This window comes from Cryobacterium roopkundense (assembly GCF_014200405.1).
Lineage (GTDB): Bacteria > Actinomycetota > Actinomycetes > Actinomycetales > Microbacteriaceae > Cryobacterium > Cryobacterium roopkundense.
Genome location: NZ_JACHBQ010000001.1, coordinates 2,917,971 through 2,975,641 on the forward strand (window position 1 = coordinate 2,917,971; position 57,671 = coordinate 2,975,641).

50 protein-coding genes and 1 riboswitch (1 of these 51 only partly in view) are annotated in these 57,671 nt (G+C 68.4%); of the genes, 28 read left to right on the forward strand and 22 right to left on the reverse strand.

Features of this window, described 5'->3' with window-relative positions:
* The 6 genes from BJ997_RS13680 to BJ997_RS13705 all read left to right on the forward strand — a co-directional run.
* Positions 1–320, forward strand: the final stretch of a protein-coding gene (locus BJ997_RS13680; RefSeq protein WP_420827184.1) for a sugar-binding transcriptional regulator. The gene continues 670 nt to the left of window position 1, outside the view; only the last 320 of its 990 coding nucleotides appear in the window; the start codon falls outside the window, past its left edge; it ends in the stop codon at positions 318–320.
* 243 nt (positions 321–563) lie between these two features.
* A riboswitch (FMN riboswitch) is annotated at positions 564–694 on the forward strand.
* 87 nt (positions 695–781) lie between these two features.
* Positions 782–1,798, forward strand: coding sequence for a bifunctional diaminohydroxyphosphoribosylaminopyrimidine deaminase/5-amino-6-(5-phosphoribosylamino)uracil reductase RibD (gene ribD / locus BJ997_RS13685; protein WP_035836943.1), 1,017 nt, complete (start codon positions 782–784; stop codon positions 1,796–1,798).
* 8 nt (positions 1,799–1,806) lie between these two features.
* The gene (locus tag BJ997_RS13690; protein WP_035836944.1) at positions 1,807–2,439 is read left to right on the forward strand and encodes a riboflavin synthase; all 633 of its coding nucleotides are present in this window, start codon (positions 1,807–1,809) and stop codon (positions 2,437–2,439) included.
* A complete protein-coding gene (locus tag BJ997_RS13695) occupies positions 2,436–3,698 on the forward strand; it encodes a bifunctional 3,4-dihydroxy-2-butanone-4-phosphate synthase/GTP cyclohydrolase II (RefSeq protein ID WP_035836946.1) in 1,263 nt (420 codons plus the stop codon). The genes BJ997_RS13690 and BJ997_RS13695 overlap by 4 nt, the downstream gene beginning before the upstream one ends.
* Positions 3,695–4,165 carry a 6,7-dimethyl-8-ribityllumazine synthase gene (gene ribH / locus BJ997_RS13700; RefSeq protein WP_035836947.1) on the forward strand — a complete coding sequence of 157 codons (471 nt, stop codon included), beginning with the start codon at positions 3,695–3,697 and terminating at the stop codon, positions 4,163–4,165. The genes BJ997_RS13695 and ribH overlap by 4 nt, the downstream gene beginning before the upstream one ends.
* Positions 4,166–4,350: 185 nt before the next feature.
* Positions 4,351–5,706: an MFS transporter gene (locus BJ997_RS13705; protein ID WP_152602205.1), complete on the forward strand. Its 1,356-nt coding sequence runs from the start codon at positions 4,351–4,353 to the stop codon at positions 5,704–5,706.
* A 214-nt stretch (positions 5,707–5,920) separates the two neighbouring features.
* On the opposite strand, the gene BJ997_RS13710 is transcribed toward BJ997_RS13705, so the two are convergent.
* Positions 5,921–6,343: a response regulator transcription factor gene (locus BJ997_RS13710; RefSeq protein ID WP_183323813.1), complete on the reverse strand. Its 423-nt coding sequence runs from the start codon at positions 6,341–6,343 to the stop codon at positions 5,921–5,923.
* A gap of 5 nt (positions 6,344–6,348) precedes the next feature.
* Positions 6,349–6,717 (reverse strand): response regulator transcription factor, encoded by a 369-nt coding sequence (locus tag BJ997_RS13715; protein WP_035837806.1) that lies wholly within the window; start codon positions 6,715–6,717, stop codon positions 6,349–6,351.
* A 104-nt stretch (positions 6,718–6,821) separates the two neighbouring features.
* On the opposite strand from BJ997_RS13715, the gene BJ997_RS13720 reads away from it, so the two are divergent.
* Positions 6,822–8,894 (forward strand): ATP-binding protein, encoded by a 2,073-nt coding sequence (locus BJ997_RS13720; RefSeq protein WP_052542443.1) that lies wholly within the window; start codon positions 6,822–6,824, stop codon positions 8,892–8,894.
* A gap of 47 nt (positions 8,895–8,941) precedes the next feature.
* Here BJ997_RS13720 and BJ997_RS13725 read toward each other — a convergent pair whose 3' ends face one another.
* From BJ997_RS13725 to BJ997_RS13735, 3 genes are read right to left on the reverse strand one after another with little or no spacing between them, the layout of a single operon-like run.
* Complete coding sequence (locus tag BJ997_RS13725; protein ID WP_035837813.1) at positions 8,942–9,745, reverse strand: ABC transporter permease; 804 nt, start codon at positions 9,743–9,745, stop codon at positions 8,942–8,944.
* Positions 9,746–9,774: 29 nt separating this feature from the next.
* Positions 9,775–10,605 (reverse strand): ABC transporter permease, encoded by an 831-nt coding sequence (locus BJ997_RS13730; RefSeq protein ID WP_035837804.1) that lies wholly within the window; start codon positions 10,603–10,605, stop codon positions 9,775–9,777.
* Entirely contained in the window at positions 10,602–11,528 is a 927-nt protein-coding gene (locus BJ997_RS13735; RefSeq protein WP_035837802.1) for an ABC transporter ATP-binding protein, read from the reverse strand. The genes BJ997_RS13730 and BJ997_RS13735 overlap by 4 nt, the downstream gene beginning before the upstream one ends.
* Positions 11,529–11,788: 260 nt before the next feature.
* Here BJ997_RS13735 and BJ997_RS13740 point away from each other — a divergent pair, with 260 nt between their 5' ends.
* Positions 11,789–13,621, forward strand: a complete 1,833-nt coding sequence (locus BJ997_RS13740; RefSeq protein WP_035837798.1) for an ABC transporter ATP-binding protein — start codon at positions 11,789–11,791, stop codon at positions 13,619–13,621.
* A gap of 33 nt (positions 13,622–13,654) precedes the next feature.
* On the opposite strand, the gene BJ997_RS13745 is transcribed toward BJ997_RS13740, so the two are convergent.
* Complete coding sequence (locus BJ997_RS13745; RefSeq protein WP_035837797.1) at positions 13,655–16,771, reverse strand: alpha-mannosidase; 3,117 nt, start codon at positions 16,769–16,771, stop codon at positions 13,655–13,657.
* A 204-nt stretch (positions 16,772–16,975) separates the two neighbouring features.
* Positions 16,976–18,826 (reverse strand): phosphoenolpyruvate carboxykinase (GTP), encoded by a 1,851-nt coding sequence (locus tag BJ997_RS13750; RefSeq protein ID WP_152602265.1) that lies wholly within the window; start codon positions 18,824–18,826, stop codon positions 16,976–16,978.
* 157 nt (positions 18,827–18,983) lie between these two features.
* On the opposite strand from BJ997_RS13750, the gene BJ997_RS13755 reads away from it, so the two are divergent.
* Complete coding sequence (locus tag BJ997_RS13755; RefSeq protein ID WP_035837795.1) at positions 18,984–20,426, forward strand: helix-turn-helix transcriptional regulator; 1,443 nt, start codon at positions 18,984–18,986, stop codon at positions 20,424–20,426.
* 188 nt (positions 20,427–20,614) lie between these two features.
* Here the strand turns inward: BJ997_RS13755 and BJ997_RS13760 are convergent, their stop codons facing one another.
* Together BJ997_RS13760 and BJ997_RS13765 are read right to left on the reverse strand one after the other, a co-directional pair.
* Positions 20,615–21,598: a type IV toxin-antitoxin system AbiEi family antitoxin domain-containing protein gene (locus BJ997_RS13760; RefSeq protein ID WP_052542441.1), complete on the reverse strand. Its 984-nt coding sequence runs from the start codon at positions 21,596–21,598 to the stop codon at positions 20,615–20,617.
* Between the two features lie 306 nt (positions 21,599–21,904).
* Entirely contained in the window at positions 21,905–22,537 is a 633-nt protein-coding gene (locus BJ997_RS13765; RefSeq protein WP_035837794.1) for a TetR/AcrR family transcriptional regulator, read from the reverse strand.
* A gap of 92 nt (positions 22,538–22,629) precedes the next feature.
* Between BJ997_RS13765 and BJ997_RS13770 the strand changes: the two genes are divergently transcribed.
* From BJ997_RS13770 to BJ997_RS13795, 6 genes are all read left to right on the forward strand, one after another.
* A complete protein-coding gene (locus BJ997_RS13770) occupies positions 22,630–24,375 on the forward strand; it encodes a purine-cytosine permease family protein (protein WP_052542440.1) in 1,746 nt (581 codons plus the stop codon).
* On the forward strand, positions 24,269–25,264 hold the full coding sequence (locus tag BJ997_RS13775; protein ID WP_035837793.1) for a nitrilase-related carbon-nitrogen hydrolase: 996 nt from the start codon (positions 24,269–24,271) through the stop codon (positions 25,262–25,264). The genes BJ997_RS13770 and BJ997_RS13775 overlap by 107 nt, the downstream gene beginning before the upstream one ends.
* A complete protein-coding gene (locus BJ997_RS13780; RefSeq protein WP_035837790.1) occupies positions 25,261–26,298 on the forward strand; it encodes an agmatine deiminase family protein in 1,038 nt (345 codons plus the stop codon). Before BJ997_RS13775 ends, BJ997_RS13780 begins: the two co-directional genes overlap by 4 nt.
* Before the next feature lie 188 nt (positions 26,299–26,486).
* Positions 26,487–27,860 carry a hemolysin family protein gene (locus BJ997_RS13785; protein WP_035837788.1) on the forward strand — a complete coding sequence of 458 codons (1,374 nt, stop codon included), beginning with the start codon at positions 26,487–26,489 and terminating at the stop codon, positions 27,858–27,860.
* Positions 27,857–28,903: a hemolysin family protein gene (locus tag BJ997_RS13790; protein ID WP_035837787.1), complete on the forward strand. Its 1,047-nt coding sequence runs from the start codon at positions 27,857–27,859 to the stop codon at positions 28,901–28,903. Before BJ997_RS13785 ends, BJ997_RS13790 begins: the two co-directional genes overlap by 4 nt.
* Positions 28,904–29,212: 309 nt before the next feature.
* Positions 29,213–29,548: a hypothetical protein gene (locus BJ997_RS13795; RefSeq protein ID WP_035837786.1), complete on the forward strand. Its 336-nt coding sequence runs from the start codon at positions 29,213–29,215 to the stop codon at positions 29,546–29,548.
* Positions 29,549–29,703: 155 nt separating this feature from the next.
* Here BJ997_RS13795 and BJ997_RS13800 read toward each other — a convergent pair whose 3' ends face one another.
* The 8 genes from BJ997_RS13800 to BJ997_RS13835 form a co-directional block, all read right to left on the reverse strand.
* On the reverse strand, positions 29,704–29,865 hold the full coding sequence (locus BJ997_RS13800; RefSeq protein ID WP_183323529.1) for a hypothetical protein: 162 nt from the start codon (positions 29,863–29,865) through the stop codon (positions 29,704–29,706).
* 341 nt (positions 29,866–30,206) lie between these two features.
* On the reverse strand, positions 30,207–30,485 hold the full coding sequence (locus tag BJ997_RS13805) for a hypothetical protein (RefSeq protein ID WP_183323530.1): 279 nt from the start codon (positions 30,483–30,485) through the stop codon (positions 30,207–30,209).
* 238 nt (positions 30,486–30,723) lie between these two features.
* The gene (locus BJ997_RS13810; protein ID WP_420827198.1) at positions 30,724–31,863 is read right to left on the reverse strand and encodes a transposase; all 1,140 of its coding nucleotides are present in this window, start codon (positions 31,861–31,863) and stop codon (positions 30,724–30,726) included.
* 219 nt (positions 31,864–32,082) lie between these two features.
* A complete protein-coding gene (locus BJ997_RS13815; RefSeq protein WP_035838724.1) occupies positions 32,083–32,694 on the reverse strand; it encodes an SRPBCC domain-containing protein in 612 nt (203 codons plus the stop codon).
* Complete coding sequence (locus tag BJ997_RS13820) at positions 32,694–33,485, reverse strand: 3-hydroxyacyl-CoA dehydrogenase (protein WP_035838728.1); 792 nt, start codon at positions 33,483–33,485, stop codon at positions 32,694–32,696. Before BJ997_RS13820 ends, BJ997_RS13815 begins: the two co-directional genes overlap by 1 nt.
* 74 nt (positions 33,486–33,559) lie before the next feature.
* Positions 33,560–34,744: a thiolase family protein gene (locus tag BJ997_RS13825; RefSeq protein WP_035838731.1), complete on the reverse strand. Its 1,185-nt coding sequence runs from the start codon at positions 34,742–34,744 to the stop codon at positions 33,560–33,562.
* Between the two features lie 196 nt (positions 34,745–34,940).
* Positions 34,941–35,747: a TrmH family RNA methyltransferase gene (locus BJ997_RS13830; RefSeq protein WP_035838734.1), complete on the reverse strand. Its 807-nt coding sequence runs from the start codon at positions 35,745–35,747 to the stop codon at positions 34,941–34,943.
* Positions 35,748–36,115: 368 nt separating this feature from the next.
* On the reverse strand, positions 36,116–37,606 hold the full coding sequence (locus BJ997_RS13835; RefSeq protein WP_420827185.1) for an NAD-dependent succinate-semialdehyde dehydrogenase: 1,491 nt from the start codon (positions 37,604–37,606) through the stop codon (positions 36,116–36,118).
* A gap of 223 nt (positions 37,607–37,829) precedes the next feature.
* Here BJ997_RS13835 and BJ997_RS13840 point away from each other — a divergent pair, with 223 nt between their 5' ends.
* The 10 genes from BJ997_RS13840 (at position 37,830) to hpaD (ending at position 48,866) form a co-directional block, all read left to right on the forward strand.
* A complete protein-coding gene (locus BJ997_RS13840) occupies positions 37,830–38,543 on the forward strand; it encodes an IclR family transcriptional regulator (RefSeq protein WP_268871400.1) in 714 nt (237 codons plus the stop codon).
* Between the two features lie 260 nt (positions 38,544–38,803).
* Positions 38,804–40,150: an MFS transporter gene (locus BJ997_RS13845; protein WP_183323531.1), complete on the forward strand. Its 1,347-nt coding sequence runs from the start codon at positions 38,804–38,806 to the stop codon at positions 40,148–40,150.
* Between the two features lie 75 nt (positions 40,151–40,225).
* On the forward strand, positions 40,226–40,939 hold the full coding sequence (locus BJ997_RS13850; RefSeq protein ID WP_084141555.1) for a GntR family transcriptional regulator: 714 nt from the start codon (positions 40,226–40,228) through the stop codon (positions 40,937–40,939).
* Positions 40,940–41,164: 225 nt separating this feature from the next.
* Positions 41,165–42,079 carry a VOC family protein gene (locus BJ997_RS13855; RefSeq protein WP_084141558.1) on the forward strand — a complete coding sequence of 305 codons (915 nt, stop codon included), beginning with the start codon at positions 41,165–41,167 and terminating at the stop codon, positions 42,077–42,079.
* Between the two features lie 184 nt (positions 42,080–42,263).
* On the forward strand, positions 42,264–42,764 hold the full coding sequence (locus tag BJ997_RS13860; RefSeq protein WP_244962818.1) for an alpha/beta hydrolase: 501 nt from the start codon (positions 42,264–42,266) through the stop codon (positions 42,762–42,764).
* A 228-nt stretch (positions 42,765–42,992) separates the two neighbouring features.
* Positions 42,993–44,456 (forward strand): fumarylacetoacetate hydrolase family protein, encoded by a 1,464-nt coding sequence (locus BJ997_RS13865; RefSeq protein ID WP_035838740.1) that lies wholly within the window; start codon positions 42,993–42,995, stop codon positions 44,454–44,456.
* A complete protein-coding gene (locus BJ997_RS13870) occupies positions 44,441–45,127 on the forward strand; it encodes a GntR family transcriptional regulator (RefSeq protein ID WP_035838742.1) in 687 nt (228 codons plus the stop codon). The genes BJ997_RS13865 and BJ997_RS13870 overlap by 16 nt, the downstream gene beginning before the upstream one ends.
* Entirely contained in the window at positions 45,128–46,078 is a 951-nt protein-coding gene (gene dapA / locus BJ997_RS13875; RefSeq protein WP_035838745.1) for a 4-hydroxy-tetrahydrodipicolinate synthase, read from the forward strand.
* Positions 46,075–47,616: a 5-carboxymethyl-2-hydroxymuconate semialdehyde dehydrogenase gene (gene hpaE, locus BJ997_RS13880; RefSeq protein ID WP_052542557.1), complete on the forward strand. Its 1,542-nt coding sequence runs from the start codon at positions 46,075–46,077 to the stop codon at positions 47,614–47,616. The genes dapA and hpaE overlap by 4 nt, the downstream gene beginning before the upstream one ends.
* 179 nt (positions 47,617–47,795) lie before the next feature.
* Positions 47,796–48,866 carry a 3,4-dihydroxyphenylacetate 2,3-dioxygenase gene (gene hpaD / locus BJ997_RS13885; protein WP_035838748.1) on the forward strand — a complete coding sequence of 357 codons (1,071 nt, stop codon included), beginning with the start codon at positions 47,796–47,798 and terminating at the stop codon, positions 48,864–48,866.
* Between the two features lie 154 nt (positions 48,867–49,020).
* On the opposite strand, the gene BJ997_RS13890 is transcribed toward hpaD, so the two are convergent.
* Both BJ997_RS13890 and BJ997_RS13895 read right to left on the reverse strand, forming a co-directional pair.
* Positions 49,021–49,752, reverse strand: coding sequence for a response regulator (locus tag BJ997_RS13890; protein WP_183323532.1), 732 nt, complete (start codon positions 49,750–49,752; stop codon positions 49,021–49,023).
* Positions 49,749–51,017: a sensor histidine kinase gene (locus BJ997_RS13895; protein ID WP_084141855.1), complete on the reverse strand. Its 1,269-nt coding sequence runs from the start codon at positions 51,015–51,017 to the stop codon at positions 49,749–49,751. Before BJ997_RS13895 ends, BJ997_RS13890 begins: the two co-directional genes overlap by 4 nt.
* A 156-nt stretch (positions 51,018–51,173) precedes the next feature.
* On the opposite strand from BJ997_RS13895, the gene BJ997_RS13900 reads away from it, so the two are divergent.
* The 3 genes from BJ997_RS13900 to BJ997_RS13910 are packed head-to-tail and all read left to right on the forward strand — an operon-like array spanning position 51,174 to position 54,366.
* Positions 51,174–52,154, forward strand: a complete 981-nt coding sequence (locus BJ997_RS13900; protein WP_035840090.1) for a Bug family tripartite tricarboxylate transporter substrate binding protein — start codon at positions 51,174–51,176, stop codon at positions 52,152–52,154.
* Entirely contained in the window at positions 52,151–52,843 is a 693-nt protein-coding gene (locus BJ997_RS13905) for a tripartite tricarboxylate transporter TctB family protein (RefSeq protein WP_084141767.1), read from the forward strand. The genes BJ997_RS13900 and BJ997_RS13905 overlap by 4 nt, the downstream gene beginning before the upstream one ends.
* Complete coding sequence (locus BJ997_RS13910; protein ID WP_035840091.1) at positions 52,831–54,366, forward strand: tripartite tricarboxylate transporter permease; 1,536 nt, start codon at positions 52,831–52,833, stop codon at positions 54,364–54,366. The genes BJ997_RS13905 and BJ997_RS13910 overlap by 13 nt, the downstream gene beginning before the upstream one ends.
* Before the next feature lie 175 nt (positions 54,367–54,541).
* Here the strand turns inward: BJ997_RS13910 and BJ997_RS13915 are convergent, their stop codons facing one another.
* From BJ997_RS13915 to BJ997_RS13925, 3 genes are read right to left on the reverse strand one after another with little or no spacing between them, the layout of a single operon-like run.
* Complete coding sequence (locus BJ997_RS13915) at positions 54,542–55,279, reverse strand: alpha/beta fold hydrolase (protein WP_084141770.1); 738 nt, start codon at positions 55,277–55,279, stop codon at positions 54,542–54,544.
* A complete protein-coding gene (locus tag BJ997_RS13920) occupies positions 55,276–55,875 on the reverse strand; it encodes an isochorismatase family protein (RefSeq protein ID WP_035840093.1) in 600 nt (199 codons plus the stop codon). The genes BJ997_RS13915 and BJ997_RS13920 overlap by 4 nt, the downstream gene beginning before the upstream one ends.
* A 20-nt stretch (positions 55,876–55,895) precedes the next feature.
* The gene (locus BJ997_RS13925; protein WP_236629143.1) at positions 55,896–57,626 is read right to left on the reverse strand and encodes a D-alanyl-D-alanine carboxypeptidase/D-alanyl-D-alanine-endopeptidase; all 1,731 of its coding nucleotides are present in this window, start codon (positions 57,624–57,626) and stop codon (positions 55,896–55,898) included.
* Positions 57,627–57,671: the final 45 nt, after the last annotated feature.

Consider the following 57,671-nt stretch of genomic DNA (forward strand, 5'->3'; position numbering starts at 1 on the left):
CGCCCTTCTCCGAGGTGCCGAGCCGGGTCTACGCCGGCGGATACCTCGACGAGGCCGACTACGCCTCGCTCAGCGCCTCCGGCGCGGTGGGCGACGTGGCCACGGTGTTCTTCCGCGCCGACGGCTCGACCAACGGGATCCCACTCAACGAACGCGGCACCGGTCCCGACTTCACGGTGCTGCGCCGCACGCCGCGCCGCATCTGCGTGGTCGCCGGCAGCTCCAAGCTCGCGAGCCTGCACGGGGCGCTGCGCGCCGAGCTCATCACCGACCTGTTCGTCGACGAGGGCACAGCCCGCGCGCTCGTGTCCGAGGCCTGACCCGGCCCCGGGCATCCGCTCGCCCAGTGGCCCCCTCTCGGCGATTCTGGGCGCATAACTCCTGCAGATCGGCCCGGCTTGGCCGAGCGGCCGCGTGATTCCGGGGCCGAACTGTGGCGCGCCCAGAATCTGCAGGACTTATGTTCACAGAGTCGGGAAGAACGGCGGCTTCCGGCCCGCGAGACCGGATGTGACAAGGGAATACGTGCACTTGCAGGGTGTTGCAGCATACTAAGAGTAAGAAACGTGCTCCGGGGTCGGTGTAAGTCCGAACCGGCGGTGAAAGTCCGCGACCCGTTGGTTCTTCGGAAACGACGGTTGAGCTGGTGAAATTCCAGCACCGACGGTTAAAGTCCGGATGAGAGGCGCACGAATCGAGGGACCGTTTGCGGCCCCTCGATGGGTTTCGCAACGCGCGCAACCCACATCCCGGAGTTCGTCCAGAGACGAATGAGGGATTGATGAGCGAAGCGCACGCACTCGACGCCGCCATGCTCCGTGCCCTCCAACTGGCGGCCCACGGCCCGTCCACCGGCATCAATCCCCGCGTCGGCTGTGTCATCCTCTCCGCGGACGACACCGTGATCGCCGAGGGCTGGCACCGCGGCGCCGGTACCGCGCACGCCGAAGTCGACGCCCTCTCGCACCTCGCCCCTGGCGCTGCGCGCGGCGCGACAGCCGTCGTCACGCTCGAGCCCTGCAACCACATGGGCCGCACCGGCCCCTGCGCAATCGCCCTGATCGAGGCAGGCATCGCCCGGGTCGTCTACTCCGTGAGCGACCCCGGCGCCTACTCGGCCGGTGGTGCCACCCGGCTTCGGGCCGCGGGCATCCGAGTCGACGGCGGCCTGCGCGAGAGCGAGGGCGAGGCCTTTCTCGGCGACTGGCTCGTGGCCGCGCGCCTCGGCCGCCCCTTCGTGACGCTGAAGTGGGCCTCCAGCCTCGACGGTCGCGCCGCCGCGGCCGACGGCAGCAGCCGGTGGATCACCGGCCCGACCGCGCGCACGGACGTGCACCGCCGCCGCAGCGCCGCGGGCGCCATCGTGGTGGGCACCGGAACCGTGCTCGCCGACGATCCCTCTCTCACGGCCCGCGACGCGAGCGGCGACCTGCTGCCGGGCCAGCCCGTGCCCGTGGTGATGGGCCGGCGCGCCATCCCATCGACGTCCGCCATACACACCCACCCGCACGCTCCCGTCTTCTTCGCCACCGAAAGCCTCGCCGAGGTGCTCGCCGACCTGCACGCCCGCGGCATCCGCAGCGTCTTCGTCGAGGGCGGCCCCACGCTCGCGGGCGCTTTCGTGGCGGCCGGCCTCGTTGACGAGTACCTCGTGTACCTCGCTCCTACCCTGCTCGGCGGCCCCCGCCTCGCCATCGGCGACATCGGCGTGGCCGGTATCGACGACCAACGACTTCTCTCCCTGCACTCGCTCGACCGACTGGGCGACGACATCCTCGTCGTCGCCCGCCCCAGGTAAGGACCCGAATGTTCACCGGAATCATTGAGGAGCTCGGCCGCATCGAGCGAATCGACCACACAGCGGATGCCGCCAGGCTCACCATCCACGCGCCCCTCTCGATAGCGGATGCCCGCCACGGCGACTCGATCTCGGTCAACGGCGTCTGCCTCACCGTGGTCGACCGCACACCCGACTCGTTCACGGCCGACGTGATGGCCGAGACGCTGCGCATGTCGACCCTGTCAGACGCGGTAGTGGGCACCCCGGTAAACCTCGAACGCGCCGCGCTCGTGGGCGGCCGGCTCGGCGGGCACATCGTGCAGGGGCACATCGACGGCACAAGCACCGTACTCGGTGTCGTTCCCGGCGACGCCTGGCGCGTGCTGCGGTTCAGCCTCTCCCGTGAACTCGCCCCGCTCGTGGTGGGCAAGGGATCGATCGCCATTGACGGCGTGTCCCTCACCGTGAGCGCCATCAGCCCGGCCGAGGCTGTCGACCAGTGGTTCGAGGTCTCCCTCATCCCCGAAACCCTCGCCGCCACGACGCTCGGCGCCCGCACCGTGGGCGACCAGGTCAACATAGAAACAGATATTCTCGCCCGCCATGTGGAGCGCATGCTCGCCCTGGCCGACGCGGAATCGAAAAGGAGTGCAGCATGAGCCTCGCAGACATCCCCACCGCGCTCGCGGAACTCAGGCTCGGAAAGCCGATCATCGTGGCCGATGACGAGGGCCGCGAAAACGAGGGCGACGTGATCATCTCCGCCCAACTGGCCACCCAGGAGTGGCTCGCCTGGACCGTGCGCTGGTCGTCGGGTTTCATCTGCGCACCGATGACCAACGACCTCGCCGACACCCTCGACCTGCCCGTGATGGTGCTCAACAACGAAGACGCCCGCGGCACGAACTACACCGTGAGCGTCGATTCCGCGACCGGCGTGACCACGGGCATCAGCGCCGCCGACCGCGCCCACACCCTGCGCGTGCTCGCCGACCCAACCTCGACGCCCACGACCCTGCACCGCCCCGGCCACATCCTGCCGCTGCGGGCCGTGGATGGCGGGGTGCGCGAACGCGCCGGCCACACCGAAGCGGCCGTCGATCTGATGAAGCTCGCTGGCCTCGCCCCCGTCGGCGCGATCTGCGAGATCGTCGCCGAAGACGGCGATATGATGCGCCTGCCCGGCCTGCTCGAACTCGGCGACCGCGAGGGTGTCGTGGTGATCACGATCAAGGACCTGATCGAGTACCTCAACACCCTGCACGGCAGCACGCCGTTGCCTGCGATCCTGCCGCTCGCCGAGGCGCCACGGGTGGACTTCGAGGTGGAGACCACGGTTCCCACCAAGCACGGCTCCTTCAGGGTGCGCGCGTACCGCGACCGGATGACCGGAGCAGACCACGTGGCCATCATCTCCGGCCGGCCCGTCGACGGCGCCCTGGTGCGGGTGCATTCGGAGTGCCTCACCGGGGAGGTTTTCGGTTCACTCAAGTGCGAATGCGGCCCTCAGCTCGACGCTGCGCTCGAAACCATCAACCTTGAGGGCGGCGTGGTCGTGTACCTGCGCGGCCAGGAGGGGCGCGGCATCGGCCTCATCAACAAGCTGCGCGCGTACCACCTGCAGGAAGACGGCCTCGACACCCTCGACGCGAACCTCGCGCTCGGCCTGCCCGGAGACTCCCGCGACTACGGAGCGGCCACCGGCATTCTGCACGACCTGGGACTGGCATCCGTTCGCCTCCTCACCAACAACCCCGACAAGGTGAGCCAGCTGGAAGAGCACGGCGTGACCGTGACAGAGCGCATGCCCCTCGTCGTGGGCATCGGGGCGCACAACGTGGGCTACCTCCTCGCCAAGCGCGACCGCATGGGCCACCACATCAACGAGCAGGACCTCCTGAAAGGCACCACAGTATGAGCGTCGAAGGCTCCCCCACCATCACCGTTGACGGAACCGGCCTGCGCGTGGTCGTGGTCGCCGGCCGCTGGCACGACGAGATCACGAACGGCCTGATCGCCGGGGCCGTGCGCGTGCTCGAAGCCTCCGGCGCCGAGTTTTCGATCGTGCGCGTGCCCGGCAGCTTCGAGCTGCCCGTGGCCTGCAAGGTAGCGCTCGAGAACGGCGCCGACGCTGTCGTCGCCCTCGGTGTGATTATTCGCGGCGGCACCCCGCACTTCGAGTATGTGTCGAGCGCGGCAACGGATGGCCTCACTCGCGTCGCCCTCGATGCCGGCAAGCCCGTGGGGTTCGGTGTCCTCACCCTCGACGACGAACAGCAGGGCCTCGACAGGGCCGGGCTCCCTGGGTCGAAGGAAGACAAGGGCGAGGAGGCGGCCACCGCCGCTCTCGAAACCGCGCGAGTGCTCGCCGACCTCGCCCGATAGCGCGCCGGGCGGGTGCCTTCGGGCGCCCGCCCGGGGCATCAAGCCCCCCGCGGGCGTAAGGTTGCTTGTGGCCTTTACCCAAGGCCGCACCCTTTCGTGTGTTCCACGCCGTAGCATCCAACGCCAGATCGACGTTCTGCACTTCGTGACCGGCCCAGTTGTTTCTTGAAAGCGTTCGTACTTTTATGTCTATATCCACCACGCCCGCAACGCTGCCGGCCTCCGCCCCTGTCAATCCGAAGAGCCGCGTCATTCTCGCGAGTCTCATCGGAACCACCATCGAGTTCTACGACTTCTATGTGTACGCCACCGCCGCCGTACTCGTGTTTCCGTACCTGTTCTTCCCCACCGGCGACCCCACGACGGCGTTGCTCGCGTCGTTCGCCGTCTTCGGCGCAGCCATGGTGGCCCGCCCGATCGGCGCCCTGTTCTTCGGTCACTTCGGCGACCGAAACGGACGCAAGGCCACCCTCGTGGGCGCGCTGCTCACCATGGGTATCGCCACGTTCCTGATCGGCCTGCTGCCGACCTACGCCATGATCGGCTGGTTCGCCCCGCTCATGCTGGTCATCCTGCGTCTCGCCCAGGGCTTCGCGCTCGGCGGCGAGTGGAGCGGCGCGGCACTCGTGGCCACCGAGAACGCCCCGGTGGGCAAGCGCGCCTGGTACGGCACGTTTCCGCAGGTCGGTGCCCCGCTCGGCTTCATCATCGCGAACGGCCTGTTCCTGATCATCGCGTTCGCCCTGCCGTCCGACGACCCCACGCGCCCCTCCGACGCCTTCCTCGAGTGGGCCTGGCGCATCCCGTTCCTGTTCTCTGCCGTGATGGTGATCGTGGGCCTCTGGGTTCGCCTCCGTCTCGTGGAGAGCGAGGCCTTCACGAAGGCCGTCAAGGCCAAGAAGGTGGAGAAGCTGCCCCTCGCCGCCGTGTTCAAGAGCAACTGGCGCGAGCTCATCCTCGGCACGTTCATCATGCTCGCGACGTACGTGCTGTTCTACCTGATGACCACGTTCACGCTCGGCTACGGCCGCGCTGCAACGGATGCCGCGCTGCCGGGCCTCGGATTCAGCTACAACACGTTCATCCTCATGATGATCGGCGGCGTGGTGTTCTTCGGAATCTTCACCCTCGCGTCCGGCCCCTGGGCCGATCGCCACGGCCGTCGCAAGACGCTCATCATCGTGACACTCGCGATTGTGATCTTCGGCTTCCTGTTCGTGCCCCTGCTCGGTGCGGGCACGGCCGGCGTGATGATCTTCCTGATCGTGGGTTTCTCGCTCATGGGCATGACATTCGGGCCGATGGGTGCGCTGCTCCCCGAGCTGTTCCCCACCGCTGTTCGGTACACGGGCTCGGCGTTCGCGTACAACATGAGCTCGATCCTCGGCGCGGCAGTGGCCCCGTTCATCGCCATCTGGCTGTGGACCGTCGGCGGTGGCAGCCCGTTCTGGGTGGGAATCTACCTCTCCAGCATGGCCTTGATCACGCTCGTGGCGCTGATCCTCAGCCGCGAGACCCGCGACCTCGACCTCGAGCGCTAGCCGCACGCGCCGCTGCGGCCGCGCGCGCCCGCCCCTGCGGTAGCGCCCGGCCATAGCGGCGCGGTAGTCTCCGGATCGCGCCCGCATCGCGGTGCGCGGCCGCTGCGGCGGTAGCGCGCGGCCACAGTGGCGCGGCGCTGCGGCCGGCCCGCGCGGCGCATCCGCTCGGAGGCGGTGCTGCGCCAAGCACGGGGGGGGGGGGGGGGGGCGGGGGTCAGGTTTTGGCGAGCAGGGAGTCGATGCCGAGGATGAGCTCGCGCAGGCTGAATGGCTTGCGCAGAAACTCGTCGATGCCACACGCGAAGGCCTTGGCAATGTCGGACTGTTGAGACTTGGCGCTGAGCATCAGGATGCGCGTGGTGGCGATGGCCTCGTCGGCGCGGATCTGCGTGCAAACCTCGACGCCGGTAAGCCCGGGCATCATCCAATCAAGCACGATCAGATCGGGGCGCGTCTTCTGGGCGGCGGCGAGTGCGGAGCGGCCGTCTGCCGCCGAAGTCACCCGGTAACCAGCCTGTTCGAGCCTGTGCACGATCAGACGCCCCATGTCGGGGTCGTCTTCGACGACCAGCACGTGCGCGCGTTCGGCGGCCGCGAGAGCGGAGTCCTGGCCGCCCTCGGTGCCGGCGACGGCCATCCGTTTCACGCCCGGGCGAGAACGGAATCGACGCCGAGCACCAGCTCACGCAGGCTGAACGGCTTGCGCAGAAATTGGGTGACCCCGGCGGCATAAGCTCTGTCGATGTCCGCCTTCTGCGATTTCGCGGTCACCATGAGAATGCGCGTGCCTTCCAGGGTCGCGTCCTGGCGGATCTGTTCGCAGACCTCGATTCCGGTGAGCCGCGGCATCATCCAGTCGAGCACGACGAGATCGGGGTGGCTTTCGCGCACGGCAGCGAGCCCGGCCTGGCCGTCGCTTTCGCTCGTCACCTGGTAGCCGGCATCGGAGAGGCGGTGCACGATGAGACGTTCCATGTCGGGGTCGTCTTCGACAACGAGTACGTGCGCCATGGTGTTCCTTTTTTCTGTCACCCAAACGGGGGGCATTTTGGTGCCGGTGGAGTTAGCATAGCCCTATGCGACAGGGATTCCTACCTGCACAGCGAGGGGGGGCCGTGTCCACACTCAGCCTGGTCACCTTGGCGCAGACGGCGTCGCCGAGGCGTGTCAGACTGACGCTCGTCGCCGTGGTCGTGGTCGTCTTCGCGATGAGCGTCGCCACGCTGCTCGTCTCGCGCAACGCGGAGTTCATCTCCGCCTGGTGGCCGGCCGCGGGCGTGAGCGTTATCGCCGTGCTGCTGGCGCGCAGAAACCGCGTGGGCATGGCCCTCGCGATCTGGGCGGCCGCCAGCGGTGCCCGCCTGGCCGTGGGACAGCCCCTCGCCCCGGCTCTCGCATACGGTTTCGCGAACGCTTTAGAAGCCTGGCTGATCGCGAGGATACTCGAGGGAAGCGACGCGCCGCACTCCCTCGACGATGTCCGCAGCGTGGGCCGTTTCGTGATCGCCGTCGCCATCGGCGCGCTCACGATGGCCGGTCTCGCTGCCCTCATCATCGGAGTGCAGGGCGGCGACGCGCCCGGGACCTTTGCCCTGGTCGCCCCGTCCCACGCGTCGGCGATCCTCGTGATCGCCCCCTTCCTCATGGTGGCACGAGTGCGTGTGCCCGCCCGGCTGCGCACCGAACTCATCGTGCAGTCCGGCCTGCTCGCCATTGTGCTGGCACTTGTATTCCTGCCCGGCCAGTCTTCCCAGTGGAAGTTCCTCACCCTGCCCGTGCTCATCTGGGCCGCCCTGCGCTTCGGCAGCTGGCCGGCCACCGGACAGATGCTGGCGCTGGCGCTCACGGCGACCGCGATCGTGGACCTGCGGCAGGCTGGAGCCGTGGGCGAGCCGGGCCCGGGATCGATTGCGCAGGAATACGCCGTCTTGCAGTCCTACTTCGTGGTCTACGCGGCGTCCCTGCTCGTGATCGCGGCTGGGCGCACGGAGCGACTCCGCCTCGCGGACGAGATGTTGATGCGCGACCGCCTGCTGCGCGGCGGGATCGTGGGCTCCCAGATTGGCCTGCTTCTGCTGCGTGAGAACGCGCTCGGCGCGGTCACGATCGTGGATGGCAACGCTGTCGCGGCCGGGTTGCTGGGCGTGACCGTCGAGGCGCGCGGCGAGTCGGCGGGGGCGGTGCCCACCGACGGCCCCCTCGCCTCTGCGATCGCCACGGTGCGCGGCGACACTGTGGCGTTCCGGGACTGGTCGGGCGAGGTGGAGATCGACCACGCCGAGAGGCGGCTGCAGGTGTTCATCGCCCGGGTGCATTCCACGGGAGCCGACGCCCTGATCACCGTGCAGGTGATCGATACCACCGCCCGGTACGTGGCCGAGCAGGCAGTCACGGCCGCGCTCGGGAACGAACAGGCGACCACGTCGGCCCTGCGGGAGCTCAACCGGCAGAAGGAAGACTTCGTATCGTCGGTGAGCCACGAGCTGCGCACGCCGATTATGAGCATCCTCGGATTCTCAGAGGAACTCGCCGACACCAAACTCTCGCCGCTCGCGGCGGACTACCTGAGCGTGATCACGCGCAACGCGCATCGCCTCGCCGACCTCGTGGAAGACCTGCTCGAGCTGTCCCGCATGTCCGACCAGAACGACCGCACGGTGCGTCCGCTCGAGGTGACGGCCCTGAACGAGGTGATCCGCAATTGTGTCGAGGAGCTGGGAGCGGCCGCCCGGTCCGGGGGCGTGACCCTCGTGTTCATCCCGGTCGACGACCTGGACGTCGCCGGAAACTCTCGCGACGTGACCCGGGTGCTCATCAACCTCGTGGCGAACGCGGTGAAGTTCACGCCTCGCGGCGGCCGCGTGGCGGTCACCTGCAGCCGGGCTGGGGATGTGGTTCTGGTGGAGGTGGTCGACAATGGTGTCGGCATTCCACCCGACGAGATCGACCGGGTGCTCGAAAGATTCTACCGTTCGAGCACCTCGGTCTCGTTGCCCGGAACCGGCCTCGGCCTCTCCATCGTCACTGGGCTGCTCAAGCAGCTCGGCGGAACCCTGCAGATCACCTCCGACGGCCTGACCGGAACCCAGGTTCGCGTGAGGCTGCCGGCCGCACCAGCCCCGGTGCCGGTGGCTGACACAGGAGAACGGCCCGCGGCATCCGTCACCACCGCAGTAGACCGGACCTGAACCCGATCGCCGGCCCGGATCTCCTGAATTGGCCACCCAGTGCGGGCCTAATCGAGGAAGAGGGCGCGCAGGCGGCGGGTGGTGAAGACGAGGCCGCCCACGATCATCACCAGGTAGTAGAGCACATGCCAGAGCAGGCCCGGGTCGACCAGGCCCGTGGTGAGCGAGCGCACAAGTTCGACGCCGTGCCAGAGCGGCAGCGCCATGATCACGTACTGCAGCCCCTGCGGATACACGCTCAGGGGGTAGAACGTGGCCGAGAACAGGAACATCGGCAGCAGCACGAAGTTGATCCAGTCCATCTGCTGGAAGGTTTTCATGTAACTCGTGATCGCCATGCCGACGGATGCGAATCCGAACGCGATCAGCAGCACCGCCGGAAGCGCGAGCAGCGCCCACCAGGACAGGTTGAGGCCGAGCAGCTGCATCACGAGCAGGAATCCGGTGCCGTAGAGGGCGCCGCGCAACAGCGCGAGCGAGATCTCGCCGAGCGCCACGTCGAGTGGGCCGAGGCTCGTGGCGAGCATCCCCTCGTAGAGCTTCGCGAACTGCATCTTGAAGAACACGTTCCAGGTGGAATCGTAGATGGCCCCGTTCATCGCCGCGACGGCGAGCAGGGCCGGGGCGATGAACGCCGCATACTGCACGCTCTCGCCCGACGCCGTCGTGACCGTGCCGATGAGGGCGCCGAGGCCGAGGCCCATCGACAGCAGATAGAAGATCGGCTCGAAGAAGCCGCTCACCACCACGAGCCAGTTGGTGCTGCGCGTGGCCCGCCAGCCGCGCTGCATCACGCTGCGCGCGTTGCCGGCATACAGCCCGCCGCCGCGGGGCGGTCGTCCGGGGCCCACGGATGCCGCGAGCTCGGTGGTGGCGCGGGTCACGTGTTGAGCCTTCCCACGGTGATGCGGCGAGCGAGGATCCAGCCGAGCGCGAGCAGGCCGGTGAGGTAGACGACGTGCACGACGCTGAGCCAGAGCGGTTCCGGCATCCCGTAGGCGAACACCCTGGAGAGCTCCGTGCCATGCCAGAGCGGCGAAATCCACCCGATCCACTGCAGGTACGGCGGCAGCACGTCGAGGGGAAAGAACGTGCCGGAGAACAGCGTCATCGGCAGGATGATGAAGCGCATCACCATGGCGAGCTGCCCGGTGTCGTCTTTCAGCGTGGCGGTGTACGCCATGAATAGGGCACCGAACGCGAGGCCGGTGAGCAGGGCCACGGGAACGGTGAGAAAGCCCAGCGGCCCGGGGACCGCGCCGAACAGCAGCATGAACACGTAGTAGATCACGCAGGTGACGAGCATGCGCACCGCCACCGAGATGACGATCCCGTTGATGATCTGCCCCGGCTGGATGCTCGAGGCATTCATGCCGAAGAACACCGGATTCCACTTGAAGCCGAGCATGATCGGGTAGCTGAACTCCTCGGACGCGACCGCGATAGCCGCGCTCGCGAGCAGCGCCGGCGCCACAAAAACCAGGTAGCTCACGCCGTTCACGCCGGCCCCGCCGAGGTTGCCGTCCACGAGGGTGGCGAGGCCCACGCCCATGGCGTAGAGGTAGATGAGCGGGTTGCCGATCGCCGTCACGACCACGGTCTGCGCGTAGGAGCGCATCACCCGAAACCGGTGCTCGGCCACGTACCACGAACCCCAGCGACGGCTGCGGGTCGCCACGGTCGTCGTGGATTCGGTCACGGGATCTATCATTCGATCAGGGCCCGTCCGGTGAGGCGCAGGAACACGTCTTCCAGGCTCGAGCGGCGCACGAGGCTTGTGATCGGGTGCAGGCCGGCCACGGTCATCCGCTCGAGTTCGGCTTCGCCGTTGTCGCTGTAAACCAGGATTCGGTCCGGCAGCACCTCGACCCGTTCGCCGAAACCCGCGATCTGCTCGGCGACGCCGGCGTTGTGGGTGGAGCCGAACCGCACCTCGAGCACCTCGCGAGAGGAGTAGCGGCGAATCAGCTCGGCGGGCGATCCCTCGGCCATGATGGCGCCGTGGTCGACCACCACGAGGCGGTCGCAGAGCTGCTCGGCCTCGTCCATGTAGTGCGTGGTGAGCAGCAGCGTGGTGCCCTGCTCCTTCAGGCGGAACAGCCGGTCCCAGAGAATGTGGCGGGCCTGCGGGTCGAGGCCCGTGGTGGGTTCGTCGAGCAGCAGGATGCGCGGGTCGTTGATGAGGGCCCGCGCGATGGTGAGGCGGCGTTTCATGCCGCCGGACAGGGCATCCACCTTGGCCGTTGCTTTGTCCTCGAGCTGGGCGAAAGCGAGAAGTTCGTCGGCTCGGCGGGCGACCTGGGCGCGCGGGAGCCCGAAGTAGCGCCCGTACACGAGCAGGTTCTCGCGCACCCGCAGCTCCATGTCGAGGTTGTTCTCCTGCGGAACGACGCCGAGCTGCGAGCGGATCTCGGGGCCGTACCGGTTGGGGTCGAGGCCGAGCACGCTCAGCTCGCCGCTCGTGCGGGTGGAGACCGCGCCGACCATGCGCATGGTGGTGGATTTGCCGGCACCGTTCGGGCCGAGCAGCCCGAACGACTCCCCGGGCGCCACCTCGAAGGACACGCCGTCGACCGCGACGAAATCCTTATACTGCTTCTTGAGTTGGCTGGCGACGATGACAGGTTGGGGCACAGTTGCTAGCGTAGACCGAGGGCACGACAAGCGGATGCCTGCGGGCGGTCGCGGGGTCGGCATCCACTGTCAGCGGGAGCGGTTAAACTCTTCTGGTGAGCATTCCGATCAACACGACCAGCAGCCCTTCGCCCGCCGACGACGCGTCGCCCGGCGAGCGCTCTCCGGGGTCGGCGAAGAGCGGCCGCGCACCGCGGGCGCCACGCACGCCCCGCACGCCGCGTCCGGGCCGCCGCGGGCCTGGCGGGTCGCTCACCGACGTGGGGCCGCGCGCCACCTTCAGCCAGCTGCTGCCGTACCTGCTCGAGCACAAGAAGGTGCTCGGCTTCGTGATCGTGCTGAGCGTGCTCGGCGCCGCCGCTAGCCTCGCGCAGCCGCTGCTGGTGAGCCAAGTGATCACCCGCGTGCAGAACAACACGCCGCTCGATTCCCTCGTGATCGCGCTCATTGGTCTCGTGGTGATTTCGGGCCTGATCAGCGGTTACCAGCACTACCTCCTGCAACGCACGGGCGAGGGCGTGGTGCTCTCCAGCCGCCGCAAGCTCGTGAACCGACTGTTGCGCCTCCCGATCCGCGAATTCGACGCGCGTCGCACCGGCGACCTCGTCTCGCGCGTCGGAAGTGACACCACACTGCTGCGCGCCGTGCTTACCCAGGGCCTCGTGGAAGCCATCGGCGGCTCGCTCACGTTCGTGGGCGCGCTCATCGCCATGCTCGTGATCGACCCCGTGCTGCTCGGGCTGACCGTGCTCGTGATCACGGTCTCGGTCGTGACCGTCGTGCTGCTGTCGCGGCGCATCCGCACGGCCAGCCAGGCCGCGCAGGCCAAGGTGGGCGACCTCGCGGCGAGCGTGGAGCGCGCGATCAGCGCCATCCGCACCGTGCGGGCCTCAAACGCCACCGAACGCGAAGTCGCCGTGATCGAGGAAGACGCCCGCGGCGCCTGGCGGATGGGCATCAAGGTCGCCAAGATCTCCGCACTCGTGGTGCCGATCGCCGGAATCGCGATGCAGGTGTCGTTCCTCGTGGTGCTCGGCGTGGGCGGTTTCCGGGTGGCGAGCGGGGCCATCTCCATCGCCGACCTGGTGGCGTTCATCCTCTTCCTGTTCATGATGATCATGCCGCTCGGCCAGTTCTTCGGCGCGATTACCTCGGTCAACTCCGCGCTCGGCGCGCTCGGCCGCATCCAGGAGATCATCGACCTGCCTTCTGAAGACCAGTTCGACCGCGACCTCGCGCCGTTGGCCATGACAGTGGGCGCCGCGAACGCGAGCGTGCGGCCCGATGCCGACGCCATTTCGTTCGAGAACGTGCAATTCGGGTACACGGCAGTTGCCGTGGCCGTCGACCCGCTGGCCGAGGCAGACGCCGAGGCGGTCGACGCAGTCGTGGCGCCGGCGCCGGCGGAACCGCGCCCCGTGTTGCACGGGGTGTCATTCAGCGCCCCCCGCGGCCTGCGCACCGCTCTCGTGGGCCCCTCCGGCGCGGGGAAGAGCACGATTCTCGCGTTGATCGAGCGCTTCTACGACGCCGACTCGGGCGTCGTGCGCCTCGGCGGGCTCGACATCCGCACCCTCGACCGCACCGCCCTGCGCGCCCAGATCGGCTACGTGGAACAGGACGCCCCGGTGCTCGCCGGTACGCTGCGCGACAACCTCACGCTCGCGAGCCCCGAGTCCACAGACGCGGACTGCATCAAGGTTTTGCACGCCGTGAATCTCGGCGAGGTGCTCGACCGCGACCCCGCCGGGCTCGGCGCGACCGTCGGCGAATCCGGCGTGAAGCTCTCCGGCGGGGAGCGCCAGCGGCTCGCCATCGCGCGGGCACTCCTCTCCGCGCCGCCTATCCTGCTTCTCGACGAGAGCACCTCGAGCCTCGACGGCGCGAACGAGCAGATGATGCGCGCCGCGATCGACGCCGTGGCGCAGGACCGCACCCTCATCGTGATCGCTCACCGACTGTCGACGGTCGTCGACTCCGACCAGATTGTGGTGCTCGACCACGGTCAGGTGATTGGAACCGGCACGCACTCCGAGCTTGTGGTCTCCACCCCGCTCTACCGCGAGCTCGCGAAACACCAGCTGCTCGTCTAGCGGATGCCGCCGCGCAACGGCGCGCGGCGCCGATCAGGGGCGCGGGAACCTCAGCGTGACCAGCTGGAACGGGCGCAGCTCGAGGGAGACAGCGGACCCGTCGGCGGAGACCACGGCGGCCGAGTCGATCGAGCGCTCGAGCAGGTCGGTTTCGTAGGCATCCGCTGCCTCAAACCAGCGGATGACCGTGGCCCGCGCCCGCGACCCGTGCGCCTCGTAGAGCCTCACGATCACATCTCCGCTGCGGTCTTCAGCCAACTTCACGGCCTCCACCACCACGGCCGGGTTGTCAACGCTCAGCAGCGGCGCCACCGCCGCGGACTCGACGCCCGCCACGCGGCGCAGCGGCAGGTTGAGGCGGTACCCCTCGGCGACGGCCTCCGGGATGCCGGCGCCGACCCGCAGCGACACACGCATCGAGTGGGCGCCCTGGTCTGCCGTCGGGTCGGGGTAGAGCGGAGCGCGCAACAGCGAGAGCCGTACCGTGGTGCTCGTGCGGCCGGCGGCATCCGTTACCCGGGCGATGGAATGACCGTAGGTGGAATCGTTGGCCACCGCCACGCCGTAGCCGGGCTCGCCCACGTGCACCCAGCGGTGCGCGCAGGTTTCGAACCGAGCCCAATCCCAGGAGGTGTTCGCATGCGTGGGGCGGAATACATGCCCGAACTGGATCTCCGAAGCCGCCCGGTCGGCGTGCACGTCGAGCGGGAACGCCAGCTTGAGCAGCTTCTGCCGCTCCTGCCAATCGATGGCAAGGTGCACGTCGATGGCGGCCGACCCGGCGTCGAGCGTGACCTCCTGCACGACGCGGGAGGCGCCGAATGTGCGGGTGATGCGCACCCCCACCCGTGCCGGCGCCTCAAGGAAAACCTCCACCGACTCGGCGGCGGTCAGCTCCAGCGCAGTGCGGCGGTGGTGCTCGTCGATGTCCCACGCGTCCCACTGGGTGGGGGTGTCCCGGAACTGCTGCAGCAGGTTGCCTCGCGTGCCCGCCGGGATCACCTCGCGGTCGGCCACGAGATCGCGCACCGAGGAGAACAGCCCGTCTGCGTCGACGGTCACGGCCACGAGCCCGTTCGCGAGCACGATCCCCGCGTCGGTGCGGGTAACGGATGCGCCGGGCTGGGCCGTGCACGCGGGCGTCGTGCACGGCGGAGTGGCGCCCGGCTGCGACCAGGAGCGGCCCGCCGAGTCTGCCCGTGCTGCGCCGGCTGCGGCGCCACCACCTTCGACTCCACCGCCAAGGGCGGCGACCCCCTCGACGGCGTAGGGGCCCGCGTTCAGCGCGACGCTTCCGCATCCGCTTCCGCAGAGCGCCCGGGCGGATGCCTCGATCAGCGTGCCGAGCGCCGTCGCCACCTCGGCATAGTTGCGTTCCGCCTCGGCGTGCACCCAGGCGATGGACGACCCGGGCAGGATGTCGTGGAACTGCTGAAGCAGCACCGTGTGCCACAACGTCTCGAACGCCGCGTACGGGTACTCGGCGCCGGTGCGCACCGCTGCTGTCGTGGCCCACAGCTCCGCTTCGCGCAGCAGGTGTTCGCTGCGCCGGTTGCCCTGTTTGGTGCGGGCCTGCGAGGTGAAGGTTCCGCGGTGGAATTCGAGGTAGAGCTCCCCCGACCACACCGGCGGGTCGGCGTACTCCGCCTCAGCCGCCTCGAAGAACCGGCGCGGCGTGGACAGCTCCACAGTGGGCGAGCCTTCGAGACTTGCGGTGCGTCGGGCGGCCGCGATCATGTCAATGGTGGGGCCTCCGCCGCCGTCGCCCCAGCCGAAGGGAACGAGCGAGCTGTTCGCGCGGCCCTTCTCGGCGAAGTTGCGTTCAGCCCGGGCGAGCTCGGCGCCGGAGAGCTCGGCGTTGTAGTCGGCGACGGGCGGGAAGTGCGTGAAAATTCGCGTGCCGTCGATTCCCTCCCAGAGGAACGTGTGATGCGGAAACACGTTCGTCTCGTTCCAGGAGATCTTCTGGGTGAGGAACCAGCGAGACCCGGCCGCCGCCACGATTTGCGGCAGCGCCGCCGAGTAGCCGAACGAGTCCGGCAGCCACACCTCGAGCGGTTCCACGCCGAACTCGCGCATGAAGAACGTCTTGCCAGCCACGAACTGCCGCGCGAGCGCCTCACCGCCGGGCATGTTCGTGTCGGATTCCACCCACATGCCTCCGGTCGGCACGAAGGCGCCGCGCGCGACGGCCGCGCGCACCCGATCGAACAGCTCCGGGTACGCCTCCTTCAGCCAGGCGTATTGCTGAGCGGATGACGCGGCGAACGCAAAATCCGCGTTCTCACCCATCAGGCTCAGCACGTTCGAAAAGGTGCGCGCCACCTTCCGCACGGTCTCGCGCACGGGCCACAGCCAGGCGCTGTCGATGTGCGCGTGGCCGACCGCGTGCACGTTGTGTGCGCTCGCGTTGGCCGGGCGCGAGAGCACGTTCGCGAGAACGTCGCGGCCGGCCGCTGCGGTTCCCGCCACGTCGTGCGGGTCGACCGTGTCGACGCAGCGTTCCAGAGCACGCAGAATCTCGGCGCGTCTCGCCGTTGCCGGGGGTAGTTCGGCGAGCAGGCCGCGCAGGGCGGTGACATCCTGCACGAGCTCCCAGACGGTCTGGTCTTTGAGCGCCACATCTACCTGCCGCAGCGTGTAGAGCGGTTCAGCGCCCGCCGTGGCGAGGTCGCCGAGCGGCGTAGGCTGAAAAGTGAAGTCCCCCGCGATGTTCGGGTTCGAGGCCGCCTCCACGAAGAAGTCCACCGAGCTTCCGCGGAGCGAGACCGCCTGGTTGCGGGCCTCGACGGCTTTCACGATCATGCCGTTTGAGGAATAGACAAGTCCCTCGGCTTGAAACCCGGGCACCGAGGCGCTGAAGCCGAGATCCACCACGAGTTCCGGGCGCAGGCTTTCGTTCGACAACCAGCCTTCGGGAACCGCCCCAGTGACGTGGAACCAGGTCGTGCCCCACGGCCTCCCCCACGGGTCGCCGACCGCGAAGGGCCCAAATTCATGCTCAACCGCCGTCGCAAAAGCCACCGGCTCACCGGGCGCATCCCAGCTCTCCACCCTGAGCGGCTGGCTGGCCCTGTAGACGGCGGGCTGCAGCCGTTCCGTGACGAAACGGGTGATGCGAAGCAGAACGAGCGCGCTATTGTCGTGCATGCCAGCATCCTAGGCCCCGGTGTCGTCCGCCATCGGGTTCGGGCATAACTCCTGCAAATCGTGACGGCCGAGCGGGGCGCCCGCGTGATTCCGGGACGGAATCGTGGGCGGTCCGGAATCTGCAGGAGTTATGCGCACGGGGAGCCACCCACACACAAAACGGCCCCGCCACGGGAGGTGGCGGGGCCGTTCAGCACGCGGCGACTAGGCCTTGAGGTGGTAGCGCACGCTCGCGAGCTCGGCGAGCAGGGCCGGCGGCATGCGGTCACCGAACTTGGTGAAGTACTCCTCGGTGAGGTCGCACTCCGCCAACCAGCTGTTGGTGTCGATGTCGAAGAGCTGGTCGAGGGCTTCCTTCGACAGGTCGAGGCCGTCGAGGTTGAGCCCGTCCTCAGCGGGGAGCAGGCCGATCGGGGTGTCGATGGCGTCCGCGCTGCCTTCGATGCGGCGAACCATCCACTCGAGAACGCGGGAGTTCTCGCCGAATCCGGGCCAGATGAAGCTACCGTCGGGGCCCTTGCGGAACCAGTTCACCTGGAAGATCGCGGGAGCCTTGGTGCCGAGCGACTTGCCCACCTTGAGCCAGTGACTCCAGTAATCGGCCATGTTGTAGCCACAGAACGGGAGCATCGCAAACGGGTCGCGGCGCAGTTCGCCCACGATGCCATCGGCGGCGGCGGTCTTCTCTGAGGAGATGGTGGCGCCCATGAACACGCCGTGCTTCCAGCTGCGGGCCTGGGCGACGAGCGGCACGTTGGTGGCGCGGCGTCCGCCGAAGACAATCGCATCGATCGGCACTCCGCCGGCCGCTTCCCAGTCGTCCGCGATCGACGGGCACTGGGCTGCAGCGACGGTGAAGCGGGAGTTCGGGTGTGCTGCGGGGCGACCGGAGGCGGGCGTCCAGTCCTTGCCTTCCCAGTCGATCAGGTGGTCGGGCGCCTTCTCGGTGAGGCCTTCCCACCAGACGTCTCCGTCATCGCGAAGGGCCACGTTTGTGAAGATCGTGTTGCCCCACATAGTGCTGACGGCGGTCGGGTTGGTGAGCTCGCCGGTTCCGGGGGCGACCCCGAAGAAGCCGGCCTCGGGGTTGATCGCCCAGAGGCGACCGTCTTCACCCTGACGCAACCAGGCGATGTCGTCGCCGATCGTCTCGACCTTCCAGCCCGGGATGGTCGGCTGCAGCATAGACAGGTTTGTCTTGCCACAGGCGGACGGGAACGCGGCGGCCACGTGGAACGTGCCGCCTTCCGGGGAGATCAGCTTGATGAGCAGCATGTGCTCGGCGAGCCATCCCTCATCGCGGCCCATGACGGATGCGATTCGCAGCGCAAACGACTTCTTGGAAAGCAGCGCGTTTCCGCCATACCCGGAACCGAACGACCACACCTCGCGGGTTTCGGGGAACTGCACGATGTACTTGGTGTCGTTGCAGGGCCATTCCACATCGGGGCGGCTGCGTCCGTCGGCACCGACGAGCGGGTAGCCGACGCTGTGCACGGTGTGCACCCAGGGGTCACCGGCCTCGATCATCTCGATGATCTTCTCGCCCATGCGCGTCATGATGCCCATGTTGAGCACGACGTAGGCGGAGTCGGTGATCTCGACGCCCAGCTGGGAGATGGAGCCGCCGAGCGGGCCCATCGAGAACGGAACAATGTACATGGTGCGGCCGCGCATGCTGCCGGCGAAAACACCCTTGAGTTCGCTGCGCATCGCCGCGGGCTCGGCCCAGTTGTTCGTGGGGCCGGCGTCGGCCTCATCTTCGGAGCAGATGAACGTGCGGCCCTCAACACGGGCGACGTCCTTCGGGTTGGTGCGGGCGAGAAAGCTGTTCGGGCGCCATTCCGGGTTCAAGCGGATGAGCTGGCCCGAGTTCACGAGCTCCTTGGACAGCTCGTTGGCCTCGCGTGACGATCCGTCACACCAGACGATCTGGTCGGGCTGGGTAAGCTCGGCGATTTCGTCGACCCAGGCCTGCAGCACGGGATCGGTGGTTCCGGTGCGCTCGGGAAGAGCGATGCTGCCGGTCTGGACGGATGAGCTTGTCAGGGTCATAGTGTGGCCTTTCCAATGTCGCCTGCGAGCGAGATTGATCGGGTGGAAATCTTTCGGGAGCGTAATTTTCTCTCGTGTAATCAGAATGCTCCTCTTTCCGGCTTCATACCGAGTAATACCGGGTTAATAATTGCTGTTCTTTAGCTATCGTTAAGGAATGTCGCCTCAAGCCTCCGATCTCATCACCCTGGGCCACCGCATCCGTCATTTTCGAGCCGAACGCGGACTCACCCTCGACCAGCTCGGCGAGCGCGTGAACCTCGCCGGCAGCCAGCTTTCCCTGATCGAAAACGGGCGCAGGGAACCCAAACTCTCTGCCCTGCAGGATCTGGCCGGGGCCCTCGGGGTGGAGCTGGCCGAACTCCTCAGCCGCGAGGCGCCCAACAACCGGGCCGCGCTCGAGATCGAACTCGATCGGGCGCAGAAGAATCCCCTCTACGGAGCGCTCGGCTTGCCGCAGGTCAAGGTCACCAAGGGCACGCCGATGGCCGCGATCGAATCACTCCTCGGACTTCACCGCGAGCTTGCCCGCCGGGCGAATGAGGCCATCGCCACTCCTGAGGAGGCTCGCCGAGCCAACACCGAACTGCGCGAGCGGATGCGAGAAGAGGGCAACTACCTGCCCGACATCGAGGAACTCGTGGAGGAACGGGTGAGGGCCTCCGGGCACGTGTCGGGAGCGCTCACCCACCGCGAGGTGAGCGTGATGGCCGAGCAGCTCGGCTTCAGCCTCGTGTATGTGAACGACCTGCCCAACTCCACCCGCTCGGTGACCGATCTCGTGAACGGCCGCATCTACCTGCCGCCGGCCTCGATTCCGGGCGGCCACGGACTTCGCTCGATGGCCCTGCAGGCGATGGGGCACCGGCTCCTCGGCCACGAGCGGCCCGGCAGCTACGCCGAGTTCCTCTGGCAGCGTCTCGAGATCAACTATTTCGCAGCGGCGTGCCTGATGCCGCGCGATGCATCCGTTGCCTTCCTTTCGCACGCCAAGGCGGAGCGCGAGCTGTCGGTGGAGGACTTTCGCGACGCCTTCGGAGTGACGCACGAGGCTGCGGCGCTGCGGCTGACCAACCTCGCCACCTCGCACCTCGAGATGCCGGTGCATTTTCTGCGCGTGAACGGCGACGGGGCGCTGCAGAAGGGCTACGAGAACGACGGACTTCCCTTTCCAAGTGACGTGACGGGCTCGATCGAGGGCCAGTTCGTGTGCAAGCAGTGGTCGTCGCGCAGCGCCTTCACCCACACCAACCGCACGACGGAGTATTACCAGTACACGGACACCCCGGCCGGAACGTTCTGGTCAGCGACGCAAACGGGTGTGACGGATGCCGGCGAGTACTCGATCAGCGTCGGCGTACCGTTCGCGCACGCCAAGTGGTTTCGGGGGCGAGAGACGGTCCAGCGCGCGGTGTCACGCTGCCCCGACGAGTCGTGCTGCCGCCGCCCCAACTCGGAGGCGGCCTCGCGCTGGGCAGGACGTGCCTGGCCGAGCGCGCGCCTGCACGCAAACGTGCTCTCGCCGCTGCCGTCTGGGACGTTCCCGGGAGTCGACGACATGGAGGTCTACGAGTTTCTGGAGCGCCACGCCGCCGAGTAGTGCAGCCGCGCCCCTGCGCCCTGCGCCCTGCGCCCTGCGCCCTGCGCCGCAAACCTGCACGTGCGCGGGGTCCTGCGCCGCAAACCTGCACGTGCGCCCGCGAAACCGCCCGCAGGAGCCACTTTTGGACGCGCCAGCCCCCGCACGAGCCGCTTTCGGGCGCAGCGGATCCAGGCGGCAGTCCGCGCTCACAGCCCGGGACGACGGATGACGCGGGTCGCGCGCACGGGGACCAGCCCTGCCTTCGTGAGCATCTGAAACAGGCGAGCCGGATCCCTTAAGTGCTCCCAGAGCACGCGCACCACTCCATAGCCCAGCGCTCGCAGTCGGTCTTCCCGAAGCTTCTCTCTGACCACAATCTCAGACTCGCTCAGGCCGTGCCGGAACCGCTCCTCACTGTATTTGACCAGGCCGTCGAACTCCGCGATGAGCCGGAAACCGACCCAGGTGAAATCTGCGAATCCGATCAGGCCGTCCGCGTCCCGAAATTCCATCTGCAGCTCCGGAAGATCGAAGCCGAGTTCGGCGATGATCAGACGGCAGAGCGACTCGCCGACGGACTCCGACAGAGTTGTCGCCGCATCCAGCACGGCCGACACGCGCCGAAGGCCACGCAGCGGGGAGAGTTGATCAAGCAGGTCCCGCACGTCGTCGAGCGTGGTGAGGAATTGGTGCGTGCGTCGGTCGACGAGCACCGCGGCATCCGTTGCCACGACGGCCGACAGGAAGGGAAGGGTCAGGGCGAGATCGATCACCGTGCGGGGTGTTGTCGTCGCAGTGAGGCCGTCGGCCGTACCCACTGACACCCCCTGGAGACCGACGGTGTGCACCGCGAGAATGGTCGTCGACCGTCCGCCGGACGCGCAATCGCTCAGCACGTGTGCCCGGTCTGGCCAGCGACCGAGCACCGGCAGCCCGAGCAGCGCGGCGGCGGTCTGGTGGGAGAACACCAGACCGGGGCCTGCCACGCGCTCGGCAATGGTCGCGAGTAGCCGATGGCGGTCGGGCGGGCGAAGAGTGGCCCAGAGGGCGCAATCGAGGTAGACGCCCTGTTTCAGGCGAACGAGGGTACCCCGTCGTACGGCGCGGCCCAGGCGGGTGTCGTCGAGCCCGAGCGCACCCATGTCACACGTGAAGATGAGGGATTCGCGGGCCAGCTGAATTTCGTCCATGGCGCGACGATGGCACGGTGCCGGGGCCTCGAGCCGGCCGGGGCAACATCTGTACAGAACTCCAGCGCCGGGGTGCCTGTGGAGAACAGGCGCGGCCCGATGGCGGGGCCTCGACGCCCGGGCTGGTGCGCCCAGAAACTGCACCTGCGCCCGCGATACTGCCCGCACGAGCCGCTTTCGACCGCACGAGCCTGCGCACGAGCCGCTTTCGACCGCACGAGCCTGCGCACGAGCCGCTTTCGACCGCACGAGGCAGGCCGCAGAGCGGGGCCGCGCAAGGCAGGGCGGCGGGCAGGGCGGAGCGGGTCAGAGCGGATCGAGGGCGCCGGGCACGAGGCCGAGTTCGTGCTCCGTGACAGTGCGCACGAGGCCGCGCAGGGTGCGCGCGTCGCCGTAGCGAACGGTGGCGTGGGCATTCAGGCCATCGATGATGCCGAGCAACTGCCACGCCACAGTGTCAGGGTCGCTCGCCGTGAACTCTCCGCGGGCACAGCCCTCATTCAGCAGTCCGGCCACAAAGGCCTGCCAGGCGTCCATCTGGCGCCCCACCTCCGCGGCGAGCGCGGGGTTGCGCCGCCCGAGGCTCCAGGCGTCGAGCCAGACCACGGTGACGCCGGTGCGCTCCGGGCCGAGCAGCGTGTTCACGAGGCCGCGGATCGCGTCGACGGACGTCACCGAGGGCGCGAGCTCCGCCGCCACGTCGCCGATCTCGGCGGCCACGATTTCGCCGAAGGTGTCGGCCACGAGCACGTCCATGTTGGGTTGGTAGTGACTCACCAGGCCGCTCGTCACGCCGACGCGCGCCGCCACAGCGCGCAGCGTGATTCCGTAGAGCCCGTCGTCGAGCGCGATCTCGCGGGCCGCGGCGGCGATCTCGATTGCGCGCTCACCGGGGTCTTTGCGCCGGCTTCGACCGGGAATTCCGGCATCACTTGACATGGCTCCCCAGTGTATATAGCTTTGCTCCTAACCTATTGATCATTTGATCAATAAGCCCGCCCGAAGGAGCACTCAATGACGAGCAGCGCTGCATGACCCGCACCGACAGCCGCGAGGACGCACGAGCCGAGATCCACCCACAGACCCGGCCCCCGACATCCACTGCCGAGCGCCCCGAACCGACAGCCGCCCACCCGGGCCGCACGGCCTCCGGCCACCTCGAACCTCACCCGGCCCACCCCGGCCGCACCGCCACCATCCACGCAGAGACGCACGCGGCCCACCCCGGTCACGCCGCTGCCCAGCGTCCCGAACCGCGCGGCACCGCCCACCCCGACCGCGACGCCGCCGGCCGCATCGAGACCCACGGCGTTGACTTCGTGCCCACGGACCAGCGCCACGGCCGACCCCGCGAACTCACCTGGATCTGGATGTCGACCAACGTGGTCTACCTGAACTTCGTGCTCGGCGGCACGATGACGCTGCTCGGCCTCTCCCTCGTGAACTGCCTGCTCGTGGTGCTCCTCGGCAACCTGTGGTGGCTACTTGTGGGTTACCTCGCCATCAGCGGTCCGGCAGCCGGCAGCCCGAGCGTCGTCATCATGCGCGCCATCTTCGGCGTGCGCGGCAACCGGATGTTCGGCGCCGGCCTTGGCGTGCTCATCGGGCTGCTGTACGTGATCATCAACTTGGCCTTCGCCTTCCTCGCCGGCATGGCCCTGCTCGAGTTTCTCGGCGTGGCACCCAGCTCCCCGCTGCGCTGGCTCGTACTCCTGGTCGTGGCGGCCGCAACGTTCACCGTCAGCGTGTACGGTCACGCCACCATCACGAAACTCAGCCCTTGGCTCACCCTCGCTCTCGCCGCGTGCTTCGGTGTGCTCGGCTTTTTCATCCTCGGCGCCGCCGACTTCGGCTACACGGTTGCCGCCCAGACAACGGATGCCCGTTGGGCCGCCTTCCTGCTCGGGTTCACCATCATTTCCTCCGGACCACTGTCGTGGGGTACCGGCGCCGACTACTCCCGCTACCTCCCCGAGCGCTCGAAGCCCAGCCGTGTGCTGATCTGGACCGCGATCGGCGGCTTCATCCCGGCGGTGCTCATCGCCTGGCTTGGCGTACTTGCCGGCACCCGCATGGACATGACAGATCCGCAGACGGCGCTGCTGCAGATTCTTCCCGGCTGGTTCTACCCGGTGTTCCTGTTTGCTATTCTGCTCGGGAGCACCGCCAACAACGTGCTCTGCTCGTATTCCACCAGCCTGTACATTCAGGCCCTTGGCGTGCGACTTCCCCGCGCCGCGACAGTGCTGCTCACCGCCGCGATCACCATCGCCGCCTCCGCCTGGCTGCTCTTCGTAGCCGAGAGCTTTCTCGACACCCTGAACAGCGCGCTCGAGATCAGTGTCGCCGTGCTCGGGCCGTCTGTCGCCGTGTACGCCGCCGACCTGGCCCTTCGCCGCAACCGCTACAGCGGCCCCGACCTCGCCCTCGAGACCCCGGACAGCCCGTTCTGGTTTAGCGGCGGCTACTGCTGGCCCGGCATCATCGCCATCAGCGCGGCCACTCTCGCCGCCGTCGCGACCTCCAACACCACCCTCTACCAGGGCCCGATCTCGGTGCTCCTCGACGGCGCCGACCTGTCCGCCCTCGTGGGGCCCCCGTCCTCGGCGCCGGAATCTACGCCATCCTCTGGCGCCGCCCTTCCCCTTCCAGAACTCATCAGGAGCTCCCATGCGCACGATAGTCGCCCCCGCCATTCCCCCCGCGTTCACCCGAACGGATGCCCCAAGCCGGCTCCCCCTGCGGGTCGCGCTCGTGCAGCATCGCTGGCACCCTGACAGTGCGGCCCTGCGCGCGGAGCTGGCCGACGGCATCCGCGTGGCCGCCGCCGAAGGCGCCCGGGTAGTGTTCCTGGCCGAGCTCACCCTGAGCAAATATCCCGGCAACGTGCGGGCGAAGGGCGTGCCGAAGAGCGACGCCGAAGATCTGCTCGAAGGACCGACCTTCGCGTTCGCCGCCGAGCAAGCTCGGCTGCACGGCGTGTTCGTACACGCCTCCCTGTTCGAGCGGCCCGCCGATCGCGACGAACCCGACGACCCCCGCGGCTACAACACAGCGATCCTGGTGTCGCCGGCCGGCGCGCTTGCGGGCCGCACCCGCAAGACGCACATTCCCATCAGCGCCGGCTACTACGAAGACACCTATTTTCGACCCGGCCCCGCCGAAGACGCGTACCCCGTGCACGAACCTGAGGGGCTCGGCGGGGCACGCCTTGGCCTGCCCACTTGCTGGGACGAGTGGTTCCCCGAGGTGTCGCGGCTGTACGGCCTCGGCGGCGCCGACATTCTCGCCTACCCCACGGCGATAGGGTCCGAGCCGTCATTCCCGGCGTTCGACACGCAACCCATTTGGCAGCAGGTCGTGGTGGCCAACGGAATCACCAGCGGCCTGTTCATGGTCGTGCCAAATCGCCACGGAGACGAGGGTGACCTCACGTTCTACGGTTCGTCCTTCATCTCCGACCCCTACGGTCGGGTGCTCGTGCAAGCGCCGCGGGACGAATCCGCTGTGCTCGTGGCCGACCTCGACCTGGCCCAGCGCGCCGAGTGGCTCGCCCTGTTCCCGTTCCTGCTCACCCGCCGGCCCGACACCTACGCGGGGTTGGTGCGGCCGGTCGACCCGGCGCGCCCGTTCGGCGCGGTCGCACTCGCCGAGGTGACGGCATGAGCTGGCGGATGCCGGCCGAGACCGCGCCGCAGGACAGGGTGTGGATGGCGTTCCCGGTGGGCGGTTACACGCTCGGCGACGACGCAGCGTCGGCCCACGAGGCGCGGTCCACCTGGGCTGCCGTGGCCCACGCCGTGGCCGAGTTCGAGCCGGTACGCATGGTTGTCGACCCGCGCGAGCGCGCCGCCGCCACCCGGTACCTCTCCGTCGACATCGAGGTGCTCGAGGCCCCGCTCGACGACTCGTGGATGCGCGACATCGGCCCCACCTTCGTGCACGGGCCGGGCGGGGAGCTCGGCGCGGTCGACTGGACCTTCAACGGCTGGGGCGCGCAGGATTGGGCGTCGTGGAAAGAGGATGCCGAGATCGGCCGGTTCGTGACCGGCGCGTCGGGCGCCACCGCGGTGTCGTCTCTTCTCGTGAACGAGGGCGGCGGATTCCACGTGGACGGCGAGGGCACCGTTCTGCTCACCGAGACCGTGCAACTCGACCCGGGCCGCAATCCGTACGCCGACCGGGCCAGGGTGGAAGCCGACCTCGCGCGCACGATCGGCACGGAGCACGCCGTGTGGCTGCCGCGCGGACTCACCCGCGACCAGGAACGCTACGGCACCCGCGGCCACGTTGACATGGTCGCCGCGATCCCCTCCCCCGGTACCGTGCTGCTGCACGCGCAGAACGACCCCGCTCACCCTGACTTCGCGGTGTCCCGCGAGGTGCGCCGCGTGCTTCAGGACGCGCACGACGCCGCGGGGCGGTCGTTCACGGTCATCGATCTGCCCGCGCCGACCCGACTGCGCGACTCTGAGGGCGTTGTGGACTACAACTACGTGAACCATCTCGTGGTGAACGGCGGCGTTGTGGCGTGCAGTTTCGGTGAGGAGAAAGCCGATGCGGTGGCCCGGGACATCCTCGCGGAGGCGTACCCGGGGCGGCGGGTCGTGTCGGTCGACGCGCGGCCGCTTTTCGCCCGCGGCGGCGGCATCCATTGCATCACCCAGCAGCAACCGAGCCGACCGGCGTCTGGAAGCTGAAGCCACAGGCAGATGTTCAGGGAGGGCCGCCCTAGAATAAGGAAGTCGGCGCCCCCAGTGCTTGCCCCTCGGGCGAGCGGTGCCGACCACGCGATACACCTTGAACGGAAGTACATGAGCGCCCCCGGCGACGCCCTTGTCCACCTCTGGCTGCCCTCGGGCGCCCCGACGACAGGGTGGGTGCGCTGATGGAAATCGTTGCCCTGATCGTTGGAATAGTCCTGATCGCGGCCTGCGGAGGCTTTGTCGCCGCCGAGTTCGCCCTCATCACGGTGAACCGCAACGACGTGGAAGCCGCCGCCGAAGCCGGCGATAAGCGCTCGATGGGCGCGCTTCGCGCCATGAAGACCATGTCCACGCAGCTCTCCGGTGCCCAGCTCGGCATCACCGTGACCAACCTCGGCATCGGTTTCGTCGCCGAGCCGGCCATTGCTAGTCTCGTCGACGGCCCGCTCGGCGCGGCCGGACTCTCGGATGCCGCAGCTACGACGGTGTCGGTCACGCTCGCCCTCGTACTCGCGATGATCCTCACGATGATCTTCGGTGAGCTGATCCCGAAAAACCTCGCGATCGCGCGTCCGCTGCAGACCGTTCGCGCGGTGCAGGGCTTCCAGCGCGGGTTCACCAAGATCATGGCCTACCCCATTCGCCTGTTCAACGGCACCGCCAACAAGGTCGTGCGCCTGATGGGCTTCGAACCGCAGGAGGAGCTCGCTTCCGCCCGCTCCCCCGAAGAGTTGCTCGGCCTCGTGCGCCACTCGGCGAATAAGGGAGCCCTCGCTGTCGACACCGCCGAGCTCGTGGAACGCTCCTTCGCGTTCGGCGACCGGCGCGCCAACGACGTGATGACCCCGCGCGGCCAGATACTGAGCCTCGACCCCGATGACACCGTGCACACCCTGCTGATCACGGCCAAGGCCACCGGGCACTCGCGCTTTCCCATCATCAGCGGCGACGGAGAAGGAACGGTTCACGGCCTCGTGCATGTGCGCCACGCCCTCGCCGTTCCCTACCTCGAGCGCGACACCGTCACCGTGGGCCAGGTGATGGGCCCGGCCACGATCGTGCCCGACACCGTTGAGCTCGACAACCTGATGGACACACTCCGGAAGGGCGGCCTGCAGATGGCCGTGTTGATCGACGAGTTCGGCGACACCGCCGGGCTCGTCACCCTCGAAGACCTGGTTGAAGAGCTCGTCGGAGAGGTTCGTGACGAGCACGACCCCGAGGAAGAGATTCACGAGATCGACCCCGACGGCACCTGGGACCTCGACGCCTCCCTGCGGCCCGACGAAGCCAGCGAACACCTCGGCGTGACGGTGCCCGAACACGAAGAGTACGACACCCTCGCCGGGCTCGTCACCCTCGAACTCGGCCGGCTCGCCCGGGTCGGCGACGCCGTGGAGATCGACGGCGAGGATGTGCCCGGAGAGCCGGATTCTCGCATCCGCTTCGAAGTCACCGCTATGGACGACCACCGCATCGATCGGGTGCGGGTGCTCGTCACCCCCCTCGACCACGACCACGAATCTGAACCCGAGCGAACGGAGAGCCACTCATGAGCGTCACCGCTGGACTACTCCTCACCGTCGGGCTGCTGCTCGTGAACGCCTTCTTCGTGGGAGCCGAGTTCGCACTCATCTCCGCGCGTCGCACCATCGTGGAGCCCAAGGCCCTGGCCGGGTCTCGGGTGGCCAAGATCACGCTCGGCGCCATGGAGAACGTGTCGCTCATGATGGCGGGCGCCCAGCTCGGTATCACGGTCGCGTCGCTGGCCCTCGGCGCGCTCAGCGAACCGGCGATTGCCGCACTGCTCGAGCTCCCCTTCGCTGCCATGGGCGTGCCGGCAGCCTTGCTGCACCCGATCTCTTTCGCGATCGCCCTCTCGATCATCACCTACCTGCACGTGGTGTTCGGTGAGATGGTGCCGAAGAACATCGCCCTTGCCGGGCCGGAGCGCATGGCCCTGCTGCTCGCGCCGCCGCTCGTGCTCATCGTGAAGATCCTGTTCCCGCTGCTCTGGGTGATGAACGCCATCGCCAATGGCTTCCTGCGGCTCATGAAGGTGGAGCCGAAGAACGAGGTCGCAAGCGTTTTCACGCGCGATGAGGTGGCTGCCCTCGTGGAGGAATCCCGTCACGGCGGCATGCTCGACATCAGCGACTCCAAGCTGCTGCTCGGCGCGCTCACGTTCGAGGAGCGCGACGTGTCGAGCGTCGTCATCCCGCTGGCCAACCTCACGACCCTCGCAGCGGATGTCACGCCCGCCCAGGCGGAACACGTTGCCATCGGCGGCTTCTCGCGCTTCCCGGTGCAGGCCGCAGACGGGTCGCTCAGCGGCTACGTGCACATTAAGGACCTGCTCGAAATCGCGGCCGAACGTCGTGATCTGCCCATCGACCCGGCGTTGGTGCGCGCGCTTCCGGAGGTGCGCACGAATCTGCCGCTGCGCCAGGCGCTCTCGATCATGCAGCGCTCGGGCGCGCACCTCGCCCGAGCGACCGACGAGAACGGCCTGGTCACCGGCATCGTGACGCTTGAGGACGTGCTCGAGGAGCTCGTGGGCCAGATTCGCGACGACAGCCGCAGCCTGAAGCTCGCGTAACCCCCGGCCCGGCGCTGGTGCGACCGAAACCTGCACGTGCGGCTGCGATACCGCCCGCCCGTGCAGGTTTCGGGCGCACGGCCCCGCGCACGAGCCGCTTTCGGGCGCACGACCCCGCGCACCAGCCGCTTTTGGGCGCACGACGCGGCCGGCCCCCGCGCGCGAGATGCTGTCCCCGGAGGTGACGGCGTGACTGGCGCTGAGCCGGACTGCTACTCTGAGGCGCGCCCGAACGCAGCTCCCAGCGCGGTCACAGGTAAGGGGAACCCATGACATTCACGCGGCACACCGCCACGCGCCAGGCGCACGATGACTGAGGTCATCGCTGCCTTAGCCGGCGTGATCATCGGCGCATGCCTGGCCCTCGGCGGTCGAGTGCGTGGCGCCATTGCCTCCGTGGTCGCCTACGCCTTTCTCGTCTCGTCGATGATCTGGCTGTCCAGCGTCGTCGCCCCAGCGGCCGGTATCGCTTTGGCGGTCATGCTCTTCGTGGCATTCGCGTCAACCAAAGCCGTCCTGTGGAACAACCTGCCGTCGTTGCAGGGAATGTCGTTTGGGCACCGGGCGCTGATGGCGATCACCCACGCTCGGCGCCTGAGCCGGGAAGACACCGCGATTCGACGGGCCAGTGCCGAAGCACCGTAGGCCGAGCCCAACGGAGCTCGGGGACCAGGTTCGCGATTACAGCCGCAGCCTGGCACTCGCCTAGCGCCCTCGTCGCGGCGCTCGCGCGCCCACGGCCTGCACGTGCTGCCGCGACACCGACCGCCCCCGCAGGTTTCGGGCGCACGGGCGGGTAGTCACCCGCCAGCTGACCCGGTGACCTTGCGGTTGTGCCGTCCCGCGACGACGAACGGGCACGCCAGCGCGGGCAGGGACAGCAGCAAGCCCGCGGGGAAGCCGAGACTCGTCACGCCGAACTGCACTCCGAACGTCAGGGTCACAATCGCCAACGCAAGCATCAGAACACGCCTGCCCGGGTCGTACGGAGGCCTGCCCCAGTAAGGAATACGTGCGGTGGGGTTGGCCCGGGCGAGCCTCACCATGGACAGTGTCCAAAACACGCACGAGAGCGAGCTCAGAAGCATGGCGGCCAGCAGCATGAGTTCCCCCAGGATTCGCGTCGATTCCTCCGACCGTATCGCGCCGGGACGGCGCGGGCGAACTCGGGTTCGACGCGGAGCGACCCCGCTCCCGCGTCCGAAACCTGCCCGTGCGGCCGCGATACCGCTAGCCCGCGCAGGTTCTGGGCGCGCGGGCGACCGTGGCCGCTGCCGGGCCGGCGTGGCGCGGGAACCGCTGGTTAGGCCTGGGCGGCGGTCACGCGGCGATTGTGCAGGGCACGCATCACAAAATGCGGCACGACCAAAATCACAATCAGGATCGCGAAAACCCAGGGGCCGAGCGCATCGTCCGCGAGGTTGCCGCCCCAGATCACCAGCAGGGCCGTGGCGACCAGCAACACCGTGCCGCGTGCCGACCGGCTGGGCGGGTTCTTCATCAGGGGAATGAGCACCCCACGGTTCGCCCGCGAGGTCTGCCGTACGGCGGCGACAGAGCACACGGCACTCGCCACGATCATGATGAGGCCAACGACAAACTTAGTGCTCCCTAGGAGCGTGAGTCAGTAACGCCTATTTACGGTTGGTGCCGCGAAATACGGGTCCAAGCCTCGGGATGGGTTGGGCGGTGCTGGCCTGGCAATCAAGGCCTGTGGCGCAGGGATTGTGGTTGTGCCGATTGAAAAGAGGGCCACGGTCGCGTTGGTGGTTCAGGCGAGGTTGTTGCCGCGGCCCGTCAGGGCGGTTCCGCCCTGCTCTTTAGGTTGCCGGGCTAGCTATCAGCGCGGCCGGCGTGGCCAGAAGCGCCTTGGTTTGCATGGTGTGCAGCTTCATCAGGTTGTGGCAGGCCGCGATCAGATACCACTCGTGCGCTGCTTGCTCCAACCCGCGCAGCAACACAAACTTGCCCTGCCGAGTGTGGATCTGACCGAACACGGGCTCCACGATCGCTTTGCGCCGCGCATAAACCGCGCGGCCCTTCTTCGTCTTGAGCTTCCGCGCCATGCGTTCCCGCAGCGTCGCATTGGCCGGGATCCGGCCCCGGGGAACCTCGGGAACTCGTTCGCCGTGCTTCATTCGGCCGGTCGCGATGAAAAACTCGGTCCGGCCGTCACTGCCCGCTTCAACAGTCTTCGCGTAGTCCAGATTCGATGCTGAACAATACCCGGCATCCGCCAGGACCTGCCCGGGCAAGACGCCGGTCGTGGCGTGGAGTTTCTCGACCAGCGGCACGACCTGTTCAACATCCACGCCAATATTCGTCAGCGTCGTCGCCACGATGATCTGATGGTCGGCATCAACGATGGCCTGCGCGTTGTAGGCGTAGTGGAACGACCCGTCGGCGGTCTTCATGATCCGTGAATCCGGGTCGGTGAAGTTGCGTTGAGCCTTCGGCCTCACGACCGCGTTCTTCGCCGCATCATCACCCTTCTGCGCAGCAATGTCGTCATCGTCGCCCTTGTCCCGGGCCTTCTTCTCGGCCTCTTTCCGCGCCCGGACGGCCGCGTCGGCCTCCAAGGCCGCGCGCGCTTCGGCCAGTTTCACCAGGCGTGACTCCCGCCGCGCGAGCTCCGGCGGCAACTCATCACCGCGTTTGTCCTTTCCGAAACGAGCATCCTCCGCGTCATCGATCGCGTCCACGCACACCCGCTCCAACTCGCGTGACGAACGAACCCCGACGCAATACCCGTAAAGGAGCACCCGGACCATCAACCGAGGGTCATACGGCGGCTGCCCCTTCGACTTCGCGTAAGAGGCATAGAACTTCTTCAGATCCAGCTGAGTTTCGACGATGTCCGCGATGAAACGGGAAAGGTGATTCTGCGGCAACCACTCACCCAAATCCGGCGGCACCAACATCACAGCATTCGGCTCGAAAGCCCGAAACCGCTTGTTCACGCCACCGCCAGCCTCAACGCCGTCATCCACGACCACGTCAACGTGCTCAAGTTCCGTCGCGGGGAACAGGCCATCAGAATCGCTCATAAGCAATTTTCCCAGACCACCACCCCAAGCCCGGGAAATCGACCGGCGTTTTAAAGTTTGGTACTACTGACCCACGCTCCTAGAAAACGGATGCTTCGAGCCTAGCCGGGCAACCGGCATCCGCTGTCGGGGTCAGGGGGCGTCGGGGGCGAACTGCGCGATTGACGCAGCCACGCCCTCGGCAAGTTCGGTGGCCGACGCCAACTCAGAGAGTTCGATCGCGGCCGCCCACGCGTCGATGGCTTGGCGGGCATAGCGCTGAACGGCTGGGGAATTCTCCCAGGTCGAGGGGTCGTTGACGAATTCGCCGCGCAGGAACAGGCCGAGCCCGACCACGCTCATGTCCCAGGCCGGTGCCACGTAGAGCGCGCCCGCGCCGCTGCCCGCCATCGACAACGGAACCGTGTGCTCGAAGGTGAACTCCGTCGAGTCTGGTGCCACGGCCCTCAGCCGCACCTCGACAACACTCGTGTCCATGCCGAAGGTCACGCGCAGCAGGGCTTCCGGCTCGCAGGCGAGAATCGTGCCGCCGGCATTGCCCTCGAACTGGAAGGCGCCGCCCACGTGCAAGTCGCCGCTGAGAGGGAGAAACCAGCGCTCGAGGCTCTCGGGCTCGGTGACGGCCCGCCACACGTCGGCAACAGAGGCTTGATAAACGTGTCCGAGACGCACCTGAATGCCCGTTTCGCCGCCCGCCGGCGCTTCGATGACCTCGCGCGTCGTTGAGATCTTCTGAATGTCCATCACTTGGCCTGCATTCTGATTGCTCCGTCTAGACGGATGGTTTCACCGTTCAGCATGGGGTTTTCCACGATGTGGCGCACGAGAGCGGCGTACTCGGAGGGGTCGCCGAGCCTGGAGGGATGCGGAACCTGGGCGCCGAGAGAATCCCGCACCGGCTGCGGGAGCCCTTTCAGCATTGGGGTGTCGAAGATACCGGGCGCCACAGTCATCACGCGAATGAGGGTTTGCGCGAACTCACGGGCGAGCGGCAGCGCAAGGGCTGCCACACCGCCCTTCGACGCGGCGTAGGCGGCCTGGCCGATCTGGCCGTCGAAGGCAGCAACTGATGCCGTGTTCACGATCACGCCGCGCTCCGCCGTTCCCTGCCCTCCCGTTCCGCCGATCGGCTCGGTGCGCTGCATCATGGCGGCGGCGAGCCTGATCACGTTGAAGGTGCCCACGAGGTTGATGCGGATGGCGCGTTCAAAGTCTTCGAGCGGCATCGGCCCGTCCCTGCCCACGGTGCGGGCGCCGGGCGCGATGCCGGCGCAGTTCACCACGATGCGCAGTGGGCCGAGTTCGCCTGCCGCGTCCACGGCGCTCTGCACGTCACCGGCGCTCGTCACATCACCCGCGACAAAGCGCACGGCCGCGCCCTCGGCGCTGAGCCGAGCGGCGATCTCCGCACCGGGCGCACCCGGCAGGTCAAGCAGCACCACTGCCGCGCCGGCCGCATGCAGGGAGGTGGCGGTGGCCAGGCCGAGGCCCGAGGCGCCGCCGGTGACGAGGGCTGAACATCCGTCGATCTGCATTTACTGCCTTTCAGTCGGTGTGGCGGCGGCGAGACCGCGGGGGAAAGCGGCCCGTGCGCATCCGTTGTCAGGCATCAGAGTCGCTCGATCACGGTGGCGTTGGCCATGCCGCCGCCCTCGCACATGGTCTGCAGGCCCCAGCGTCCGCCGGAGGATTCGAGTTCGCCCAGGAGAGTGCCGAGCAGCCGGGTGCCCGAGGAGCCGAGCGCGTGGCCGAGGGCGATGGCGCCGCCGCGGGGGTTGAGCTTGTCCGGATTCGCGTGCAGTTCCTGCTGCCAGACCAGAGGCACGGTGGCGAAGGCCTCATTCACCTCGTAGGCGGCGAAGTCGTCGATGCCGAGGCCGGTGCGCTCGAGAATGCGACGCGTGGCCGGGATCACGCCGGTGAGCATGAGCAGCGGGTCGCTTCCGGTGACCGCGAAGGAGTGGAACCGGGCCCGCGGCGTGAGGCCGAGCTGCTCGGCCCGCTCGGCACTCATGATGAGGGCAGCGGATGCCCCGTCCGTCAGCGGCGAGGAGTTGCCGGCGGTGACGTGCCAGCGCAGCTCCGGGAACCGGGCCGCGAGCTCTTCGGTGTGGAACGCGGGCTTCAGACCTGCAAGCGATTGCATTGTCGTGGCGGCGCGGATGGTCTCGTCGACGGTGAGAAACCGACCGTCGGCCGTGGTGACCCCCACGAGCTCGCCCGTGAAGTCACCGCGCTGCGTGGCCGCGTTGGCGAGCCGGTGGGAACGCTCGGCGAAGGCGTCGAGCTGCTCGCGTTCGAGGCCCCACTTGGCGTTCATCAGCTCGGCGGAGACACCCTGGTTCACGAGCCCGTCGGGGTAGCGCTCGTGCATGAGGGTGCCGTAGGGGTCCTGACTCGCGACGGACGATCCGAGCGGAACCCGGCTCATCGACTCGACACCGCAGGCGATGACCACGTCGTAGCTGCCCGCCTTGATGCCCTGCGCCGCGAACGTGGCCGCCTGTTGACTGGAGCCGCACTGCCGGTCGAGTGTGGTGCCCGGTACCGAATCCGGAAAGCTCGCGCTCAAAAGCGCGGTGCGGGTCACGTTGTAGCTTTGCTCGCCGACCTGGCTGACGCATCCGCCGATCACGTCGTCGACGAGGGCAGGGTCGAGGTCGTTTCGGCTCAGCAGCTCGGTCAGCACTCCCGCGAGGAGGTCGGCCGGGTGCACGCCGCTGAGGGCGCCGCCGAGCTTGCCTCGGCCCGACGGGGTGCGCACGACATCGACGATGACAGCATCATTGCTCATGCTCCCAGCCTATGCCGGTCGTGGCGCTACGTGAACTCCTTGCCGTTTCGCCGATCGGGGACGGCCCCGCGCCTAACTCCTGCAGATTCTCTGCCGGCCACAATTCGGTCCCGGAATTACGCGACCGCCCAACCAGGCCTCTCCCGATTTGCAGGAGTTATGCGCGGATCGGCGGGGGCGACGAGAGCGGATGCGGCTAGGCCGAGAGCGCCCACATGGCGACGGCGCTGGCCGCGGCCACGTTGAGCGAGTCAATGCCGTGCTTCATCGGGATCTGCACCACGCTGTCTGAGGCGGCGAGAGCCTCGTCGGTGAGCCCGTCTCCCTCGGCGCCGAGGAGCAGCGCGAGGCGCTCGTGACGCTGGCCGTTGAAGTCGCGCAGGCTCACGGCATCCGCTGTGAGAGCGAGCGCCGCCACGTGGAAACCGTGCCGAGTGAGCAGCGCGCGGGTCTCGGCCCAGTCGCCGACGCGGGTCCACGGCACCTGCAGCACGGTGCCCATCGACACCCGGATCGACCGGCGGTAGAACGGGTCGGAGCAGCGCGGCGTGACAAGCACGGCGTCGGCGCCGATCGCGCCGGCCGAGCGGAAGATCGCGCCGACATTGGTGGGATCCGACACGTTCTCGAGAATCACGATGCGCCGGGCGGAGGCGAGCAGGTCGTCGGGGTCGGGCAGCGCCGGGCGGTGCATCGCCGCGATGAGGCCGCGGTGCAAGATATAGCCGGTCAGCTCGGCCAGCAGCTCCCCCGGGCCGACGAACACCGGGATGCGGTCGGCCCAGTCGCCGAGAACGGCCACGGCCTCCTCGGCGGTGTTGCCGAGCGCGAGCACGGACCGCGGCGCGTGCCCGGACCGCAGCGCGCGCTCGAGAACCAGTGCCGATTCGGCGATATACAGGCCGTGTTCCGTGCCGCGGGCCTTCTTCAGGGCCACATCGGTGAGGTGCGCATAGTCAACGAGCCGGGGATCGCTCAGGTCGGCAATCTCGATGACAGGCATCCGCCAAGTCTATCGAGCGGGTTCGCCGGCCCCCGGTGTCGTGGCCAACTCAGGAAAACCTTCGGGGAGCGGATGCCGGCCCCCGGAAACACGCGGCGGCTGCAGCCTCCGCTCCCGGATTACCTGACCTTGCCACCCGCGCCGACGCATAACTCCTGCAGATTCTGGGCCGGTCACAATTCCGCACCGGAAACACGCGGTAGTCCCGCCGGGCCGCTTCGAATTGCAGGAGTTATGCGCCAGGACCGCGGGCCCTCGTGGCCAACTCAGGAAATCCACGCGGGAAGCGGATGCCGACCCCGCGAAACCGCGGGGGCCGCGGCATCCGCTGCCCAATTACCTGAATTAGCCACGCAGACCCGGGGCGGTCAGGCCAGGAACGGGTCGGGCGTGAGCGTGTACTTGGTCGACAGGTACTCGCGGATGCCTTCCAGGCCTCCCTCCCGGCCGAGCCCGGACTGCTTGACGCCGCCGAACGGCGCCGCGGCGTTGGAGACTACGCCGGTGTTGAGCCCGAGCATGCCCGACTCGAGGCGGTCGATCATGCGCTGGCCGCGGGCGAAATCGGAGGTGAACACGTAGCTGATGAGGCCGAAGTCGCTGTCGTTGGCCATACGCACGGCCTCGTCTTCGGTACTGAACGGCGTGATCGCCAGCACCGGGCCGAAGATCTCCTCGGCGAGGATGTCGCTGCCGGGCGTGACCCCGCTGATCACGGTGGGGGCGTAGAACGTGCCGGGCCCCTCGACAGCGGCGCCTCCGGTGTGCAGCGTCGCGCCGCGGGTGATTGCGTCCTGCACGAGCGCGTCGGACTTGCTGACAGCGGCGGCGTTGATCAGCGGGCCGATCGTCACGCCGTCCTCGGTGCCCCGCCCCACGGTGAACCCGTTCACGCGTTCGGTCACCCGGCGGGCGAACTCGGCGGCAACCGACTCGTGCACGATGAACCGGTTCGCGGCTGTGCACGCCTGGCCGATATTGCGGAATTTGGCGATCATCGCACCGTCAACGGCCTTGTCGAGGTCGGCGTCCTCGAACACCAGGAACGGAGCGTTGCCGCCCAGCTCCATCGAGGTGCGCAGCACGTTGTCGGCAGACTTCCGGATCAGGGCCTTGCCCACGCCCGTGGAGCCGGTGAAGCTGAGCTTGCGCAGGCGCGGGTCGGCGATGATCGGGTCGGAGACCGCGCCCGACTCGGAGGTGGTGATCACGTTCACGACCCCGGCGGGCAGCCCGGCCTCCTCGAGCAGCGCGACGAAGTGCAGGGTGGTGAGCGGGGTCAGCGCAGCGGGCTTGACGACCACTGTGCAGCCCGCGGCGAGCGCCGGCGCGATCTTGCGCGTAGCCATGGCGAGCGGAAAGTTCCACGGGGTGATCAGGAAGCACGGTCCCACCGGGTGCTCCGACACGATCATGCGACCGGTGCCCTCGGGGTTGGCGCCATAGCGTCCGCTGATGCGCACGGCCTCCTCGCTGAACCAGCGCAGGAATTCGCCGCCATACGCGACCTCGCCGCGCGCCTCAGCGAGGGGCTTACCCATCTCGAGCGTCATCAGCAGGGCGAACTCCTCCTTACGCTCTTGCAGCAGGTCGAAGGCCCGGCGCAAAATCTCGCCGCGAGCGCGGGCGGGGGTTGCGGCCCAGCCCGCCTGGGCGGCGACGGCAGCGTCGAGGGCGGCCGCGCCATCCGCTACCGACGCGTCAGCGATGGTCTTGATGACCTCGCCGGTGGCCGGGTCGACAACGGGGAGGGTCCGGCCGGCGGATGCCTCCACCCACTCCCCGTTGATGAACAAGCGGCTGGGAACGCGGCCCAGCAGCTCTGCTTCGGCGGCGTTCAATTCTGTGACCTGAGACACGGTTCCTCCTCGAAAGTGTGGTTCGTCAAATCTACCCGCCCGTCACCGCCGCGAAGTCGACTGAGATTTCACGCCACTGGTACCGCTGAACCGTTTCACCGGCCCGAATCTGGCAAAATCACCGTCGAATTCGCAGGGCGCAGCGGGAGTGACGTCGAGCCGTTCTATAATCGAACGCGGCGTTCGGCGAACGAACGCGGCAAACGGATGCGAGGATCTCACGGTGTCACTCAGCTCGGGCAGCCCGGCGCCGCATTCCCAGACGCTGTCTCGCGGCATCCGCATGCTGGAGATTCTCGCGGACAGCGAGGAACCCCTGACGATCGCCGCGCTCTCGGGCCACCTCGGCGTGCATCGCTCCATCGCCTACAGAATTTTGCGCACCCTCGAAGACCACGGTCTGGTGACTCGGGACGCCGCCGGAGCCGTGCAACTCGGCCCGCGGATGGCAGCCCTCGCGCGGGGCGTCTCCCGGGATCTGCAGACCGCGGCGCTGCCCGAACTGACCCTCGCAGCGAACGAGCTCGGCATGACGGCGTTCGTGACGGTGCTGGACGGCAACGAGGTTGTCACGCTCGTGAGCGTGGAGCCTCGTCACGCTCACGCGACGGTTGCGCAGCGGCCGGGAACGCGGCATCCGCTTGCCGTGGGAGCGCCAGGGATCGCGATCCAGTCCGGCCTCGGCGCGGCGCAATGGGCAGAACTCGGGCACGACGAGGCCCGCCGCAGCGAGGCCGGCGGGGTTCGTAACGTGGGTTTCGCCCGCAGCCACAACGAGGTCATCTCGGGACTGTCGTCGATCGCGGTGCCGCTGATGATTTCAGGGCGCGCGCCCGCCGCCCTCGCCGTGGTCTACATCTCGAGCGCGCACGCCCCGGCTTTCATCGGCGCCAGACTCGCCGCTGCGGCAGAAGTCATCGCGGCAGAGCTGCGCTGAGGCTCCGGCGGCGGCCCGGGCCCCGCACGGCCGGCACAAACCTTGACCCGGGCCGGGCACCCCAAACGGGCCTCCATATCAGCTGCAGAATTCGCGAAACCGCAGGTCACGATGTGATCGCTGGCGACCCGCATCGCACGGGCCTTTTCGTGGCCGCAGGAACATATGCGCAAAAGTGGCGCTGGAGGCCCTGCAGATGATATATCTTCTGTGATACGAAAGCTTTTTTCAGTCCAGAGTGAGATACAAGGGAGTATTCCATGGCTTTGACGACCGAGCTCGCGCGCAGCGCCAGCGCCAAACGCAGCGAAGAACGTCGCGTTCTCGCCGGCACGATGGTGGGCACCACCATCGAATGGTACGACTTCTTCATTTACGCGCAGGCCGCCGGCCTCGTGCTTGCCGGGCTGTTCTTCGCGCCGCTCGCCGGCGAGAACGCGGGCCTGGCCCAGCTGATCGCCTGGGCCTCGCTCGGCATCAGCTTCCTGTTCCGTCCGCTCGGCGCCATCGTGGCCGGCCACCTCGGTGACCGCCTCGGCCGCAAGGCGATGCTGGTCTTCACTCTCATCATGATGGGCGCGGCCACCGCCCTCATCGGGCTACTCCCCACCTACGACCAGATTGGCGTCTGGGCGCCGGTGCTGCTCATCCTGCTGCGCATCCTGCAGGGCTTCTCGGCCGGCGGCGAGTGGGGCGGGGCAGCGCTCATGAGCGTCGAGCACGCCCCCGTCACCAAGCGCGGCTTCTTCGGCGCTTACCCGCAGATCGGCGTTCCGGTCGGCCTCATCCTCGCCACCGGCGTGATGATCCTCGTCACCACGTCGATGAGCGAGGAAGCCTTCCTCAGCTGGGGCTGGCGCATCCCATTCCTGGTCTCCGTGCTGCTCATCGTGGTCGGCTGGGTCATCCGCCGCGCTGTCGCCGAGAGCCCCGTCTTCAAGGAGATGCAGACCCGCAAGAAGGAGTCCGCCGCCCCGCTCAAGCAGCTGTTCAAGAACCACAGCCGCCAGGTCGTGCTCACCGCGCTCATCTTCATCGCCAACAACGCGGCCGGCTACATGCTCATCGCCTTCTTCAACTCCTATGCCACCAAGCCTATCGACGCCGGCGGACTCGGCATGGAGCGCACCCCCGTGCTCATCGCCAGCACCGTCGCGGCGTTCTTCTGGCTCGCGTCGACCATGCTCGGCGGCATCCTCTCCGACAAGATCGGCCGCGTGCGCACGTTCCAGCTCGGCTACGCCTTCCTGTTCCTCTGGGCGATCCCCATGTTCCTGCTCATCGACACCGGCGACATCGTCTGGTACAGCGCCGCGCTCATCATCCTGGCGGCCGGCCTCGGCTTCTCCTACGGCCCGCAGGCGGCCCTCTACGCCGAGATGTTCCCGGCCCAGGTGCGCTACTCGGGCGTCTCCATCGGCTACGCCCTCGGTGCCATCCTCGGCGGCGCCTTCGCCCCGCTCATCGCCCAGCTGCTGCTCGACAAGACCGGGCAGTCAGTCTCCATCGGTGTCTACCTCATGGTGCTCGCCGCGATCTCCTTCGTGGCCGTTAGCCTCGTGAAGGAGACCCGCGGCGCACCGTTGGGTGTCTCCGCGCACGACTAGCCCCCTGGGTCGCCCGGGCTCCGGCCCGGGCGACCGCTCGAATATCATGTGAGCTACCGAAAGCGCAGGATTCGAATGCTCGACCAGACTGAATTTCACACGGATGCCGCGACGCCGGCCAACACCGCAGCATCCGCCCCCGAGCCCCTCAGCAAGGCCATCCTCGCGTACCAGTGGATCAAGGAACGCATCACGGACGGCAGCTTCAGCCCCGGTTATCGGTTGGTGCTGGGTCAGATCGCCGCGGCGGTCGGTGTGAGCCAGGTGCCCGTGCGCGAGGCCATCCGACTGCTCGAATCCGAGGGGCTGGTGACCTTCGAACGCAATGTGGGCGCCCAGGTCGCTGTGATCGACGCCGATGAGTACGTGCACACCATGCAGACCCTCAGCCTCGTGGAGGGACTCGCGACGGCCCTCGCCGCGCCGGCCCTCGCCCCGCACACCCTGCAGCAGGCCCGCGCCATCAACCAGGCGATGGCAGAATGCCTGCTGGATTTCGACCCGGTGGCATTCACCCGGCTCAATCGGGAGTTTCACACGCTGCTGTTTGAGGCGTGCTCCAACCCGCATCTGCTCGATCTCGTTGACCGGTACTGGGTGCGGCTCGGCACCATCCGCGAGTCCACGTTCAGCTTCGTGCCCGGGCGCGCGACCGAGTCCGTGGCCGAGCACACGGCCCTGCTCGACCTGATCGCCTCGGGCGCCGACCCGCTCACCATCGAGATGGCGGCCCGCAATCACCGCCTCGCCACCGTGAACGCGTTCCTGCGCCAGCAGCACAGGGCCTGACCCGCTCCCTGGCGCACCTCTCGGCCCCCGCCGTGCATAACTCCTGCAGATTGTGAGACGGCCACAAATCAGCCTCGGAATCACGCGGAAGGTCGGCCGCTCCGTGACGGTGTGCAGGAGTTGTGCACGCGGTCGGCCGGGGACGTCGATAATTACTTGAAGCTACAAGCAATTGCCTGTATGGTTGAAGCTACAAGCAATGCCGACCTCCGACAGGGAGCACCCATGACCAACGCGACCGACGAGCGCATCCTCAACGCCAGCACTTCGATGGGGGCGGTCACCCTGCGGGTCGGCGACCTGAGCGGCATGTCGGACTACTACTCGCGTGCGTTCGCCCTGGAGCCACTCGAGGAGCGCAGCCGCGGCCGCGAGGTGCACCGCGTGCTCGGCCGCGGGCTGACCCCTCTCGTGCGGCTCGTACACACCCCGAACCTTCCCGGCGTCGACCCGCGCCAGGCGGGCCTGTTCCACACTGCTTTCCTGTTCGAGACCCCCGCCAGCCTCGCCACGACCGTTTACCGTGCGGCACAAGACCCGCGCAGTGTGTTCATCGGCTCCAGCGACCACCTCGTGAGCGAGGCCTTCTACTTCACCGATCCCGAGGGCAACGGCGTCGAGCTGTACACCGACCGGGACCGCTCGGAGTGGGTGCGCCAGGGCAACGAGATCCAGATGGCCACGAACTACCTCGACCCGCAGGCGTACCTCCAGCGCCACCTCAACCCAGACACAGCGGATGCCGCACCGTCGATGGCAGGAACCGTGGGGCACGTACACCTCCAGGTAGGCGACATCGAGACGGCGCGCGCGTTCTACGTCGAGGCGCTGGGGTTCGAAGCCACCCAGACCCGCTATACCGGCGGACTCTTCGCCTCGGCCGGCGGCTACCACCACCACGTGGCGATGAACGTCTGGAACAGCCGCGGTGCGGGGCCGCGTGCCGCCAGCCTCGGCCTCGCCGATGTGGCGGTCACCGTGCCCGACGTCGCGGACCTCGAGTCCCTGAAGACGCGACTGCAGGCGCGTTCGATCCAGTTCGGCAGCGACGGCCATTCCGTCACGGTCGCTGACCCGTGGGGCACTCAGGTCACCGTCGCGCTCCCCGACCTCTCGACCGAGGAGTTGATCGCCCGATGACCGTCCCGCTGCGAGACGTGCGCTCTGGTGGGTGGCCCGAGAACAACGCGGTCCCCGCTGTCGCGCTGCTGCTGCACGGTTTCGGTTCCACCGAGCATGACCTGACTGGACTCGCGCCGGCACTTGGACTCGCGCCGGCACTTGGCCTCGCCCGGCACCCGGGCTCGCCCTGCCCTGGGCCTCCCTGCGCGCGCCGGTCGACGTCGGCAACGGCGGCGCAGCATGGTTCTCGATCACGACTCCCGGAAACCCCGACGCTCAACCGGTCGTCGAGGCGACAGCCGCAATCTGGGCTTGGGTCGACGCGCACGTCCACGCCGGCACCCGAGTGATTCCGATCGGTTTCTCGCAGGGCGGCCTGATGGCAAGCCAGCTGCTGCGAACCCGGCCCGAGCGAGTGCTCGCCACTGTCGTACTCGGCGGATTCGTGCTGGGCGCGCCGCAGCCGGGCGACCCGGCACTCGCCGTGAGCCGTCCGCCCGTTTTCTGGGGACGCGGCGCGGAGGATCACGTGATCGCGGAGGCGGCGATCGACCGCACCGGCGCCTACCTGCCAGAGCACTCCACACTCGCCGAGCGGGTGTATCCCGGCCTGGCGCACGGAATAAGCGAGGCGGAGATTGGGGACGTACGAGCCTTTCTGGCGACCCACGCCGCCCACGCCGAACGGCAACTCGCCACCTGACCCCCGCTGATGCCGGCGCAGTCACGCCCCAAACCGGCCAGCGCTGCGCTCCCGCGCGCTCCACACCTGCTCGGGCGGCTGGTATTACAGCGGCCCGCGCCGGTTTGGGGTGCGCCGACGTGTCCGCACCCTCCCACCGGCGGCGCAGCCGAGGAAACCGGGCATCGACAGCAGCCCGCAGATCGTATATGGTTTCCTATATAACCCGCAGTGCTGCGAGAGGACGCCATGACAGACGAACCGTATCCGTTCATCGGACGGCCCGGCAAAGTGATTGCCGTGCACATCAACTACCCGTCCCGGGCGGCCCAGCGCGGACGCACTCCCGAGCAGCCGTCCTACTTTCTGAAGCCAGGCTCGAGCGTCTCCTCCACCGGCACCGCCATCGTGCGTCCAAAGGGCAGCGAACTCCTCGCTTTCGAGGGTGAGATCGCGCTGATCATCGGGCGTCGCGTGCGCGGTATCCGTCCCGAAGACGGCTGGGCAGCTGTCTCCGGCGTCACCGCCGCGAACGACTTCGGCGTCTACGACTTGCGCTACGCCGATAAGGGCTCTAACCTCCGGTCCAAGGGCGGCGACGGCTTCACCCCGCTCGGCCCGAACGTGCTCCCGGCCGAGTCCGTCGACCCGGCCGCCCTGCGCGTGCGCACCTGGGTGAATGGCGAACTCGTGCAGAACGACACGACCGCCGACCTGCTCTTCCCGTTCGGTCGTCTGGTGGCCGATCTCGCCCAGCTCATCACACTCGAACGCGGCGACGTGATCCTCACGGGAACGCCCGCCGGGGCATCCGTTGTCTCGCCCGGCGACACCGTGGAGGTTGAGGTGGACGCACCCACTGCGCCCGGCGCGCCCACCAGCGGCCGGCTGGTCACCCCGGTCATCGAGGGCCGCTTCGAGCTCGGCGACTTCGGCGCCCGCCCGCAGGTCGACGACCACCAGCGCGCAGAGGCGTGGGGCTCCGCGGAGGCCGCCGGACTGGCAACTCCCCCAGCCTTCGAACTCACGGAGGAGCTGACCGGGCGCATCAACAGCGTGGGAACGGCGACCCTGAGCGCCCAGCTGCGCAAGCGCGGCTTCAACGCGATGAGCATCGACGGGCTGCGGCCGATGCATGCCGACAAGCGCATGGTGGGCCGGGCCCGCACGCTGCGCTTCATCCCGGCCCGAGAAGACCTCTTCACGAGCCACGGCGGCGGCTACAACGCGCAGAAACGCGCGTTCGACGGCCTCAACCCCGGCGATGTGCTCGTGATCGAGGCCCGCGGCGAGACCGGCACCGGCACTGTCGGTGACATCCTCGCCCTGCGCGCCCAGGTGCGCGGCGCGGCCGGAATCGTGACCGATGGCGGGGTGCGCGACAGCGCCGCCGTCGCCGCGCTCGGCCTCCCCACCTACCACGCCGGCGCCCACCCGGCGGTGCTCGGCCGCTGCCACGTGCCGTGGGACGTGGACCTCACCATCACCTGCGGCGGCGCGGCCGTGCAACCCGGCGACGTGGTGATCGGCGACGCCGACGGCGTGCTGGTCATTCCCCCGCACCTGGTCGAATCCGTGGTCACCGACGCGATCGAGCAGGAGCGTGAGGAGACGTTCATCGCCGAGCGCGTCGCCGCCGGCGACGGCGTCGACGGTCTCTACCCGATGAACGCCGAGTGGAAGGCGCGGTACAGCGTGTGGCTGCTCCGCTGACATCGCCCGCGCCCACTGTCGGCAAGGCGCAGCTCGCCTACGACTGGCTCAAGACCCGCATCAACGACGGCACGTTCGGGCCCGGCTACCGCCTCGTACTCGACCAGATCGCCCGCGACATCTCCATGAGCCCCGTGCCGGTGCGTGAGGCCATCCGCCGCCTTGAGGCTGAGGGCCTCGTGACGTTCGCCCGCAACGTGGGCGCCCAGGTCGCCATGCTCGACCCCACCGAGTACGAATACACCATGCAGACCCTGGGCCTCGTGGAGGGCGCCGCCACCGCGCTCTCGGCTCCGACACTCCCAGCGGATGCCCTCGACCGGGCCCGCCAGATCAACGCCGACATGGCCGAGACTCTCACGCACTTCGACCCGGCGCGGTTCACCGCCCTCAACCGCGACTTCCACTCCGTGCTCTACAGCACATGCCCCAACCCGCATATTCTCGACCTCGTTCACCGGGGCTGGAACCGGCTCTCCGTTCTGCGCGAGTCGACGTTCGGCTTCGTGCCCGGCCGCGCCGCCGAATCTGTGGCCGAACACACTCACCTGCTCGACCTGATCGAGGGCAAGGCCGCCTCGATCGAGATCGAGCTCGCCGCCCGCAACCACCGACTCGCTACCCTCGAGGCATTCCTTGCCTCCCGCACCACTCGTCCGGAAGGAAAATAAATGAAGTTCCGCAGCAACCCGAGCCAGATCCGCGGCTCCATCGCCGCCCTCATGACGCCGTTCACCGCCGGTGGTGCAGTCGACCACGCCGGCCTGACCAACCTCGTGAACTGGCAGATCGCATCCGGTTCACACGGCATCTCGATCGGCGGGTCGACGGGGGAACCGAGCTCGCAGACCATCGCGGAGCGCGCCGAGGCGATCCGCACTGTGTCCGCCGCCATCAACGAACGGGTGCACTTCATGGCCGGCACCGGATCCGCCAAGCTCGACGAGACCCTCGAGCTCACCGCCGCCGGCCGCGACGCCGGCATCGACGCGGCGCTGATCATCACGCCGTACTACGCCCGCCCCACCCAAGAGGCGCTCTACGTGTGGTACAAAACGGTGTGCGAGGAGTTTCCCGACCTGCCGATCGTGGCGTATAACGTGCCGAGCCGCACCGCCGTGGACATCGCTCCGGAGACCGTGTACCGCCTCTTCCGCGACTTCGACAACTTCGTGGGCGTTAAGGAAACCACGAAGGACTTCGAGCACTTCTCCCGCGTGCTTCACCTCTGCGGGCCCGAGCTGCTGGTGTGGAGCGGCCTCGAGCTGCTCTGCCTGCCGCTGATGGCCCTCGGCGGCGCCGGCTTCGTGAGTGCCACGAGCAACATCGCCCCTGCCGCCTCAGCCCAGATGTTCGAGGCCTGGGAGTCGGGCGACTTCGCCACCGCGCGCCGGATCCACTACGGCCTGCACCCTCTCGTCGACCTGTTGTTCGTGGAGACCAACCCCGCTCCCGGAAAGTGGGTGATGCAGCAGCGCGGCCTCATCGAGTCCGCGTTCGTGCGCCCGCCGCTCATCGAGCCGACCCCCGGCGGCATCGCGAAGATGCGCATCCTGATGGACGCCGGCTCCGAGTTCCTCACGTCCACCGCCGGCTTCACCCTCGCCGGAGCGGCCAAGTGAGCGCGGAAGCCACCACCGCGGCATCCGCTCACCCGGCGCCCGCGGCGGCGCACTACGTGCCGGAGAACCTTCCCACGCACCTCCAGCACTTCATTGGCGGGCGCTTCGTCGACAGCGTCGGCGGCGAAACCTTCGACGTGCTCGATCCCGTGTCGAATCAGACCTACGCCACGGCGGCCGCCGGCCAGCAGGCCGACATCGACCTCGCCGTGGCCGCGGCAACGGATGCCTTCCTCACCGGTCCGTGGCCTCGGCTCAAGCCCCGCGAGCGCTCGCGTATTCTCAACCGCATCGCCGACGCCGTCGAGGCGCAGGACGCCAGGCTCGCCGAACTGGAGACATTCGACACCGGCCTGCCGATCACCCAGGCGCTCGGCCAGGCGCAGCGCGCGGCCGAGAACTTCAGGTTCTTCGCGGACCTGATCGTGGCGCAGGCCGACGACACCTACAAGGTTCCCGGCAGCCAGATCAACTACGTGAACCGCAAGCCCGTAGGCGTCGCCGGCCTGATCACGCCGTGGAACACCCCCTTCATGCTCGAGAGCTGGAAGCTCGCCCCGGCGCTCGCCTCCGGTTGCACCGTCGTGCTGAAGCCGGCCGAATTCACGCCGCTGTCGGCGAGCCTCTGGGCGGAGATCTTTCGCACTGCCGGCGTGCCGGATGGGGTTTTCAACCTGGTCAACGGCATCGGCGAGGAGGCCGGCGACGCGCTGGTGAAGCATCCGGAAGTACCGCTCATCTCGTTTACGGGCGAGACGACCACAGGGCAGACCATTTATCGCAACTGCGCGGCGAACCTCAAGGGCATGTCGATGGAGCTCGGCGGCAAGTCCCCCGCCGTCGTGTTCGCCGACGCCGACCTCGAGGGAGCCATCGACTCGACACTGTTCGGTGTGTTCTCGCTCAACGGCGAGCGCTGCACGGCCGGCAGCCGCATCCTCGTGGAACGCTCGGTCTACGACGTATTCTGCGAACGGTATGCGGCGAGGGCTGCGAGCATCGTGGTGGGCGACCCGCACGATCCGGCCACAGAGGTGGGCGCTCTCGTGCACCCCGAGCACTACGCCAAGGTGATGAGTTACGTGGAGATCGGCAAGTCCGAAGGCCGCCTGCTCGCCGGCGGCGGCCGCCCCGCGGGCCTGCCGGAGGGCAACTACGTGTCGCCGACTGTGTTCGCCGACGTGCCTCCCACGGCGCGCGTGTTCCAGGAGGAGATCTTCGGCCCCGTGGTCACGATCACCCCCTTTGATACGGATGCCGAGGCGCTCGAGCTCGCGAACGGGGTAAAGTACGGCCTCGCGGCCTACATCTGGACCACGAACCTGGTTCGCGCACACACGTTCGCGCAGTCCATCGAGGCCGGAATGGTGTGGCTCAACTCCCACAACGTGCGTGACCTGCGCACCCCGTTCGGCGGAGTGAAAGCCTCCGGGCTCGGCCATGAGGGCGGGTACCGTTCGATCGACTTCTACACCGACCAGCAGGCCGTGCACATCACCCTCGGTCCCGTGCACACCCCCCGCTTCGGCGCCCCCTAACCCCCACCTGTGCTGCACGGGGCCCGGGCCCGGAACGCGGGCCCAGTCTAGATACTGGGCCTACGTTCACACGGTGGGCCCAGGCCACCCGTGCACCGGGCCCGGGCCCCGAACAACGCCGGTTCGCCGCGGCCGGCGCCACGCATCCGCTTCAGACACTCTCAACGAGGAGACCCCCCATGACCTTCATCCCCACCCCCACAGTTCCCGCGCCGGACATTCTGCGCTGCGCCTATATGGACATCGTCGTGAACGACCTCGCGAAGTCGCGCGAGTTCTACGTCGACATCCTCGGCCTCGTCGTGACCGAGGAGAGCGACACCGAGATCTACCTGCGCGGCTTCGAGGAGTTCATCCACCACAACCTCGTGCTGCGGGTCGGCCCGGTTGCGGCCGTCGCCGCCATGGCGTTCCGGGTGCGCACCCCCGAAGACGTCGACCTCGCGGAGGCTTACTACCAGCAACTCGGCTGCCGTACCGAGCGCCGGCGCGAGGGCTTCGTCAAGGGGGTGGGCGACAGCGTCCGGGTGGAGGATCCGCTCGGCTTCCCTTACGAATTCTTCTTCACGGTTGACCACGTGGAGCGCCTGTCCTGGCGGTTCGACCTGCACGGGCCTGGCGCGCTCGTGCGCCTCGACCACTTCAACCAGGTGACGCCCGACGTGGGCCTCGGCCGCAAGTACCTCGAAGACCTGGGTTTTCGCGTCACCGAAGACATCCAGGACTCCGACGGCGTCACCTATGCGGCGTGGCTGCGCCGCAAAGACACCGTGCACGACACCGCGCTCACCGGCGGCGCCGGGCCGCGCATGCACCACATCGCCTTCGCGACGCACGAGAAGCACAACATCATCTACATCTGCGACAAGCTCGGCGCGCTGCGCAAGAGCGACCTGATCGAGCGCGGGCCGGGCCGCCACGGCGTCTCGAACGCGTTCTACCTCTACCTGCGCGACCCCGACGGCCACCGCGTGGAAATCTACACACAGGATTACTACACCGGCGACCCTGACAACCCCGTGGTGACCTGGGACGTGCACGACAACCAGCGCCGCGACTGGTGGGGCAACCCCGTGGTGCCCAGCTGGTACACGGATGCCTCGCTCGTGCTCGACCTCAACGGCAACCCCCAGCCGGTTCTCGAGCGTGACGAGCCCACCGAGATGGCCGTCACCGTGGGCGCCGACGGCTTCTCATACACCCGCCAGGACGACACCGTGGCCGGCTTCAAGCTCGGCAACACCCTGTAGGGGCGGCCGCGGCATCCGCTCCGGGTCGGCCACCCGCCCATAACTCCTGCACATCGGAACGACCGTGCCGGACGACCGCGTGATTCCGGGGTCGGATGGCGGCCCGCTCCGGATTTGCAGGAGTTATGTACAGAAGCGGCGGGGAAACCGCCGGTTACCCGGGGGCGAGGCTGAAGAGCAGTTCCGGGCGACCGCGCACGCCGTAGCGGTGCGTGACGAGCGCCTGGCCGGAGAGACGCAAGAAGTCGAGGTAGCGCCGGGCGGTGCCGCGGGCGAGGCCGCACGCATCGGCCACATCGGCCACGCTGCTCACCTCGCGGGCGCGCAGCACGCCGAGCACAAGCGCCACGGTCGGCGCCGAGAGCCCCTTGGGCAGGCGCGCCTCCGGCACGATGGCGAGCGCTGCGGTGTCTGGGCGGGGCGCCGGCCGTGCGGGCAGAAACATGCCGTCTATGTCGGCCTGGCGCAGTGCGCCACGGAAGTCGTCTGACGACCCGACACCGAAACCGGCCCGGTAGGCGGCGAGCCGCAGCTCGAACACCGAGCGGGAGAACGGCTTCATGAGGTAATCCGCCACGCGCGCCGCGGCCGCCTGCCGCACGGTAACCGGCTCGTTCGCCGACGTCACCACGATCACGTCGATCGCGTCGCGCGTGAGACCGCGCAGCCGGTGAAGCACCTCGATGCCGCTGAAGTCGGGCAGGTGCATGTCGAGCAGAATCAGGTCGACCTCGTTCGCCGCGGCGAAATCCACCGCCTCCTGCCCCGTGGCGGCCGTGCCCACCACGGTGAAACCGGCGAGCCCTTCCACATACCGCACGTGCAAGCGGCACACGGATGCGTCGTCGTCGACGATGAGAGTGCGGATCGTTCCCGGAACGCTCACGATTCCGCCCCTCTGCCCGCCGCGGGCAGCACGGCCGGCAGGGTCGCCGTGAAGCGCGCGCCACCGGTGGGCGACTCGCCCACATCGAGGGTGCCACCGCCGCGGCGCACCAGATCGCGAACGAGAGCGAGCCCGACGCCGCGGGGAATCTCGACCCCCGCACGGCGCTCGCGCCGCTTCGTGCTGAACCCGCGTTCGAACAGTCGGCCGCGCGCGGCGAGGTCCAGCCCCGGCCCGTCGTCGCAGACGGTGACGGAGAATGCGTCATCGTCGGCCGTGACGAGCACGTGCACGCGGCCCGCGGCATCCGTGGCCTCGACCGCGTTGCTGAGCAGGTTCGCGACCACGGTGACGGCGGCCTCCGATACGCGGCCGGGCAGCACCCGCGAACCGGCACCCACCTGCAGCGACCCGCCCCCGCGCTCGAGTTCAGCCGACCGCGCCGCGAGCAGGGCCGCGAGCCCCGGGTCGTCGACAAGCGCCGGCGCTGACCCGGCCGAAACGGGCACGATGGAGCCGATGAAGTCGAGCGCGTCTGCCCGGGCGTCTGCCTCCACGAGTCCGTAAAGAACGTGCAGTCGGTTGGCGAATTCGTGGGTCTGCTCCCGAAGCACGGCGGCCAGTCGGCGTTGCACGTCGAGTTCGCGCAGCTCGAACTCGAGCCTCGCGACCCGGCGGCGCACAGCCCTGTCCACGGCGGTGGCGCCGAGAAAGCCCAGTACGAGGGAGCCAAGCACCCAGGGCACGAGCCGCAGCAGGCTCTCGTCGAGGTCGGCCACAATATGACTTTCGAGCAGGCCCACCGAGGCCGTGCCGATGACGAGGCCGTCGGCGGTGATCGGCACCTTCGCGCGCAGGGTGCGGCCCAGCGTGCCGTCTTCGACCCCCACGAACGTCTCCCCGCGCAGCACGGCGCTCGCGTCCGTGGAGACCTGCTCGCCCACCAGGGACGCGGTGGGGTGGGTGAGCCGCATGCCTGTCCCGTCGGTGATCACCACGTAGTCCACCCCGGATGCCTCGCGCACCAGTTCGGCGAGGGGCTGCAGCACCTCGGCCGCGTCGGGGGCGCCGATGGCGGCGATCACGGCTGGCAGGTCGGCGAGGCTCTCGGCCACGTCGGAGACGCGCTCCACCGTGGCGGAGCGAATCTGGGTCTCCTGCACCCGCAGGGCAACCACCGTGGTGACGCCGACGCACAGCGAGACGATGGCCACCTGCAGCAGCAGGAGCGAACCGCGGCGCAGCATCCATGTGGTGGGCGGCATATGTCTCCAGACCCCGTCGTCAGGTGTTGTGGCGAATGCAGCTAAGTGCATCAAAGAGCAGAAAGGCCGATCCGCGCGAGTGCCGGACGGCCTCCTGCAATGGTAGAGCAACTCCCGCGGCAACAACGATGTCGCTGTGTAGAAAGGGTTTCGCGCATGAAAAAAGCGATTCTCACGGCCGCGTTCGCGACCGTGACCGCCGTTCTGGTGCTCGCCGCCACCGCCAACGCCAGCTCGGCTGGCGGCGGAGCGACGGCACGCAGCAAGCTCACCATGATGGCTCCGGCCGCTCCCGGCGGCGGCTGGGACGCCTTCGCCCGCGAAGGCCAGCAGGCCCTGCGTGCGAACGGCATCGTAAACAACGCCCGGGTCATCAACGTTCCCGGCGCCGGTGGCACGATCGGCCTCGGTCAGGTGGCCCAGATGCCCGGCCGCGAAGATCTGCTTCTCGCCACCGGCGCCGCCATGATGGGCGGCATCGAGCTCTCCACGGCCGACGTGTCCTTCGACGACGTCACCCTCATCGCCCGTGTCGCCGACGACTACAACGTGCTCGTCGTACCGAAGGACTCCCCCTACGAGACCATCGACGACTTCACCGCGGCCTGGGCCGCCGACCCGGGCGGGCACGCCATCGCCGGGGGCTCGCTCGGCAGCATCGACCATCTACTCAGCGGGCTGCTCGGCCGCGAGATCGGCATCGACCCGCGCGACGTGAATTATGTCGCCTACGCGGGCGGCGGCGAAGTGCTCACCTCCCTGCTCTCGAACACGGCCTCGGCCGGCATCTCGAGCTACAACGACTTCCGCGATCAGATCGAGGCCGGCTCGGTGCGCGCCCTCGGCACCTCGGCCGCCGAACCGGTGGACGGCATCGACGTACCCACCTTCATCGAATCCGGCTACAACGTGGAGATGAGTAACTGGCGCGGCTATGCGGCCCCGCCCGGCATCAGCCACGAGGCCCGCCAGGAGCTCGTCGACATCGTCACGGAGATGCACGCCACGTCCGAGTGGGACGACTCCATGACCCGCAACCGTTGGAGCGACAGCTACTCCATCGACGGCGACTTCGAGGAATTCATCGCCACCGAGAGCGAGCGCGTGCGCTCCATCATTGAGGAGCTCGGACTGTGAGCAACACGACCCCGACCGACGACAGGTTCCACCCGCCCGCCGATGTCTCGACAGCGGATGCCGCGGCATCCGCTCGCGAGACCGCGCCCCAGCCCTGGCTGGCCGGCCGCAGTGAGCTCGTGGTCTCCGCCCTTGTACTGGCGATCGCCGTGTTCCTCACGGTGGGTATCGTCACCATGGACGTTCCTGAGGGCACCGCGACCCCCGGGCCGCAGTTCTTCCCCACGATCGTCGCCGGGCTGCTGTACGTGCTCGCGGTCCTCCTCGCCGTTCAGGTCGTGCGGGCACCCCGCCCGGTCGACGGCGACAGCAACGTGAGCCGGGTGGGCATGTCCAGCGACATGCTCAACGATCTCGGCGACATCGACACGACCAGCGAGATCCGCGTCATCCGCTCCTCCGTGCACCCCGCCACGAAGAAGAAGATCGGCCTGACCGACTGGAAGACCACCGGACTCGTGCTCGCGAGCGTGATCGCGTTCATCCTGCTGCTGCAGCCGCTCGGTTGGCTGCTCTCCGCCGCCGCGCTGTTCTGGGCGCTCTCGCGGGCCCTCGGCAGTCGACGCCCGATGTTCGATATCGGCGTCTCGCTGATCTTCTCCTCGTGCATGCAGCTCGCATTCTCGGCCGGCCTCGGCCTCACCCTTCCTTCGGGAATTCTGACGGGAGTCTTCTCATGGATCAGCTAGCCAACCTTCTTGAGGGCTTCTCGGTGGCCCTCACCCCGATGAATCTGGTGTTTCTGCTCATCGGCGCGATCCTCGGCACCGCGGTGGGTGTGCTGCCCGGGCTCGGTTCCGCGATGGCTGTGGCCCTGCTCCTGCCGATTACGTTCAGCCTCGACCCCACCGGCGCGTTCATCATGTTCGCGAGCATCTACTTCGGCGGGCTGTTCGGGGACTCGACCTCGGGCATCCTCTTGAACACCCCCGGCAATTCCTCGGCCATCGCCACCTCGTTCGAAGGCCATCGCATGGCCAAGGACGGCCGGGCGGCGAAGGCCCTCGGCACGGCCGCGATCGGTGCCTTCACCGGCGGCATCATCGCCACGACTCTCGTGGTGTTTCTGTCCCCGTACCTCGTGCTGCTCGCCACCCTGTTCGGGCCCGCCGAGTACTTCGCCCTCGCGGCCTTCGCGTTCGTGGCCATCTCCGCCGTCGTCGCCGAATCTGTCGTGCGCGGGCTGATCGCGCTCGGCATCGGTCTCTCACTCGCGATGGTGGGCATCGACGGCCAGAGTGGCGCGGCCCGTTTCACCCTGGGCATGCCCGAGTTCTTCGACGGCATCTCGATCATCGTCGTGACGGTGGGCCTCCTCGCGATGGGCGAGGTGCTGCACGTGGCCTCCCGCATCCACCGCGAAGACCCGCGCGCGCAGGTGAAGACGCACGGCTCGCCGTACCTGAACTGGCGTGAATTCAAGCAGGCGTTCCCTGCGTTTCTGCGCGGCACAAGCTTCGGGCTGCCGTTCGGCGCCATCCCGGTGGGCGGCTCAGAGGTTCCCACGTTCCTCGCCTACGGCACGGAGAAGAAGCTCGCCAAGCGGCGCGGTGACACGATGTTCGGCACCCGCGGCGCCATCCAGGGCGTGGCCGGGCCGGAGGCGGCCGGCAACGCCACCGCCGGTACCGCGATGGGCGCGCTGCTCGCGCTCGGCCTGCCCACGTCGGCGACCGCGGCCATGATGCTCGCGGCGTTCCAGCAATACGGCATGCAGCCCGGGCCGCTGCTGTTCGAGCGCAGCGCCGACCTCGTCTGGCCGCTGCTCGCGAGCCTGTTCGTGGGCCTGGTCATGCTGCTCATCATCAACCTGCCGTTCGCGTCGGTCTGGGCGAAGCTGCTGCTCGTGCCCAAGCACTACCTGTACGCCGGAGTCGCCGTGTTCTCGGTGTTCGGCGTCTATGCGATCGCCTCCTCGATGAAGGACCTCTGGCTGCTCGTGGCGATCGGCGTGCTCGGCTTCGTGATGCGCCGATTCGCCATCCCGCTCGCCCCTGTGCTGATCGCGGCCATTCTCGGCCCGCTCGCCGAAACCGAGCTGCGCCGGGCCCTGGCGGTGTCCGAGGGCGACATGGCCATCCTGGTGGGCTCGCCGATCACGGTGTCGCTCTACTCGGTGATGGCCGTGGCGATCCTCATCAGCGTGGTGCAGCACGTACGGCACCGGCGGCAGGCTGCTGCTATTCCCGAGAAGGTGACGGCGGCTGGGTAGCGGCCGGCGGCATCCGCTTCGGTGTGTGTGCGTCGTGTGGCGTGGTGTGTGGCCAATTCAGGAGAAGCGCCGGGCATCGGCCCGGGCGGCCAGGCAAACGCTGGGCCCACACCGAACCCGCCACCGGATCTCCTGAATTCGCCACCACAACAGCGGGCCAGCGGATGCGGCCGGGTCAGGTCAGGAAGTCCAGCGCCGCCACCTTGAAGGCCCGGGAACCGAGCGCGTTCATGTGCGTTCGGCCGGGCAGACCGAGGTATTCAGCGCCGACGGTGCGGGCGAGCTCGGCCACTCCCTCGGGGATGGGGTCGGCGCTGCCGGCCACGTAGAAACGCGGGATGCCGGCCGGCACATCGAGCACTGACCCCGTCATGCCTTGCACGCACGCGAGTAGCGCCGGGCGGTTGGCCCCGCCGGCGATGGCCGCGCCGAGCACCGCGGCGATCGTGGGGTCGTTGGGCAGCTGGCCGTCGGTCACGAAACGCTCGACCGCGGCGGGGTCCCACGTGGCGAAGTGTTCGATCGGACCGGCGCCGCCGAGAACCACGCGGCGCACGCGCTCGGGAGCGAGCCGGGTGAGCGCCGCCGCCACGCGCGAGCCGAGGGAGTACGCGATCACGTCAACCTGTTCGAGTTCGAGGTCGTCGAGCACAGCCACGAGGTCGGCGGCCATCTGCCGCGGGGCGTACTCGGCGGCCCGCTGCGGGGCGTCGCTGCGGCCGTGGCCGCGCAGATCCGGCGTGATCACGCCGCGACCGGCATCCGCTAAGAATGCGACCCAGCCGGTGACGCCCCAGGTGTCGGCGGCCGTGGACGCGAAGCCGTGCACGAGCAGCACGGGCCGGTCGCCGGGAACCACGTCGTAGGCCACACGCACGCCATCGAGGCGCCGGGCGACGTGCGGCGCGCTCAATCGAGCACGGTCGTGGTGGTCGACACAGCGAGAACCGCGCCCATGTGGGCCAGTTCGGCGAGCGCGGCCTGGCTCGCGGACTCGTCGACGCCCGCGATCAGATCAGTAAACACGCGCACGTGCTGGCCGTGCTCGAGCGCGTCGAGTGTCGAGGCGCGCACGCAATGGTCCGTCGCGAGGCCGACCACATCCACATCGGTGACACCGCGCTGGGCGAGCAGCGCGCCGAGGGTGTCGCCGACACCAGTTTTTCCCTCGAAGATGGAGTAGCCCGGCTCGCCTTGGCCCTTGTAGATGTGTACGGCACGGTCGGGCAGAACCAGATCGGGGTGGTACTCGGCGCCGGGGGTGCCGGCCACGCAGTGCACGGGCCAGGTGCTCACGAAGTCGGGTTCGCCGGTCAGGGCGATGTGCCCTCCGTTGTCGCTGTCGGCAGTGTGCCAATCCCGCGAGGCGAAGATGTGCCGATACGCCTGCGGATGCGCCGCGAGTAAGGCGCTGATGCCGGCCGTGACGGCCGCCCCGCCGGTAACCGCCAGGGCGCCGCCCTCCGTGAAATCGTTCTGAACGTCGATGATGAACAGGGCGCGGGTCACGATAGCTCCTTTGCTAAGGGTTAGTTGTTAGACAGATTATCGCCGCATCGGAAGAAGCCGGCGGTAATCGTGTCGATGGCCTGTTTCGCGTTGTCGCTCACGTTGCCGAGGGCGTAGACGGCGAAGGTGAGCGGGGTGCCGTCGGCGGCACGGATGATTCCGGAGAGCGTGTAGCCGGTGGTGATCCAGCCGGTTTTCGCGAAGACGGCGCCGTCTGCCACCGAGTTCGGGCCGGCAAACCTGTCGCTGTACGAGAGCGAACCGGAGGGTCCTCCAGCCACCGGAAGGCCGTCGAAGATCACGCCGAGGTTGCCCTCCCGGGCGTTGATCTTCACGAACAGGGCGGTCATGTACGCGGGCGACACGGCGTTGGCGGGACTGAGCCCGGAGCCGTCCTTGATCACGATCCCGGTCGTGTCGATCCCGTACGGGGCGAGGCCGTCCACCACACCCTGCTGCAGCGACGCGAAGTCGTTGCCGGCGCCGCTTCTGATGGACGTGAGTCGGGCGAGCATCTCGGCGATGGTGTTGTCGGACACGATGAGTGACTGCGTGATCAGGGTGGACACCGGTTGGGACTGCACCGAGCCGAGCTGCGCGGCACCGGGTGGCGCGGTGCCCTGGCTCACGGTCACACCGCCGCCGAGGGCTTCTGCGAAGGCCTGCCCGGCGCGCGCGACGGGGTCTTCGCTGCGCGGGGAGGTGCTGCGGCTCGGGTTGTCGCGGTCCCCGTCCACCTGCAGGGCTGTGATTTCGGGCATATAACCGAGGCCGAGTTCGGAGCGGGCCCAACCATCGTCCCACTCGGGGCCGGAGAAATAGCTTGAGTCGAGCACCAGGCTCGTCATCGGCACGCCCGCGTTGGCGGGGTCGGCGTCCCACGCCGCCCGCGCCTGCGCGGCTAGATCGTCAAGGTGCGCGGCGCCGGTGTAGAACGGTTCCGCCCCGCTCGGCAGCCTGGAGAGCGTGAGGTCTCCGCCGCCCACGAGCACGACCTGGCCGGGCTCGCTGCCCTTCACGACGGTGGTCGTTGCCCGAAAATCTGGGCCGAGCACGCTCAGCGCTGCAGCGCTCGTGACGACCTTGAGCACGCTCGCCGTGGCAGAGGCTGTCGTACCGCCGCGGTCAAAGAGCACCTCGCCGGTCGTGGCGTTCATGACCTGGCCCTGAAAATTGGCCAGTCTGGCGTCGGCGGCGAGCCCGGCCACCGAGCAGGTGCGCAGCCGACTGGCTGCGGTCGCTGCGCCGGGGACCGGCCGCGCAGGCGGCACTGTTGCGGTGGGCGTGGGGGTGGGGGTGGCCGTTTCCAGAGCGGATGCCGCGCGCGGTTCCTCCGCGCCGGTCTGGGTTCCCGCGAAGACCGCGCCGGTGCCGAGCAGGGCGAACACGAGGGCCCCGGCCGTGACCAGCCAGGCGCGGGGGTGCCGTGCGAAGACCACGCCGAGGCCGGTGGTCTTCGCGGTGGGCGCCGCGGCCCGAGCGGTTTCGGCGACGGGAAGCACGGTGGTGGTGCCCTCACCGGGAATCACTGTGGTGGTGGCGGCGTCGGCGACGGGAAGCATCGTGGTCGCGGCGTCCGCGGCCGGGAACGCGGCCGTCGCGGCATCGGCGACCACGAGGTGCGCGGTGGCATCGGAATCGGGCAGGGCGGACGTGGCCGCGGCATCCGCTACCGGAAGCTGGGCCGTGGCGTCGTCGTCGAAGGCATCGTCGCGCTTGGCGTCATCGGCCGGAAGGTCTGCTTTGTCCACCCGGTCATGTTAGCCGACGAGCCTTGGCGCGCCGGGATCGTGCCT

Bases quoted from the DNA above. Each gene is read 5' to 3' on its own strand.
- ribD (WP_035836943.1), top strand. From the start codon at position 782: ATGAGCGAAGCGCACGCACTCGACGCCGCCATGCTCCGTGCCCTCCAA.
- BJ997_RS13690 (WP_035836944.1), top strand. From the start codon at position 1,807: ATGTTCACCGGAATCATTGAGGAGCTCGGCCGCATCGAGCGAATCGAC.
- BJ997_RS13695 (WP_035836946.1), top strand. From the start codon at position 2,436: ATGAGCCTCGCAGACATCCCCACCGCGCTCGCGGAACTCAGGCTCGGA.
- ribH (WP_035836947.1), top strand. From the start codon at position 3,695: ATGAGCGTCGAAGGCTCCCCCACCATCACCGTTGACGGAACCGGCCTG.
- BJ997_RS13705 (WP_152602205.1), top strand. From the start codon at position 4,351: ATGTCTATATCCACCACGCCCGCAACGCTGCCGGCCTCCGCCCCTGTC.
- BJ997_RS13710 (WP_183323813.1), bottom strand. From the start codon at position 6,343: ATGGCCGTCGCCGGCACCGAGGGCGGCCAGGACTCCGCTCTCGCGGCC.
- BJ997_RS13715 (WP_035837806.1), bottom strand. From the start codon at position 6,717: ATGGCGCACGTACTCGTTGTCGAAGACGACCCCGACATGGAACGTCTC.
- BJ997_RS13730 (WP_035837804.1), bottom strand. From the start codon at position 10,605: ATGATAGATCCCGTGACCGAATCCACGACGACCGTGGCGACCCGCAGC.
- BJ997_RS13745 (WP_035837797.1), bottom strand. From the start codon at position 16,771: ATGCACGACAATAGCGCGCTCGTTCTGCTTCGCATCACCCGTTTCGTC.
- BJ997_RS13750 (WP_152602265.1), bottom strand. From the start codon at position 18,826: ATGACCCTGACAAGCTCATCCGTCCAGACCGGCAGCATCGCTCTTCCC.
- BJ997_RS13755 (WP_035837795.1), top strand. From the start codon at position 18,984: ATGTCGCCTCAAGCCTCCGATCTCATCACCCTGGGCCACCGCATCCGT.
- BJ997_RS13760 (WP_052542441.1), bottom strand. From the start codon at position 21,598: ATGGACGAAATTCAGCTGGCCCGCGAATCCCTCATCTTCACGTGTGAC.
- BJ997_RS13765 (WP_035837794.1), bottom strand. From the start codon at position 22,537: ATGTCAAGTGATGCCGGAATTCCCGGTCGAAGCCGGCGCAAAGACCCC.
- BJ997_RS13770 (WP_052542440.1), top strand. From the start codon at position 22,630: ATGACCCGCACCGACAGCCGCGAGGACGCACGAGCCGAGATCCACCCA.
- BJ997_RS13775 (WP_035837793.1), top strand. From the start codon at position 24,269: ATGCGCACGATAGTCGCCCCCGCCATTCCCCCCGCGTTCACCCGAACG.
- BJ997_RS13780 (WP_035837790.1), top strand. From the start codon at position 25,261: ATGAGCTGGCGGATGCCGGCCGAGACCGCGCCGCAGGACAGGGTGTGG.
- BJ997_RS13785 (WP_035837788.1), top strand. From the start codon at position 26,487: ATGGAAATCGTTGCCCTGATCGTTGGAATAGTCCTGATCGCGGCCTGC.
- BJ997_RS13790 (WP_035837787.1), top strand. From the start codon at position 27,857: ATGAGCGTCACCGCTGGACTACTCCTCACCGTCGGGCTGCTGCTCGTG.
- BJ997_RS13795 (WP_035837786.1), top strand. From the start codon at position 29,213: ATGACTGAGGTCATCGCTGCCTTAGCCGGCGTGATCATCGGCGCATGC.
- BJ997_RS13800 (WP_183323529.1), bottom strand. From the start codon at position 29,865: ATGCTTGCGTTGGCGATTGTGACCCTGACGTTCGGAGTGCAGTTCGGC.
- BJ997_RS13805 (WP_183323530.1), bottom strand. From the start codon at position 30,485: ATGATCGTGGCGAGTGCCGTGTGCTCTGTCGCCGCCGTACGGCAGACC.
- BJ997_RS13815 (WP_035838724.1), bottom strand. From the start codon at position 32,694: ATGGACATTCAGAAGATCTCAACGACGCGCGAGGTCATCGAAGCGCCG.
- BJ997_RS13820 (WP_035838728.1), bottom strand. From the start codon at position 33,485: ATGCAGATCGACGGATGTTCAGCCCTCGTCACCGGCGGCGCCTCGGGC.
- BJ997_RS13825 (WP_035838731.1), bottom strand. From the start codon at position 34,744: ATGAGCAATGATGCTGTCATCGTCGATGTCGTGCGCACCCCGTCGGGC.
- BJ997_RS13830 (WP_035838734.1), bottom strand. From the start codon at position 35,747: ATGCCTGTCATCGAGATTGCCGACCTGAGCGATCCCCGGCTCGTTGAC.
- BJ997_RS13845 (WP_183323531.1), top strand. From the start codon at position 38,804: ATGGCTTTGACGACCGAGCTCGCGCGCAGCGCCAGCGCCAAACGCAGC.
- BJ997_RS13850 (WP_084141555.1), top strand. From the start codon at position 40,226: ATGCTCGACCAGACTGAATTTCACACGGATGCCGCGACGCCGGCCAAC.
- BJ997_RS13855 (WP_084141558.1), top strand. From the start codon at position 41,165: ATGACCAACGCGACCGACGAGCGCATCCTCAACGCCAGCACTTCGATG.
- BJ997_RS13865 (WP_035838740.1), top strand. From the start codon at position 42,993: ATGACAGACGAACCGTATCCGTTCATCGGACGGCCCGGCAAAGTGATT.
- dapA (WP_035838745.1), top strand. From the start codon at position 45,128: ATGAAGTTCCGCAGCAACCCGAGCCAGATCCGCGGCTCCATCGCCGCC.
- hpaD (WP_035838748.1), top strand. From the start codon at position 47,796: ATGACCTTCATCCCCACCCCCACAGTTCCCGCGCCGGACATTCTGCGC.
- BJ997_RS13895 (WP_084141855.1), bottom strand. From the start codon at position 51,017: ATGCCGCCCACCACATGGATGCTGCGCCGCGGTTCGCTCCTGCTGCTG.
- BJ997_RS13900 (WP_035840090.1), top strand. From the start codon at position 51,174: ATGAAAAAAGCGATTCTCACGGCCGCGTTCGCGACCGTGACCGCCGTT.
- BJ997_RS13910 (WP_035840091.1), top strand. From the start codon at position 52,831: ATGGATCAGCTAGCCAACCTTCTTGAGGGCTTCTCGGTGGCCCTCACC.